52 protein-coding genes and 2 pseudogenes (1 of these 54 cut by a window edge) are annotated in these 50140 nt (G+C 65.1%); 31 read left to right on the top strand and 23 right to left on the bottom strand.

Annotation, left to right across the window (positions count from 1 at the left end):
• Positions 1-432, top strand: partial view of a hypothetical protein gene (locus tag AO057_RS03305; protein WP_240480722.1) — the 3' portion only. The gene continues 312 nt to the left of window position 1, outside the view; only the last 432 of its 744 coding nucleotides appear in the window; its start codon lies beyond the left edge, outside the window; its stop codon occupies positions 430-432.
• A gap of 9 nt (positions 433-441) precedes the next feature.
• On the opposite strand, the gene AO057_RS03310 is transcribed toward AO057_RS03305, so the two are convergent.
• Positions 442-1851: a sensor histidine kinase gene (locus tag AO057_RS03310; RefSeq protein WP_057674293.1), complete on the bottom strand. Its 1410-nt coding sequence runs from the start codon at positions 1849-1851 to the stop codon at positions 442-444.
• Positions 1848-2543, bottom strand: coding sequence for a response regulator transcription factor (locus AO057_RS03315; RefSeq protein ID WP_057674294.1), 696 nt, complete (start codon positions 2541-2543; stop codon positions 1848-1850). The genes AO057_RS03310 and AO057_RS03315 overlap by 4 nt, the downstream gene beginning before the upstream one ends.
• A 305-nt stretch (positions 2544-2848) precedes the next feature.
• Here AO057_RS03315 and AO057_RS17395 point away from each other — a divergent pair.
• Positions 2849-3061 (top strand): annotated as a pseudogene (locus AO057_RS17395) (efflux RND transporter permease subunit); the annotation flags it as partial.
• Positions 3062-3068: 7 nt separating this feature from the next.
• On the opposite strand, the gene AO057_RS03325 reads toward AO057_RS17395, so the two are convergent.
• From AO057_RS03325 to AO057_RS03335, 3 genes are all read right to left on the bottom strand, one after another.
• The gene (locus AO057_RS03325; protein WP_057674296.1) at positions 3069-3653 is read right to left on the bottom strand and encodes a hemerythrin domain-containing protein; all 585 of its coding nucleotides are present in this window, start codon (positions 3651-3653) and stop codon (positions 3069-3071) included.
• A 99-nt stretch (positions 3654-3752) separates the two neighbouring features.
• Positions 3753-5303, bottom strand: coding sequence for a methyl-accepting chemotaxis protein (locus tag AO057_RS03330; RefSeq protein ID WP_240480723.1), 1551 nt, complete (start codon positions 5301-5303; stop codon positions 3753-3755).
• A gap of 176 nt (positions 5304-5479) precedes the next feature.
• Positions 5480-7693, bottom strand: coding sequence for a heavy metal translocating P-type ATPase (locus AO057_RS03335; RefSeq protein WP_057674298.1), 2214 nt, complete (start codon positions 7691-7693; stop codon positions 5480-5482).
• 159 nt (positions 7694-7852) lie between these two features.
• On the opposite strand from AO057_RS03335, the gene AO057_RS03340 reads away from it, so the two are divergent.
• From AO057_RS03340 to AO057_RS03370, 7 genes are all read left to right on the top strand, one after another.
• A complete protein-coding gene (locus AO057_RS03340; protein WP_057674299.1) occupies positions 7853-8050 on the top strand; it encodes a heavy-metal-associated domain-containing protein in 198 nt (65 codons plus the stop codon).
• A 14-nt stretch (positions 8051-8064) separates the two neighbouring features.
• On the top strand, positions 8065-8472 hold the full coding sequence (gene cueR, locus AO057_RS03345) for a Cu(I)-responsive transcriptional regulator (protein ID WP_082605620.1): 408 nt from the start codon (positions 8065-8067) through the stop codon (positions 8470-8472).
• A 52-nt stretch (positions 8473-8524) separates the two neighbouring features.
• On the top strand, positions 8525-8728 hold the full coding sequence (locus tag AO057_RS03350; RefSeq protein WP_057674301.1) for a YgaP family membrane protein: 204 nt from the start codon (positions 8525-8527) through the stop codon (positions 8726-8728).
• Positions 8729-8830: 102 nt separating this feature from the next.
• Positions 8831-9712, top strand: coding sequence for a pirin family protein (locus AO057_RS03355; RefSeq protein WP_057674302.1), 882 nt, complete (start codon positions 8831-8833; stop codon positions 9710-9712).
• 123 nt (positions 9713-9835) lie between these two features.
• On the top strand, positions 9836-10324 hold the full coding sequence (locus AO057_RS03360) for a Spy/CpxP family protein refolding chaperone (RefSeq protein WP_082605396.1): 489 nt from the start codon (positions 9836-9838) through the stop codon (positions 10322-10324).
• Positions 10325-10336: 12 nt separating this feature from the next.
• Positions 10337-11158, top strand: coding sequence for a DUF2189 domain-containing protein (locus tag AO057_RS03365; protein ID WP_057674303.1), 822 nt, complete (start codon positions 10337-10339; stop codon positions 11156-11158).
• Positions 11158-11367 carry a DUF2788 domain-containing protein gene (locus AO057_RS03370; protein ID WP_205629991.1) on the top strand — a complete coding sequence of 70 codons (210 nt, stop codon included), beginning with the start codon at positions 11158-11160 and terminating at the stop codon, positions 11365-11367. The genes AO057_RS03365 and AO057_RS03370 overlap by 1 nt, the downstream gene beginning before the upstream one ends.
• 12 nt (positions 11368-11379) lie before the next feature.
• Here AO057_RS03370 and AO057_RS03375 read toward each other — a convergent pair whose 3' ends face one another.
• The 6 genes from AO057_RS03375 to dnaA form a co-directional block, all read right to left on the bottom strand.
• Positions 11380-11958, bottom strand: a complete 579-nt coding sequence (locus AO057_RS03375; protein ID WP_057674305.1) for an NnrU family protein — start codon at positions 11956-11958, stop codon at positions 11380-11382.
• A gap of 23 nt (positions 11959-11981) precedes the next feature.
• A complete protein-coding gene (locus tag AO057_RS03380) occupies positions 11982-13517 on the bottom strand; it encodes a sensor domain-containing diguanylate cyclase (RefSeq protein WP_057674306.1) in 1536 nt (511 codons plus the stop codon).
• Between the two features lie 50 nt (positions 13518-13567).
• Positions 13568-14179: a 3'-5' exonuclease gene (locus AO057_RS03385; protein WP_057674307.1), complete on the bottom strand. Its 612-nt coding sequence runs from the start codon at positions 14177-14179 to the stop codon at positions 13568-13570.
• 33 nt (positions 14180-14212) lie between these two features.
• Entirely contained in the window at positions 14213-16795 is a 2583-nt protein-coding gene (gene gyrB, locus AO057_RS03390; protein ID WP_057674308.1) for a DNA topoisomerase (ATP-hydrolyzing) subunit B, read from the bottom strand.
• A gap of 89 nt (positions 16796-16884) precedes the next feature.
• Complete coding sequence (dnaN, locus tag AO057_RS03395) at positions 16885-17991, bottom strand: DNA polymerase III subunit beta (protein ID WP_057674309.1); 1107 nt, start codon at positions 17989-17991, stop codon at positions 16885-16887.
• A gap of 258 nt (positions 17992-18249) precedes the next feature.
• Positions 18250-19662 (bottom strand): chromosomal replication initiator protein DnaA, encoded by a 1413-nt coding sequence (gene dnaA, locus AO057_RS03400; protein WP_057674310.1) that lies wholly within the window; start codon positions 19660-19662, stop codon positions 18250-18252.
• 317 nt (positions 19663-19979) lie between these two features.
• On the opposite strand from dnaA, the gene rpmH reads away from it, so the two are divergent.
• The 6 genes from rpmH to AO057_RS03430 all read left to right on the top strand — a co-directional run bounded on the left by rpmH (position 19980) and on the right by AO057_RS03430 (position 24930).
• Positions 19980-20114 carry a 50S ribosomal protein L34 gene (gene rpmH / locus AO057_RS03405; protein ID WP_006299042.1) on the top strand — a complete coding sequence of 45 codons (135 nt, stop codon included), beginning with the start codon at positions 19980-19982 and terminating at the stop codon, positions 20112-20114.
• 57 nt (positions 20115-20171) lie between these two features.
• Positions 20172-20582 (top strand): ribonuclease P protein component, encoded by a 411-nt coding sequence (locus AO057_RS03410; protein ID WP_057674311.1) that lies wholly within the window; start codon positions 20172-20174, stop codon positions 20580-20582.
• Positions 20579-20851 (top strand): membrane protein insertion efficiency factor YidD, encoded by a 273-nt coding sequence (yidD, locus tag AO057_RS03415; protein WP_057674312.1) that lies wholly within the window; start codon positions 20579-20581, stop codon positions 20849-20851. The genes AO057_RS03410 and yidD overlap by 4 nt, the downstream gene beginning before the upstream one ends.
• On the top strand, positions 20848-22548 hold the full coding sequence (yidC, locus tag AO057_RS03420; protein ID WP_057674313.1) for a membrane protein insertase YidC: 1701 nt from the start codon (positions 20848-20850) through the stop codon (positions 22546-22548). The genes yidD and yidC overlap by 4 nt, the downstream gene beginning before the upstream one ends.
• 68 nt (positions 22549-22616) lie before the next feature.
• Positions 22617-24017, top strand: a complete 1401-nt coding sequence (gene mnmE, locus AO057_RS03425; RefSeq protein WP_057674314.1) for a tRNA uridine-5-carboxymethylaminomethyl(34) synthesis GTPase MnmE — start codon at positions 22617-22619, stop codon at positions 24015-24017.
• Positions 24018-24303: 286 nt separating this feature from the next.
• Positions 24304-24930, top strand: coding sequence for a hypothetical protein (locus AO057_RS03430; RefSeq protein WP_240480724.1), 627 nt, complete (start codon positions 24304-24306; stop codon positions 24928-24930).
• A gap of 30 nt (positions 24931-24960) precedes the next feature.
• On the opposite strand, the gene AO057_RS03435 is transcribed toward AO057_RS03430, so the two are convergent.
• Positions 24961-25515 (bottom strand): adenine phosphoribosyltransferase, encoded by a 555-nt coding sequence (locus AO057_RS03435; protein ID WP_057674316.1) that lies wholly within the window; start codon positions 25513-25515, stop codon positions 24961-24963.
• A 44-nt stretch (positions 25516-25559) separates the two neighbouring features.
• Positions 25560-27545, bottom strand: coding sequence for a monovalent cation:proton antiporter family protein (locus AO057_RS03440; RefSeq protein WP_057674317.1), 1986 nt, complete (start codon positions 27543-27545; stop codon positions 25560-25562).
• A gap of 43 nt (positions 27546-27588) precedes the next feature.
• On the opposite strand from AO057_RS03440, the gene AO057_RS03445 reads away from it, so the two are divergent.
• The 4 genes from AO057_RS03445 to AO057_RS03460 are packed head-to-tail and all read left to right on the top strand — an operon-like array spanning position 27589 to position 30546.
• On the top strand, positions 27589-28590 hold the full coding sequence (locus AO057_RS03445; RefSeq protein WP_057674318.1) for a KpsF/GutQ family sugar-phosphate isomerase: 1002 nt from the start codon (positions 27589-27591) through the stop codon (positions 28588-28590).
• Positions 28587-29141, top strand: coding sequence for a KdsC family phosphatase (locus tag AO057_RS03450; RefSeq protein WP_082605397.1), 555 nt, complete (start codon positions 28587-28589; stop codon positions 29139-29141). Before AO057_RS03445 ends, AO057_RS03450 begins: the two co-directional genes overlap by 4 nt.
• The gene (lptC, locus tag AO057_RS03455; RefSeq protein ID WP_057674320.1) at positions 29138-29755 is read left to right on the top strand and encodes an LPS export ABC transporter periplasmic protein LptC; all 618 of its coding nucleotides are present in this window, start codon (positions 29138-29140) and stop codon (positions 29753-29755) included. The genes AO057_RS03450 and lptC overlap by 4 nt, the downstream gene beginning before the upstream one ends.
• Positions 29756-29769: 14 nt before the next feature.
• Positions 29770-30546: an SDR family oxidoreductase gene (locus AO057_RS03460; RefSeq protein ID WP_057674321.1), complete on the top strand. Its 777-nt coding sequence runs from the start codon at positions 29770-29772 to the stop codon at positions 30544-30546.
• Positions 30547-30658: 112 nt separating this feature from the next.
• On the opposite strand, the gene AO057_RS03465 is transcribed toward AO057_RS03460, so the two are convergent.
• Positions 30659-31087: an RNA recognition motif domain-containing protein gene (locus tag AO057_RS03465; protein WP_057674322.1), complete on the bottom strand. Its 429-nt coding sequence runs from the start codon at positions 31085-31087 to the stop codon at positions 30659-30661.
• A gap of 241 nt (positions 31088-31328) precedes the next feature.
• Positions 31329-31745, bottom strand: a pseudogene (locus AO057_RS03470) (RNA recognition motif domain-containing protein); the annotation flags it as partial.
• A gap of 248 nt (positions 31746-31993) precedes the next feature.
• Between AO057_RS03470 and AO057_RS03475 the strand changes: the two are divergent.
• The 5 genes from AO057_RS03475 (at position 31994) to AO057_RS03495 (ending at position 35122) form a co-directional block, all read left to right on the top strand.
• Positions 31994-32527 (top strand): peroxiredoxin family protein, encoded by a 534-nt coding sequence (locus AO057_RS03475; RefSeq protein ID WP_057674324.1) that lies wholly within the window; start codon positions 31994-31996, stop codon positions 32525-32527.
• Between the two features lie 75 nt (positions 32528-32602).
• Positions 32603-32881, top strand: a complete 279-nt coding sequence (locus AO057_RS03480; RefSeq protein ID WP_057674325.1) for a BufA1 family periplasmic bufferin-type metallophore — start codon at positions 32603-32605, stop codon at positions 32879-32881.
• 7 nt (positions 32882-32888) lie between these two features.
• Complete coding sequence (locus AO057_RS03485; RefSeq protein ID WP_057674326.1) at positions 32889-33806, top strand: MNIO family bufferin maturase; 918 nt, start codon at positions 32889-32891, stop codon at positions 33804-33806.
• Complete coding sequence (locus AO057_RS03490) at positions 33803-34600, top strand: HvfC/BufC N-terminal domain-containing protein (protein WP_057674327.1); 798 nt, start codon at positions 33803-33805, stop codon at positions 34598-34600. The genes AO057_RS03485 and AO057_RS03490 overlap by 4 nt, the downstream gene beginning before the upstream one ends.
• A gap of 33 nt (positions 34601-34633) precedes the next feature.
• Complete coding sequence (locus AO057_RS03495; protein ID WP_057674328.1) at positions 34634-35122, top strand: DoxX family protein; 489 nt, start codon at positions 34634-34636, stop codon at positions 35120-35122.
• On the opposite strand, the gene AO057_RS03500 is transcribed toward AO057_RS03495, so the two are convergent.
• Positions 35112-36314 carry an ammonium transporter gene (locus AO057_RS03500; protein ID WP_057674329.1) on the bottom strand — a complete coding sequence of 401 codons (1203 nt, stop codon included), beginning with the start codon at positions 36312-36314 and terminating at the stop codon, positions 35112-35114. The two genes, AO057_RS03495 and AO057_RS03500, sit on opposite strands and share 11 nt — an antisense overlap.
• A gap of 163 nt (positions 36315-36477) precedes the next feature.
• Here AO057_RS03500 and AO057_RS03505 point away from each other — a divergent pair, with 163 nt between their 5' ends.
• The gene (locus tag AO057_RS03505) at positions 36478-37044 is read left to right on the top strand and encodes a TMEM165/GDT1 family protein (protein WP_057674330.1); all 567 of its coding nucleotides are present in this window, start codon (positions 36478-36480) and stop codon (positions 37042-37044) included.
• Between the two features lie 12 nt (positions 37045-37056).
• Here the strand turns inward: AO057_RS03505 and AO057_RS03510 are convergent, their stop codons facing one another.
• The gene (locus AO057_RS03510) at positions 37057-37872 is read right to left on the bottom strand and encodes a formate/nitrite transporter family protein (RefSeq protein ID WP_057674331.1); all 816 of its coding nucleotides are present in this window, start codon (positions 37870-37872) and stop codon (positions 37057-37059) included.
• 180 nt (positions 37873-38052) lie between these two features.
• On the opposite strand from AO057_RS03510, the gene AO057_RS03515 reads away from it, so the two are divergent.
• Genes AO057_RS03515 through AO057_RS03525 form a run of 3 tightly spaced genes read left to right on the top strand, consistent with a single transcriptional unit; the run spans position 38053 to position 40430 of the window.
• Positions 38053-39183 (top strand): homoserine O-succinyltransferase MetX, encoded by a 1131-nt coding sequence (locus AO057_RS03515; RefSeq protein ID WP_156404617.1) that lies wholly within the window; start codon positions 38053-38055, stop codon positions 39181-39183.
• Between the two features lie 58 nt (positions 39184-39241).
• The gene (metW, locus tag AO057_RS03520) at positions 39242-39823 is read left to right on the top strand and encodes a methionine biosynthesis protein MetW (protein ID WP_057674333.1); all 582 of its coding nucleotides are present in this window, start codon (positions 39242-39244) and stop codon (positions 39821-39823) included.
• A gap of 22 nt (positions 39824-39845) precedes the next feature.
• The gene (locus tag AO057_RS03525) at positions 39846-40430 is read left to right on the top strand and encodes a hypoxanthine-guanine phosphoribosyltransferase (protein WP_240480725.1); all 585 of its coding nucleotides are present in this window, start codon (positions 39846-39848) and stop codon (positions 40428-40430) included.
• Positions 40431-40453: 23 nt separating this feature from the next.
• On the opposite strand, the gene AO057_RS03530 is transcribed toward AO057_RS03525, so the two are convergent.
• Genes AO057_RS03530 through AO057_RS03540 form a run of 3 tightly spaced genes read right to left on the bottom strand, consistent with a single transcriptional unit; the run spans position 40454 to position 43245 of the window.
• A complete protein-coding gene (locus AO057_RS03530) occupies positions 40454-41761 on the bottom strand; it encodes a TRAP transporter large permease (RefSeq protein ID WP_057674335.1) in 1308 nt (435 codons plus the stop codon).
• Complete coding sequence (locus AO057_RS03535; protein ID WP_057674336.1) at positions 41758-42237, bottom strand: TRAP transporter small permease; 480 nt, start codon at positions 42235-42237, stop codon at positions 41758-41760. Before AO057_RS03535 ends, AO057_RS03530 begins: the two co-directional genes overlap by 4 nt.
• 3 nt (positions 42238-42240) lie before the next feature.
• Complete coding sequence (locus tag AO057_RS03540; protein WP_082605398.1) at positions 42241-43245, bottom strand: sialic acid TRAP transporter substrate-binding protein SiaP; 1005 nt, start codon at positions 43243-43245, stop codon at positions 42241-42243.
• A gap of 84 nt (positions 43246-43329) precedes the next feature.
• On the opposite strand from AO057_RS03540, the gene AO057_RS03545 reads away from it, so the two are divergent.
• Positions 43330-44805, top strand: a complete 1476-nt coding sequence (locus tag AO057_RS03545) for a M20 family metallopeptidase (RefSeq protein ID WP_057677154.1) — start codon at positions 43330-43332, stop codon at positions 44803-44805.
• 10 nt (positions 44806-44815) lie between these two features.
• Positions 44816-45655 carry an alpha/beta hydrolase gene (locus AO057_RS03550; RefSeq protein WP_057674337.1) on the top strand — a complete coding sequence of 280 codons (840 nt, stop codon included), beginning with the start codon at positions 44816-44818 and terminating at the stop codon, positions 45653-45655.
• A gap of 6 nt (positions 45656-45661) precedes the next feature.
• Here the strand turns inward: AO057_RS03550 and AO057_RS03555 are convergent, their stop codons facing one another.
• The 3 genes from AO057_RS03555 to AO057_RS03565 are packed head-to-tail and all read right to left on the bottom strand — an operon-like array spanning position 45662 to position 48656.
• The gene (locus AO057_RS03555; protein ID WP_057674338.1) at positions 45662-46834 is read right to left on the bottom strand and encodes an MFS transporter; all 1173 of its coding nucleotides are present in this window, start codon (positions 46832-46834) and stop codon (positions 45662-45664) included.
• On the bottom strand, positions 46831-47550 hold the full coding sequence (locus AO057_RS03560) for a 16S rRNA (uracil(1498)-N(3))-methyltransferase (RefSeq protein ID WP_057674339.1): 720 nt from the start codon (positions 47548-47550) through the stop codon (positions 46831-46833). The genes AO057_RS03555 and AO057_RS03560 overlap by 4 nt, the downstream gene beginning before the upstream one ends.
• Before the next feature lie 11 nt (positions 47551-47561).
• On the bottom strand, positions 47562-48656 hold the full coding sequence (locus AO057_RS03565) for an aminoglycoside phosphotransferase family protein (RefSeq protein WP_057674340.1): 1095 nt from the start codon (positions 48654-48656) through the stop codon (positions 47562-47564).
• A gap of 66 nt (positions 48657-48722) precedes the next feature.
• Here AO057_RS03565 and AO057_RS18195 point away from each other — a divergent pair.
• The coding region (locus AO057_RS18195) for an LPS-assembly protein LptD (protein ID WP_240480726.1) at positions 48723-50140 on the top strand (1418 nt) is incomplete at its 3' end.

Below are 50140 nucleotides of genomic sequence, written 5' to 3' on the forward strand. Positions count from 1 at the left end.
ACCGGCGGCGCCCTCAACGGCAGCGTGGGCGTGGAAACCGGCGAGGATTGGTACGTCGGTGCCGGATTCGGGCGCACCAACCAGCGCGAGACCGTCAACCTGAACTTCGACCCCAACGACGCCTACAGCCTGAGCGGCGGTTACCGCTGGGCCGAGGGCGCATCGCTGGGCCTGATGTACGTGCGTGACGACCGGCTCAACCCCGACCAGCAGCATCTGCACCTGGTCTACCGGACCCCGCTGCCCGAGGGCCACCGCCTGACCGTCGACCTGCTGTTCAAGCGCGGCCTGGTGGAAGACGAAACGATCGAACGCACCGGCCTGTCGGTGGCCTATGACTGGCCGCGCTGGTTCATGCGCCTGAGTTATGACCCCAAGGTCAACTTCACGCCGCAGGACATGTGGCGGCTGGCCTTCGGCACACGGTTCTAGAAGCCGCCCTCAACTGCGCGGCGGCGCCTGAAAGTTCACGCTGGCGCACAGGCCGGAACCCGCCGACGCGTTGCTCAATTCGAAATGCGCCTGCATCAGCTGCGCGAACTTGGCGACGATGGCCAGGCCCAGGCCGGCGCCCTGGCCCAGACGATCCGCATGCAGGCCACGCACGCCGCGCTGCATCAGGTGCTGGCGCTCCTGCGGTGTGAGGCCGGGTCCGTTGTCGATCACCGAGAGCCGCACGCGATCACCCTCACGCGCCAGTTCCACGGTCAGGGTGCTGGCCTGGCCAGCCGGCGCGCGTCCGTAACGCAGGGCGTTGTCCAGCAGGTTGCCCAGGATGCCCTCGATCAGCGCCACATTGCCGGCCACCTGCACGGGCTCGTCCAGCCCCTGCACCCCCAGGTCCACGCCAGCCGCATCGGCACGCGACAGATAACGCAGCACGGTCGCGCGCACCACCTCGTCCAGCGCCACCGGCTCGTTCTGCACGCCGACATCGGCCTCTTCGGCCAGGGCCAGGGCCAGCAGCTGATCCACCAGATGGCTGGCGCGCGCCTCGCTGGCCGCGATGCGCTGCAACTGCTCGCGCCAGGCGGCGGGGTCGGGTTGCGTCAGGCCATATTCGGCCAGCGCGCGGATACCGGCCAGCGGCGTGCGCAGCTCGTGCGCCACATTGCCGGAGAACTCGCGCTGCGCCTGCATGCTCTGGCTGAGGCGCACCAGCAGCGCATTGACGGCCGTGCCCAGCTGCTGCAACTCGCGCGAGCTGGCCGAGACCGGCACCGGCGTGAGATCCAGTGCGTCGCGCTGCTCGACCGAGCGCTGCAGTTCACTCAGAGGCTGCAGCTCGTCGCCGATGATGCCGCGCAGCCACAGCGCCAGCAACACCAGCAGCAGCAGCAAAGGCGCCACCGAAAAAAACAGCAGGTCGTGCAGCAACGCACGCCGGCTGCCCATGGTCTGGGCCACGATGACCTGGAAGGCGAAGGGCTGCTCGCGCCAGAAGGTCACGGCGCGCAGCCGTTCCTGACCAAAGTTGAGTTCCGAGAATTCCGCGTCCTCGACCTTGTGTGGCGAGGGCAGATCCAGGTCCGGGTTGCCCGCGATCACGGCGCCGTCCAGGCGGCGCACGACGAAATAGATGTTCTCGCTCTGGTCGAACAGCAGTGCGTTGGCCTCCTGCGCCGACAGTTCCAGCGCCAGGCCCTGCGGCTGCAAACGTACCCGCGAGGCCAGGGCAAACGCGTCGTCCTGCAGGGCGCGGTCGAAGGCCTTCTGGGCAAAGTGGTAGGCCACGGCCACCGTCACGGCCGTGCCCAGCAACCAGGTCAGCGCCAGCGGCAGCAGCACATTGCGCACCAGACGGGTGCGCAAGGACGCCCTGGCCTGCCAGGCGGCCGGCGCAGCGTTCAAGTATCCATCCCTCGCTCCAACGCGTAGCCCAGGCCACGCAAAGTGCGGATGCGAGCACCGCTGCCGACCAGCTTCTTGCGCAAGCGCGAGATGAAAGCCTCCAGCGCGTTGTCGCCCAGCGACTCGGAGAAGTCGGACAGCTTGTCCGACAGGCTGCGCTTGCTGACCACCCGCCCGGGCGGTGTCATGAGCTCCCACAACACCTCGAACTCGCGCGCCGGCAATTCCAGCAGGGCGCCATCGACCGCAAAACGCCGCGCCTTGCGGTCCAGGCTCAGGCGGCCGATCTCGGAGAAGTCGTCGGTGCCCGCGGTGCGGCGCGCCAGGGCGCGCAGCCGCGCCTCGACCTCGGCCAGCTCGAAGGGCTTGCCGAGGTAGTCGTCAGCGCCGGCATCCAGGCCGGCAATGCGTTCGTCGGTGCGGTTGCGCGCGGTCAGCACCAGCACGGGCGTGCGGTCGCCCCGGGCCCGCGCCTCGCGCAGCAGGGACAGGCCGTTGGCCAGGGGGCTGTCGGGCGTGGCGTTCTGCGGCAGGTTCAGGTCGAGCAGCACGGCGTCGAAAGGCTGCACGTGCCAGTAGTGCGCCGCCTGTTCCAGGGTGCCGGCCTCGTCCACGCGATGGCCGGCATCACGCAGGCTCAGGCGCATCACCTCGCGCAAAACGGGATCGTCTTCGACCAGCAGGATTCTCATGATGTCGGGGCTCGCGGCAGGGGCTGTCTACGCATTTTCACCAAGGGCCGAGTCAGTCGGTGGTCAGGCGTGGCCGGAGACACTCGATCCCCCCGAGTGGATTGATCCATGAGCATACGTCAGTTATTGTTGTTGGGCAGCCTGTTGCTGCCGGCGCACAAGCCGACCGTTCATACTTTCCCGTACTCTCAGCCAGCGTCAACCAGATCGACCTGCAGAACGGCAACGGCAGCGGCCATGCATGGACCGAGCATCGTTATGACAAGTCAGTCGGACTGGACTGGACCTGGGAGCGCGGCAACAAGCGCGAACTGCGCACAGTGCTCATGACGGCCATGCTGGCCGCGCTGGGCCTGTTGCCCATGGCGCTGTCGCACGACATCGGCTCGGAAACCCAGCGTCCGCTGGCCATCGTGGTGATCGGCGGCCTGGTGACGGCCACCCTGCTCACGCTGGTGGTCCTGCCCGTGCTCTACGTCGCCTGGTTCGCGGGCAGGCGCCTGGACGAAGAAACCTGAACACGGCTCAGCCCGCGCCGACGCCGATGGGCGCCGGTGCGCGCATCACGATGCGCGTGAACAGGCGGTCGTAGACCGGATCGCGCGGGTACTTGCCGGTCAGCGGGTCGCAGTTGGTGGCAAAGGCCTCGTCCAGGGCCTGCCAATCCTTCGCACTCAGCACCTTCTCGGCCTCGGGCAGGATGACGGTCTCCTCCAGCTTCATATGCTCCAGGTAGAAATCCAGGTAGCGCGCCACGGCCAACTCGAAGGCCTCACGTCGTGAGTCTCCCAGCAGTTCCCAGGCCAGCAGCAGGTGTTGCAACTCGCGCACGGCCGCCTCGCCGCGCGCGTGGTCCCGGTCCAGGCGGTCCAGCGCCTCATGAAGGTGCGGCGCACGCGCGCGCACCGGCGGAAACAGCAGCTCGGTTTCCTTGGTGTGGTGCAGGCGCTCGGGAAACTCGTCGATGTAGAACAGCATGGCGCGCAGCACGTCGAAGAACTGCTCCGGGCCGTCGCCCGGGCCGCGCCGGATCATCATGCGCAGGGACTGGAGCATGGCCGACAGTGCGGCATGCTCGTCGTGAATGATGCGTAAGCTGGCATGGGCCATGGAGAACCTCCTGATCGGATCAGATGATGGTTCCCAGCTTGGCACGGCTGGCACCGCGCTGGCTTGACGCTCGTCAAGCTTTGCGCAGTCTGGCGCGACTCAGGCCAGCAGCAAGGGGCCGCCGCGGCCCTGGGCCTCCAGGCGGAACTGGCGCACGATCCCGGCCAGGCGGTCGGCCTGCTCGCGCATGGATTCGGCCGCCGCGGCCGACTCTTCGACCAGCGCCGCGTTCTGTTGCGTCATGCGGTCGATCTCCTGCACCGCCTGGTTGACCTCGCCGATGCCGCTGGACTGGCTGCCGGCTGCCACCGTGATCTCGCCGATGATGTCGCGCACGCGTTGCACACCGCTGACGATCTCCTGCATCACGGTGCCAGCTTCTTCCACCTGGCGCACGCCGCCGTCCACGGCCGTGACGCTGGCGCCGATCAGCGCCTTGATCTCCTTGGCGGCCTCGGCGCTGCGACCCGCAAGCGAGCGCACCTCGCTGGCCACCACGGCAAAACCGCGGCCTTGCTCGCCGGCTCGCGCGGCCTCCACGGCCGCGTTGAGCGCCAGGATGTTGGTCTGGAAGGCGATACCGTCGATCACGCCAATGATGTCGTTGATCTTGCGGCTGGACTGCGCGATGCTGTGCATGCTCTGCACGGCCTGGGTCACCACCGCACCACCGCGCTGCGCGGCCTGCGAGGCCGTGGCCACGAGCTGGTTGGCGGTCTGCGCCGAAGTGGCGGTCTGCTGCACGTTGCCGCTGAGTGCGCCGATGGAACTCACGGTGTGCTGCACATTGCCGGCGGTCTGCTCGGTGCGGTTGGAGAGGTCCTGGTTGCCGGTGGCGATCTCGCTGCTGGCGGTAGAGATGCTCTCGCCGGCCTCGCGCAGCTGCGCCACCATACCCGCCAGGCCACTGCGCATCTGCTCCAGCGCGCGCTGCAGATCGGCCGCCTCGTCACGGCCCTGCACCTGCAGCCGTTGCGAAAGGTCACCGCCGGCGATGGCCTGCGCCAGCTGGCGCGCCTGCTCCACCGGCTGACAGATGGCCTGCATATTGAGCAGGGTCAGCGGCACGACGACCGCCAGGCTGAGCACGACCAGCCCGGCAAAAATGAAGAGCGCCTGATCCAGCACGGCATTGCGGTTGGCGTTGGAGGCCTGCGCTTCGGCACGAACATCCTGATCCATCTGGGTCAGCAGCTTGTCGGCCTCCTCGAACTGGGCCACCGAGCGCGCACTCATGCGGTTGGCCACCGTGGCCGTCTCGTAGGCGCTGCTCTCGAGCTGGCTGGCCGTCCCGCTGAAGAACTGATGGTAGTTCTTGAGAAATTCGATCGCCTTCTGCAGTTGCGCGCTGCGCGCCTCGGGCAGGCTGGCCGCAAGATCGCTGGCGGTCTGCATGATCGCCTTCATCTCGGCTTCCCAGCGCTCCCGGATCTGGCGGATCAGTTCCGGCTTTTCGTACTGGATGATCATGTCCTTCTCATGGCGACGCACCTGGGCCATGTCCAGCCGCAGCCGGGCCACGCGATCCACCACGGCCATGGACTCGTCGATCACCTCGGCGCTGAGCTGGTGGATGCGGAACATGCCGAACATCCCCGCCCCTCCCACCAGGGCCAGCAAGGCCAGCACCACGGCGATCGCTCCGAGCATGCGGAAACGGATCGTGAACCGCCGCATCAGTACATAAACTCCGCCCATCATGAGCTCCCCGTGACTAACCATAGATCACGGCATTCTAGGCCTCGGGTTTCCCATGACACGGCGGGAATACCACGTACAAGGCGGGCAATTTCGCGCTTCGATACCCCTCGGTGTAAAGAGGGGCCCTATGGCCGCCAGCGCCGCAGGAGCAGGGCATTGCTCATCACACTGACCGAGCTCATGGCCATGGCCGCACCGGCGATCACCGGGTTGAGGTAGCCCAATGCGGCCAGGGGTATGCCGGCCACGTTGTAGATGAAGGCCCAGAACAGGTTCTGCCGGATCTTGGCCACGGTGCGGTCCGACACGTCGAGGGCCGCGGCCACCAGCAGCGGGTCGCCCCGCATCAGGGTGATGCCGGCCGCGTGCATGGCCACGTCGGTGCCGTTGCCCATGGCCATGCCGACGTCAGCCGCCGCCAGGGCCGGCGCATCGTTCACGCCGTCACCCACCATGGCCACGGTATGGCCGCCCTCCTTCAACCTGGCCACCATCGCCGCCTTGTCACCCGGCAGCACCTCGGCCAGCACTTCGCCGGCCTCGGGGCGCAGGCCCAGGCGACGCGCCATGATCTCGGCCGCGCCGCGGTTGTCGCCCGAGATCATGACCGTACGGATGCCGCGCGCACGCAACGCGGCCAAGGCCTCTTTCGCACCGGGCTTGGGTTCGTCGCCGAAAGCCAGCAAGGCGCGCAAGGTCAGGCCCTGCGTGGTGCGCTCGACCATGGCCGAGACGGTGGCGCCCTGCGCCTGCAGCGCGCCAGCGCGCGTCGCCAGCGCGCCCAGGCCGACACCGAGCTCCTCCATCCAGCGCAGGCTGCCGATCAGGTAGCTGGTCACGCCCACCTCGCCCTCGCTGCCACGGCCGGGCACGGCGCGCACGTTGTCCGGCGCCTGCACAGCCAGTTGACGGGCCTGCGCCGCCTGCACCACGGCACGTGCGAGCGGGTGTTCGCTGCCACTTTGCAGGCTGGCGGCAGCGGCCAGCAGGCGCGCCTCGTCCTGGTCCGAGGCCACCTCGAACGCGGTCAGCCGCGGCTGGCCCACGGTGAGCGTGCCGGTCTTGTCGAAAGCCACGGTGTCCACCTTGTGCGCAAGCTCCAGCGCCTGCGCGTCCTTGATCAGGATGCCGTGTTTCGCCGCCACCCCCGTCCCCGCCATGATGGCCGCCGGCGTGGCCAGACCCAGCGCACAGGGGCAGGCAATCACCAGCACCGCCACCGCGTGAATGATGGCCGACTCGCCCGAGGCGCCGGCCCACAACCAGCCCAGCAGGGTCAGCAGGGCGATCACCAGCACCACCGGCACGAACACCGCCGAGACCTGGTCGACCAGGCGCTGGATGGGTGCCTTGGCGGCCTGCGCGTCCTCCACCAGATGGATGATGTGCGCGAGCACGGTCTCGCTGCCCACGGCGCCGACCTGCAACACCACGCGACCGTCGCCATTGATGGAGCCGCCGGTCAGTTTGGCGCCGGCGTCCTTGGCCACGGGCAGGGGCTCGCCGGTCAGCATGGACTCGTCCACCTGCGTATGGCCTTCGAGCAGGATGCCGTCCACCGGGAAACGCTCGCCGGGTCGTACCACCAGCTTGTCCCCCACCAGCACCTCGGCTACCGGCACGTCGACCTCGCCGTCCAGCCCGATCAGGTGCGCAATGTCCGGCCGCAAGGCATGCAGGGCGCGGATGGCGCTCGTGGTCTGCCGTTTGGCCCGGGCCTCGAGCCACTTGCCCAGCAGCACCAGCGTCACCACCACGGCCGAAGCCTCGAAGTACAGGTGCGCCATCTCGCCGTGCTCCGCCGACAGCCAGAGCCAGACCGACAGCGCCCAGCCCGCCGTGGTACCGATGGCCACCAGCAGATCCATATTGCCGGTCAGGGCCTTGAGCGCAAACCAGCCGGCCTTGTAGAAGCGCGCGCCGAGGATGAACTGCACCGGCGTGGCGAGCACGAATTGCACCCAGGCCGGCAGCATCCAGTGAAAACCCGCCAGATCACCCAGCATGGGCACAACCAGCGGCAGGGACAGCAGCAGCCCGATGGCCACCGGGGCGAAACCGGTCCAGGGCGAGGCGTCCTCTTCCTGCTCCAGCGCATCCGCGGCACGCGGCTCGTAGCCGGCATCGCGCACGGCACGCCGCAGCCGCGCCTCGATCTGCTCCGAGGGCGCGAAGCTCACACGCGCCGACTCGGTGGCCAGGTTGACGGCGGCGTCACTGACGCCCGGCACCTTCTTCAGGGCCTTTTCGACCCGGCTCACGCAGGAAGCGCAGGTCATGCCGCCGATGCCGAGGTCCAGCGTGGCGGAGGAGGATGCAATGGTCGTTGAAGTATTCATGCGATGAATTCTGAACCTTGCCACGATGGCAGGGTCAAATCTTGCGCCAGATCAACCCTTCTGTCGAGAAGGTCGAAACCAGGGCCTTGACCTTCCCATCGTGGCAAGGTTCAGGATATGCTTCCCATGAAACAAATACCCAGCGAAAGGAACGTCCCCATGAACCAGAACTTCAACGTCAGCGGCATGACCTGCGGTCACTGCGAAAAGGCCGTGACACGTGCCATCAAGCAGGTGGACCCGCAGGCCGAGGTCAAGATCGACCGCAGCAAGAACCTGGTGGAAGTGCAGTCGCAGCAAGCGCGCGAGACCCTGGCCCGGGCCATCGCCGAAGAAGGCTACACGGTCGCCGCCTGACGGCCATGGCGTACATGCTCTGGCCCGTCAACATCGGCAGCGCAGCCGAACTGTCCGGCGTCTCGGCCAAGATGGTGCGGCATTACGAGTCGCTCGGCCTGCTGCCGCGCGTGGCGCGCACCGACAGCGGCTACCGCCAGTACAGCGAGGCCGACGTGCACACGCTGCAATTCATCAAGCGCTCGCGCGACCTCGGTTTTTCCATGGCCGAGATCGGCGAGCTGGTGACCTTGTGGCAGAACCGCCGGCGCACCAGCGCCAGCGTCAAGCGCATCGCCCAGAAACACGTGGACGAACTCGCCACGCGCATTGAAGCCATGCAATCGATGCAGCGCACACTGCGACAACTGCTGCACCACTGCCATGGCGACGAGCGGCCGGACTGCCCCATCCTCGACGACCTGGCGCAACAAGGCGGTTGACGACACCGAGGCCCCGTCCAATAATGGTCTGCATCCACAACAGGAGCACAGCATGAAAACCAATATCGGCGGCATGGAACGCGTCGCCCGCATTCTCGTAGGCGCCATCCTGGTCGGCCTTGCGGCCACCGGCACCGTCGGCTGGTGGGGCTGGCTAGGCGCCATCCCGCTGGCCACCGGCCTGATGGGCTGGTGCCCGCCCTACGCCATGCTGGGCATCAACACCTGCTCCGTCAAGGACGTCCCCAAGGCCTGATAACTGCACGGCGGCGCGGGGTTTCGGCCCCCGCTAACATCGGTCCATGCCCCGGGCCCTCCCGGCCCGGCAGTCATATCACCCGACAGGACTCCGCCGCCCATGACCGTCACCTCTCCCCGCGCCGTCGAACGCCTCGTCACCGGCCAGCCCACCACAGACGGGGCCGGTGTCAAGCTCACGCGCGTGCTCACGCACGACCTGCAGCGCCGGCTCGACCCTTTCCTGATGCTGGACAACTTCGCCAGCGATGACCCGGATGACTACGGCGCCGGTTTTCCCGATCACCCGCACAGGGGCTTCGAAACCATCACCTACATGATTGCCGGGCGCATGCGCCACCGCGACAGCGCCGGCAACGAAGGCCTGCTGCAAAACGGCGGCGTGCAGTGGATGACGGCCGGTCGCGGCCTGATCCACAGCGAGCTGCCGGAGCAGCAAGCGGGTGTGATGGAAGGCTTCCAGCTCTGGCTCAACCTCCCGGGACGCGACAAGATGTGCGCGCCGGGCTACCGCGACATCCAGAGCGCCGAGATTCCCGAGTTCACCACTGCGGAGGGCGTGACCGTGCGCGTGATCTCCGGCCACAGCCACGGTGTGAGCGGCGCCATGGCGCGCCCGGTCGAGGCCTACCCGACCGATCCGCTCTACCTGGACCTGCATTTCCCCGCCGGCGGCGCCGTCTTCAGCCAGCCGCTGCCGGCCGGCTACAACGCTTTCCTCTATACCTACCGCGGCACCGTAGAGGTACTGGATGGCAGCGCGCAGGCCACCCCGGTGCCGCTGCACCGCATGGCCATCCTGGACAACAGCGGCGACGGCGTACGCCTGCAGGCCGATGCCGGCAGCACGCCCGCACGCGCCCTGCTGATCGCCGGCCGCCCGCTCAAGGAACCCATTGCCCAATACGGCCCCTTCGTCATGAACACGCGCGAAGAGCTGATGACCGCGGTGGAGGATTTCCAGAACGGGCGCCTGGCCTGACATCACCTGCGCGCCACATTCTTTACACAGGCGATGCACACCCTCATCCCCGCGATACACAAGCCGCGCAGACTGCAGTCACCCTGTTACTTCACAACAGGTCTGATCTGAAAGGATGAGGATATGAAAGTCAACTTCAAACCCGTCGTGCTGGCCGCCGTGCTGGCCACGTCCACCCTGCTTGCCCTGGCACAGTCCGGACCCGGACCCGCAGCCGGACAAGGCACCGGCCCGGGCATGCACCAGCCTGATGGCGAGCGTCACGCCCGCAAGCAGGAACGCATGAAGGAGCACATGGCCAAGCGCTCGGCCGACCTCAAGGCCAAGCTCAAGCTGAGTGCCGAGCAGGAAAGCAACTGGAACGCCTTCCTCGCCGCCATGAAACCGCCGGCCCACGCTTCGATGCCCAAGCGCGAAGACATGGCCAAGCTCAGCACCCCCGAGCGCCTGGACAAGATGAACGAGCTGCGCAAGCAGCGGGATGCTGCCTTCGAGCAACGAGACGCGGCCACGCGGACCTTTTACGGTGCCCTGAACGCCGAGCAAAAGAAGGTCTTCGATGAAAGCACGGCCCGCTCGCACCGCCATGGACCCCATCGCGGGCACGGTTAACATCGGAGCCTGATGAAACCCACCGCAGCACCTGTCATCCGCACGATCGATCTGCACCAGCCGATGCGCTGGCTGGTGCTGGGCTGGCGTGACATCGGACACTGCGGCTGGGTCAGCTTCGCGCACGGCCTGGTGCTGACCGTCGTCGGCCTGGGCCTGCTGGTGCTGGCACGTCACCAGTTCTGGTGGCTGGCCGGCGCCTTCTCCGGCCTGCTCGTGGTGGGACCGGTGCTCGCCACCGGCCTGTATGCACTCAGCCGGGCGGTGGAACGCGACGAGGCCAGGTCCTGGCGCCTGGTGCTGAAGACCTGGCTGAGCTGGCGTCGCCATGGGAGCGGTCGTGATGGCAAGGACTGGCGCCTGGTTCAATTCGGCCTGCTGCTGGGCCTGGCCGGCACCGGCTGGGTCCTGACCTCGGCCGCGCTGATCACGCTGATGTCGCCCGTGCCCATCGAACAGCCCCTGGATTTCCTGAAGTACGTGGTGCTGGCACGCGACAACTGGCTGTTCGAGGTCTGGCTGGCCCTGGGGGGCCTGATGGCCGCACCCATGTTCGCCTCCAGCGCCATTGCCATCCCCCTGCTGCTGGACCGCCGCATCAGCGTGCTGCAGGCCGTGATCACCAGCTGGGAAGCCGTGCTGAACAATCCCGTGCCCATGGCCTGGTGGGCCACGCTCATCATGGGCTTCAGCCTGCTGGGCCTGTTGTCGGCCCTGCTGGGGCTGATCGCCGTCATGCCCATGCTGGGACATGCCAGCTGGCATGCCTACCGTGACCTGGTGGATGCCTCGGCCTGGCCCGAGCGAACGACGGGTCAACCGGGAGCGTACTGATGTTCGGCTACACCGAGGAGCAGATCGCCGCCTTCGGCCTGTCCTTCGGCGTGGGCGCCTTCATGCTCTACATGCTGTTCATCATCGCCCACCTGGCCTGGGAATCAAAAGCCGGGCGCTTCGGCACCTTTGTGCTGTTCCTGGGCCTGGCCTTCGGCATGGTGGGCTTTGCCGCCAAGTTCGTGATCCAGTGGATGCTGGAAAAATAAGGCCGCGGCACTTCACCCAAACGGCTTGATGCCGATCAGCAGGCCGTGCAGGCCGAAGGCAAACACGGCCCACCCGGCCACCCCCAGCACCACGGTCAGACCGGTGGCCACCCCACGGCCCGGCGGGTACGACACGCCATCGCGACGATCGCGACGGCGCGAGATGCTGAAATTGAAGATGGCCCAGACCAGGAAAGCGCCGAACAGCAGCAGATGCGCCAGCATGCCGGTGGCGAGCAGGTGGGCCAGCGCCCAGGTCTTCACGCCCAGCACCATGGGGTGGTGCAGGCGCGCCTTGATGGCATTGCCCGGTACGTAAGCCGCCGCGAGCAGTACAAAGGCCAGCAAGGTCAGCAGCGAGGCCACGTGGCGCAGGCCCGTGGGTGGGGTCCACAGGACCACCGGCTGCTCACGCGCCAGGTCGAAGCCCCAGGCGATCAAGGCCAGCCCGGCCAGCGACAGCAGGGAGTACAGGCCTTTCCAGGCCCCCTTGCCCAGGCGGGCGCGCATGCGCTGGCGCCAGTCCTCGGCGAACATGCGCACCGAGTGCACCCCCAGGAAGATCAGCAATCCGGCCAACAGCATTTTCATCGGGGTTCTCCTGGAAGAAGTCGTCAGGCACCGATGACGCGGTTCTTGCCGGCACGCTTGGCCAGGTACATGGCCTGGTCGGCACGTTTGATGGCGTCAGCACCGGTTTCACCGGTGGCCAGCTGGGCCACGCCGGCACTGAAGGTGATCAGGATCTTTTCGTTGCCCGCGAGGAAAAAACGTTTGGTCAGCTCGCGCTGCAGGCGCGTCATGGCCTCCACGCCCTTGTCCAGCGGCGTGTCGGGCAGCAGCACGACGAACTCCTCGCCGCCATAACGTGCCAGCGTGTCCTGCGGGCGCATGCACTCGCGCGCCACCGTGGCCAGGTGCTTGAGCGCGGCGTCGCCGGTCTCGTGCCCCTTGCCGTCGTTGAGCTTCTTGAAGTTGTCGATGTCCAGCAAGGCCACCGACAGGATGGTGTCCTTGCGGCGCACGCCGGACACCTCGCGGTTCATGGCCTCGTCCAGGCCCTGGCGGTTGAGCGCGCCGGTCAGGCTGTCGTGGCGCGCCTGCGCGCTGACACGGTCGAGTTCGCGGTGCAGCTTGACCATCTCGGCTTCGGTAGCCTGCGCCTTCTCGCGCATGGCACGCAGCTCGTCGCGCGCGCTGGTCGACTCGCTGGTCATGTGCCGCGTGGCGCTGATGACCTCCTTGAGCACGGGCGCGATCTCCTCGATCTTCTTGGCCTGCTCAATCTGGCGCATGCTCTCTTCCATCTTGCCCTGGTAGGCACCGCTGGTCTCGCTCATCTGCGACAGCCGGCTGATGAAGGTGGCCAGCATCTGGCGCAGTTCTTCCTGGGCCTCCTGCGCCCGCCCCTTGGCTTCGGTCTGCTTGAAGAGCACATCCTTGAGGCGGCGCTCCACGTCGTCCAGGCGGCGCAAGGTCAGCGGCGGCTGGGCCGCCTCCTTGAGCGCATCGGTCTGGCCCTTGAGCCAGTTGTCGTCCGGGCTGAGCTCGCCGATGTTGTCGATGATGAGCTGCAGCAACTTGAGCAGGGTCAGGTGGATCTCGGCCTGGTCTTCGGCCGCAAAGGACAGGCGATGGCTGAAGTCGGCCAGCTGGGTCTTGACCTTGTAGGCCTCGGCCGCCGGATCGCGCAGGGCCTGGATGAGCTGCTGCATCTGCTCCTGGAAGCGGGCATCGTCCGTGCCCAGGGCGGGCTTGGCGTATTCGATCAGGCGTGCAATCTGCTCGAAGAATTCGGGCGTCAGTGCCGGTGCCGCGGTGGGCGTGGGCGCCAGCGGTGCCGGGGCCGAATCGCCGCTGCCCGGCATGGCAAACCCGCTGTAGGCCACCAGCGCATTCTGCACGCCCAGCCAGTTGCGCTGCCCGATCGCGTACTCCAGCAGGCTGCGCTGCTTTTCCTGCCCCGGGTTGCGCGCCGGCAGCGCCTGGGCAATCTGCCGCAGGGGTTCTTCCGGGAAGGGCTGCACGTTCGGCATGCCCGCAATTTCGTTGTAGATCGCCTGGTAATTGACCGGCGTGGGCGCCAGCTGGCGCGCCGTGATCTGCTTGAGCGCCTCGCGCGCGATCTCGAAAGGTTTTTTATCACTCATGGGATGAGCCATTCAGCAGGCATCGCCTGATTATGCGGTCAGGCACCATCCTATACCCGGGCATGCCGCGACAGGAGGGCCGAAACGCCCTGGCGCTGGCACTGCTGCAGGGCCATCAGCAGATCATGGTCGACGGCCGCGACTTCGTGGCGACGCTGCAGGTCCTGCTGGATCTGGAGCAGCAACTCGGCCGCCATTTCAGCGTCCGCCAGCGCCCGGTGGGCCGCACCCGTGCGCGGCAGGCGGTGGTAATCCACCAGTGTGCCCAGCTTGTGGTTCGGCGCCTGGGGATAGAGCCGGCGCGACAGCAGCATGGTGCAGGCAAACGGCTGCCGGGCCGGCAAGCCCAGGCGGAACAACTCGCCCATCCAGAACTTGCGGTCGAAGGAGGCGTTGTGGGCCACCATGGGGGCGTCGCCCACGAAGTTACTGGCCTTGCGCATCACCTCGCTGGCGTCGGGTGCGGCTTGCACCATGGCATTGCTGATGCCGGTGAGCTGGGTGATAAAGGCGGGAATGTGGGCGCCAGCATTCATCAGGCTCTGAAAGCGGTCGACGATGCGCCCTTGTTCCACCAGCACGATGGCCACTTCCGTGGCGCGGGCGCCCTGTTCGGGTGAAATACCCGTGGTCTCGAAGTCGATGACGGCGACAGGCTTCATGCCGGTGACAAGCCTGCGCCGCCTTGTCGGATCTCAGACGTCGATGTTGCCGGCGCGCAGCGCGTTGGTCTCGATGAAGTCGCGCCGCGGCTCGACCTCGTCGCCCATGAGCATGGTGAACACGCGGTCGGCCTCGATGGCATCGTCGATCTGCACGCGCAGCAGGCGGCGCACCGTCGGGTCCATCGTGGTTTCCCAGAGCTGTTCCGGATTCATCTCGCCCAGGCCCTTGTAACGCTGGCGTGCGGTCGCGTTCTCGGCCTGCCCGATCAGCCAGGCCATGGCCTGGCGGAAGTCGACTACCTTCTCGTCCTTCTGCTTCTCGCCTTCACCACGCATGACGCGTGCGCCTTCGGCCAGCAGGCCGCGGAAGGTGTTGGCCGCCTCGGCCAGGGCGGCGTAATCGGCCCCGTGCACGAAGTCCTGGGTGATGACGCTGCTCTTGACGTTGCCGTGGTGGCGGCGGCTGATGCGCAGGATGGGCTTGTCGGTACGGGCATCAAACTCGCCAGCCACCTCGGCACCCGCCAGCTTGGCCTGCAGGGCGACGGCGGACGCCTCGGCCTCGGCCACGGTATCGAGCTTGAGCGCCACACCATCGGCAATGGAGCGCAGCGCCTCGGCATCCATGAAGTTGTGCAGGCGGGCGATCACGCGCTCGGCCAGCTGGTGCTTGCGCGCCAGCTCGGCTAGGGTGTCGCCCGTGATCACGGTGCCGCTGGCACCACCCGTGTGGATGGAAGCCCCGATCAGGGCAATGCGCAACAGGTAGGTATCGAGCGCGGAAGCATCCTTGAGGTAGAGCTCTTCCTTGCCGGACTTGACCTTGTACAGCGGCGGCTGGGCGATGTAGATGTGGCCCCGCTCGACGAGCTCGGGCATCTGGCGATAGAAGAAGGTGAGCAGCAGGGTGCGGATGTGGGCGCCGTCCACGTCCGCGTCCGTCATGATGATGATGCGGTGGTAGCGCAGCTTGTCAATGTTGAAATCATCAACGGCCGACTTGCCGCTTTCCGCGGCGGCCTTGCCGATGCCGGTCCCGAGCGCCGTGATCAGCACCACGATTTCATTGCTGGTGAGCAGCTTCTCGTACCGCGCCTTCTCGACGTTCAGTATCTTGCCGCGCAGCGGCAGGATCGCCTGGAATTTCCGGTCACGGCCCTGCTTGGCCGAACCGCCGGCGGAGTCACCCTCGACGATGTAGATCTCGCACAGTGCCGGGTCCTTCTCCTGGCAATCTGCCAGCTTGCCCGGCAGGCCCATGCCGTCGAGCACGCCCTTGCGACGTGTCATTTCGCGGGCCTTGCGGGCCGCCTCACGGGCGCGGGCGGCCTCGATGATCTTGCCGCAGATGATCTTGGCGTCGTTGGGCCGCTCCTCCAGGAATTCGGTAAGCGTCTTGGCCACGATGTCTTCCACCGGGGCGCGCACTTCGGAGCTGACCAGCTTGTCCTTGGTCTGGCTGCTGAACTTGGGCTCCGGTACCTTGACCGACAGCACGCAGCACAGGCCTTCGCGCATGTCGTCACCCGAGATCTCGACCTTGGCCTTCTTGGCCAGCTCATTGCTCTCGATGTACTTGCTGATCACGCGCGTCATGGCTGCGCGCAGACCGGTCAGGTGGGTGCCGCCGTCACGCTGCGGAATGTTGTTGGTGAAACAGAGCACGGACTCGTTGTAGCCGTCGTTCCACTGCATGGCGACTTCGACGCCGATGTTGGTGCCTGGAATGCCCCCGTAGGTTTCGGCCGGGCGCTCGCCGTTGGCGTGGAAGGCATTGGGATGCAGCACCTTCTTGTTGGCATTGATGAAGTCGACAAAACCCTTGACGCCACCCGCACCGGAAAAATCGTCTTCCTTGTTGCTGCGTTCGTCCTTGAGGCGGATGCGCACGCCGTTGTTCAGGAAACTCAGTTCGCGCAGGCGCTTGGCGAGGATGTCGTAATGGAATTCATGGTTCTGCTGGAAGATGTCGAGGTCGGGCAGGAAGTGCACCTCGGTGCCGCGCTTTTCCGTCTTGTCGATGATCTTCATCGGCGACACATCGACGCCGTTGATCTGCTCGATGATGCGGTTCTGCACGAAGCCACGCGCAAATTCCAGCTGGTGCACCTTGCCTTCGCGACGCACAGTCAGGCGCAGCCACTTGGACAGCGCGTTCACGCAGGACACACCCACGCCGTGCAGGCCGCCCGAGACCTTGTAGCTGTTCTGGTTGAACTTGCCGCCGGCATGCAGCTCCGTCAGGGCGATTTCCGAAGCACTGCGCTTGGGCTCGTGCTTGTCGTCCATCTTGACGCCGGTCGGGATGCCGCGGCCGTTATCGACCACGCTGATGGAGTTGTCCAGGTGGATGGTCACCACGATGTCATCGCAGTGGCCGGCCAGTGCCTCGTCGATGGAGTTGTCCACCACCTCGAACACCAGGTGGTGCAAGCCGGTGCCGTCGGACGTATCACCGATGTACATGCCCGGGCGCTTGCGCACCGCCTCCAGGCCTTCCAGGATCTGGATCGACGATTCGCCATAACCTTCCGATGCGCCAACCTGATGGGCATCGATACGGGGCTGGGCGCTGAAATTCTCCACAGCGCTAGGCTTGTTTTCTTCGGTCATGGCTTACTTCTCAACACTATTCAAACACTTGAATGAACAGACCCGCCATGAACCAGACGTTCATCGCGGGTCATGATCTTGCGCTCCTGTCAGATACGCATGGGCATCACGACATACTTGAAGCTATGGTTGTCGGGAATCGTGATCAGGGCTGAGCTGTTCGAGTCAGAGAGCTCCACCTTGACCATGTCCTGTTCCATGTTCGTCAGAACATCGATCAGGTAGGTCACGTTGAAGCCGATCTCGATGCTGTCGCCGCTGTAGTCGATGTCCAGTTCGTCCACCGCTTCTTCCTGCTCGGCATTGTTGGATGCCACACGCAGGGTGCCGGGATCAATGTTCAGGCGCACACCCTTGAACTTGTCGCTGGTCAGGATGGCCGTGCGCTGCAGGCTCGCCAGCAGGGGCTGACGGCCCAGGACGATGGCGTTCTTGTGGTTCTTCGGAATCACGCGGTTGTAATCCGGGAACTTGCCCTCGACCAGCTTGGTCACGAACTCCATGCCACCAAAGCTGAACTTGGCCTGGTTGCTGGCGAACTGCATCTCGATCGCGCCCTCGGTATCGCTCAACAGGCGCTGCATTTCCAACACCGTCTTGCGCGGCAGGATGACTTCCTGCTTGGGCACTTCCACATCCAGTGTCGCCGAAGCAAAGGCCAGGCGGTGACCATCCGTTGCCACCAGGCTCAGTTGCTTGCCTTCTGCCACGAAGAGGATGCCGTTGAGGTAGTAGCGGATGTCATGCACCGCCATCGAAAACGAGACCTGGCTCAGCAATTCCTTGAGCGTCTTCTGCGGCACGCTGAAGACGGGACCGAAATTGGCGGCTTCCTGCACCAGCGGGAAATCCTCGGCCGGCAGGGTCTGCAACGTGAACTTGCTCTTGCCACCCTTGAGGATGAGCTTGTTCTGGCTGGATTCCAGCGAAACGGTCTGGTCGGCCGGCATGGTGCGCAGGATGTCGATCAGCTTGCGCGCACCGACCGTGGTCGTGAAATTGCCAGCATCCCCATCGAGCTCGGCCGTGGTCCGGATCTGGATTTCCAGATCACTGGTCGTGAACTGCAAGGCGCTGCCGGTCTTGCGGATCATCACGTTGGCCAGGATGGGCAGGGTATGGCGACGTTCCACGATGCCCGAAACGGACTGGAAAACGGAGAGTACTTTGTCTTGTGTTGCCTTCAGGACGATCATGTCAACCTCTTCTTTGATTTCTTTAATTCAAATTAGTAGTAGTAGATAGAGCGGGCTGCTTTCTGTGGATAGCATCATTTTCCCTTTTTTTATCAACGACTTGTCTGTCGTCCAACCATGTGTGTAGTCGTCGGGTTTGATCCGGCGCGAGACTGCATAACTTGGCAGAACTGCTTTCCTCTGTGGATAACTCATGACTTGTGCCAGAACTATCCCCAGGGTTTCAGGTCGCTTTTTTTGATGGGGTGATGACTCCTTCTATCCCTTGAGGGTCTGTTCAAGCACGTGCAATTGCTGGTTCAGTTCGGTCAGCTGCTGGCGTTCACCGGATATCTTGCGGACCGCGTGCAACACGGTGGTGTGATCGCGACCACCAAACAGCTCGCCGATCTCGGGCAGGCTCTTCTGCGTCAGTTCCTTGGCCAGGTACATGGCAATCTGGCGTGGGCGGGCAATGCTGGCCGGCCGCTTCTTGGAATACATGTCGGCGACCTTGATCTTGTAGTAGTCGGCCACCGTTTTCTGGATGTTTTCCACGGAAATCTGCCGGTTCTGGATGGACAGCAGGTCGCGCAGGGCCTCACGTGCCAGCTGGATGGAGATTTCCTTCTGGTTGAAGCGTGAATAGGCCAGGATCTTGCGCAGGGCGCCTTCGAGCTCACGCACGTTGGATCGCACGTTCTTGGCAACGAAGAAGGCCACTTCCTCGGGCATCTCGGTACCTTCGCTCAGGGACTTGTTGATCAGGATCGCCACGCGCATTTCCAGTTCCGGTGGCTCGATGGCTACCGTCAGGCCGGAATCGAAGCGCGAGACCAGACGTTCGTGGATGTCCAGCAAGCCCTTGGGATAGGTGTCACTGGTCATCACGATATGGGATTTTTTGGCCAGCAAGGCCTCGAAGGCGTTGAAGAACTCCTCCTGTGTGCGGTCCTTGTTGGCAAAGAACTGCACATCGTCGATCAGCAGCAGGTCCAGGGAGTGGTACTTGTCCTTGAACTCGTCAAAAGTCTTGCGCTGGTAGGCCTTAACCACATCGGAAACGAATTGTTCCGCATGGATGTAGAGAACTTTGGCGTTGGGACGCTCGGCCAGCAAGCGGTTACCCACAGCATGCATCAGGTGGGTCTTGCCCAGGCCGACACCGCCGTAGATGAACAGGGGGTTGTAAAGCTGGCCCGGTGAACTGGCCACGTGCATGGCGGCAGCCCGGGCCATGCGGTTGGCCGTGCCTTCCACCAGGGTGTCGAAAGTCAGGGCGGTGTTGAGACGTGTCCGGTTCGCCGGATTGATGCGCTCCAGCCCCGCCGCATAGGACTCTTCCGCTGGCAGGGCCTCGGTTTCGATAACCGTTTCCTTAACCCTGGGATTGTTTTCCCTGGGGGTAAGTGCCAACTCAAGATGCATGGGCTGGCCATAGACTTTTTCCAGCAGCGCAGCGATCCGGCTGCTGTATTGGGCTCGGATCCAGTCCAGTTTGAAGCGGTTGACGACAAAAAGGGTGACGCGGGAGAAATCCTCAGCGACCTGGGCCGTCAGGGGCTTGATCCAGGTGTTGAACTGCTGTTCGGGGAGTTCCTGAGCCAGTTGGTCGACGCAAGTCTGCCACAAGCTATGCCCGGCTTCCTGGCCTATGCTCACGGCCTGACTGTTGAGTTGTCCCTCGCTCATGCGTGCTAATTATTGTGGATATTTATGCCGGATGGTGCGCCAGATTGTAAATTATCAAGAATTTATCCACAAGGGGTGAGGGTCCCGCCGCGCCCTCAAGTGCTGCACGCACTTGGAAAGCCAAGGCATTGCCAGCATTGGAAATTTTTGCGATAATCTATGGTTTTCCCGAAGCCTGTGATGTGCCCGGAAAGCGCCGCAAGGTGCCAACCAAGGCCACAGAAGTGCGAACGGGACATTTCATGGGCTGTGCCGCCAGTGATGGACGGTGCGGTTGCATGGCAGAAAAACTCCACGCTTATCACTAGGATTTCGAGATGAAACGTACTTACCAGCCCTCCAAGATCCGCCGTGCGCGTACCCATGGTTTCCTGGTCCGCATGAAGACCCGTGGTGGCCGCGCCGTGATCAACGCGCGTCGTGCCAAGGGCCGCAAGCGCCTGGCTGTCTAAGCCGGACCGCTCTGCCAGAGCCCTGTACCGGTTTTGCGCAGTGCACTTCAGCGCACCATGCAGGCGCGGCGGCTGAAGACCCGGGAACAGTTTCAGGCCGTACTGGCGTGTGCACCCTTTGCCCGGACGGAACATTTTGTCATGCATCGCATGGTCCTGGAGGTCTCAGGCACGCAAGTCGTGCCCCAGACCTCCTTTGCCGTTGATGGCCTCTGGATCGGTGCCATGGTCCCCAAGCGCTGGGCACGTCGCGCCGTGACGCGCAACCTGATCAAACGACAGGTTTATAGCCTCGCGGCGCAGCACGAAACAATGCTGCCTGCGGCTGCGTACCTGGTGCGACTGCGCGGTACTTTCGATCGCATGCAGTTCAAAAGCGCAACGTCCGATGCACTGCATGCAGCCGTTCGTGGCGAAATCGAACAATTGTTCAGCAAGGCCCAGCAGCCTGCAAAGGCTGCGGCATGATCCGGCATCTGCTCATCGGACTGGTCAAGGGCTATCGTTTCTTTCTGAGCCCTTGGCTGGGTTCGGCCTGCCGCTTCGAGCCGACCTGCTCGCTTTATGCGCTGGATGCCTTGCGCCAGCATGGTGCGCTGGCAGGCAGCTACCTCACCGTGGGCCGATTGCTACGCTGCCATCCCTGGTGCGCCGGCGGGCACGAGCCCGTACCCTCGAAAAAACCCCGCCTCTTCACCGGCCTGCTTTCCTCCTCTTCTGAAAAGAACATTTCATGAACGATATTCGCCGCACCATCCTGTGGGTGATTTTTGGTTTTTCCCTGGTTCTGCTGTGGGACCAGTGGCAGATCCACAATGGCCGATCTGCAACCTTCTTCCCGTCGCCGACGGCGAAGACGGCGGTAGCCCCGGTAGCGGCGGCATCCTCGCCAGTGGCCGTTCCCGTGGCTGCGACCGTACTGCCCGCAGGCAACAGCAGTGACCGCATCGCCAAAACCGAAGCGCAGGCGCCCGTCGCGCGCGAACGGGTGGTGGTGAGCTCCGATGTGCTGAAGCTGACCTTCGATACCGAAGGGGGTTCGCTGGTCCGCTCCGAGTTCTTGAAACATCGCGACCAGAAAAACGCCGAACTCCATGTCGTGCTGTTCGACGAGAGCAAGGATCGTGTCTATCTGTCCCAGTCCGGATTGATCGCTGGCGCTGCCGGTGGCAGTCTCCCGACGCACAAGACGCCCATGAAGCTGGTTTCCGGCGAACGCGAACTCAAGGACAGTGCTGAAGAACTGCAGCTGAAGTTCGAGTCGGCTGAAATCGGCGGCGTCAAACTCGTCAAGACCTACACGCTCAAGCGCGGCAGCTATGCCCTGGACGTGAAGCACGAGGTGCAGAACGTGGGCACGACGCCGCTGACGCCCCAGCTCTACCTGCAGCTGGTGCGTGACGGCAACAAGCTGGCCGGCGAGTCGTCCTTCTATTCGACATTCACCGGCCCGGCCATCTACACCGAGGCGAAGAAATACCAGAAGGTCGAGTTCAGCGACATCGAGAAGAACAAGGCCGAGTTCGAGAAACAGTCCTCCAACGGCTACGTGGCCATGGTCCAGCACTATTTCGCCAGCGCCTGGCTGCTCGGCGAGGGCGTGCCGCGAGAAATCTTCGCCCGCAAGGTCGATAGCAACCTGTATGCGGTCGGCATGATCGCCCCGCTGGAGACGATCGCACCGGCGACGAGCCGCACCGTGGAAGCGCGCCTGTTCGTCGGCCCGCAGGAAGAAAAGAGGCTGGAAGCCATCGCCCCCGGCCTGGAACTGGTCAAGGACTACGGCTGGTTGACCATCCTGGCCAAGCCCCTGTACTGGCTGCTGGACCAGCTCTACAGCCTGCTGCACAACTGGGGCTGGTCCATCGTCGCCCTGGTGGTGCTGCTCAAGATCGCCTTCTACTGGCTCAATGCCAAGGCCTACGCCAGCATGGCCAAGATGAAAGCCATCACGCCGCGTATCACCGAACTGCGTGAGCGCATGAAGGACAAGCCTCAGCAGATGCAGCAGGAGATGATGCGTGTCTACCGTGAGGAGAAGGTCAATCCCATGGGCGGCTGCCTGCCCATCATGATCCAGATCCCGGTGTTCATCGCACTCTACTGGGTGCTGCTGTCCAGCGTGGAAATGCGCAATGCGCCCTGGATCCTGTGGATCAAGGACCTCTCGGCCGAGGATCCCTATTACATTCTTCCCCTGCTCATGACAGCCACGACCATGCTGCAGACGGCCCTGAACCCGGCGCCGCCGGATCCCTTGCAGGCCAAGATGATGTGGTTCATGCCGCTGATCTTCAGTGTGATGTTCTTCTTCTTCCCGTCCGGCCTGGTGCTGTACTGGCTGACCAACAATATCCTGTCGATCGCGCAACAGTGGGTGATCAACACCCGCATGGGCGTTCCGCCGCAGTTCAATTTGCCGAAATTCAAGTAAGCAGACGCACAGGGGCCGCGCAAGCGGCCCTTTCACTTTCAGGCCTCAACGCTACAAAATAGCGCACCATGCTGGCACGTCAACAGGAACCCATCGTCGCCATCGCCACCGCCCCCGGACGGGGTGCCGTGGGCATCGTGCGCGTGAGCGGTCGTGGGCTCGGGGCCTTCGTCGAGGCCTTGTGTGGCCGCGCCCTGCAGGCGCGTCATGCCACCTACCTGCCCCTGCGGGATGCGGCCGGCGAAGCGCTGGACCACGGCCTGGCCATTCATTTCCCGGCGCCGCACTCCTACACCGGTGAAGACGTGCTGGAACTGCAGGTCCATGGTGGCCAGGTGGTCTTGCAACTCTTGTTGGCGCGTTGCCTGGAGGTGGGCCAGCAGCTGGATGAGCGCACCGGACAAGCCTGTTTGCCGGGTTTGCGCTTCGCGCAGCCAGGTGAATTCACCGAACGCGCCTTCCTCAACGACAAGATCGACCTGACCCAGGCCGAGGCCATCGCCGACCTGATCGACGCCAGTACCGAAGCCGCGGCGCGCAGTGCCAGCCGCTCGCTCGATGGCGCCTTTTCACGCGAGATCGGGGTGCTGCGCGAAGCGCTGATCCAGCTGCGCATGCTGGTGGAAGCCACGCTCGACTTCCCGGAAGAAGAGATCGATTTCCTGAAGAAGGCCGATGCCCGGGGACAATTGCTGCGTCTGCAGGACCGGCTCGCCACCGTGCTTGAGCACGCACGCCAGGGCAGTCTGTTGCGCGAGGGCATCAAGGTGGTGATTGCCGGGCAGCCCAATGCCGGCAAGAGCTCCCTGCTCAATGCGCTGGCCGGAGCCGAGCTGGCCATCGTGACGGCCATCCCCGGCACAACGCGCGACAAGGTGCAGCAGACCATCCAGATCGAAGGTGTTCCCCTGCACGTGATCGACACCGCAGGCCTGCGCGAGAGCAGCGACGAGGTGGAGCGGATCGGCATCGCCCGTGCCTGGGCTGAGATCGAAGCGGCCGATGCCGTGCTTTTCCTGCATGACCTCACGCGCCAGGCCTTGCCTGAATATTGCCAGGCGGACGAGGACATTGCCCGCACGTTGAAGCAGCGTCTGCCAACACGTGTACCGGTGCTGGATGTCTGGAACAAGGCCGACGCGGCGGCAGCACCGTTGGAGGGCCTGAGCCTTTCGGCCAAGACGGGTGCCGGCCTGGAGACCTTGCGTCGCCGCTTGCTCGAAACCGTGGGTTGGCAGGCGGCACCCGAGGGTGTCTACATTGCACGTGAACGCCATGTGCATGCGCTGCGGCAGGTCCAGGCGCATCTGGAAACAGCGGTGGCACACCTGGCGACGCAGGCCCATGCGCTGGACTTGCTGGCCGAGGAGCTGCGCCTGGCGCAGAACGCGCTCAATGAGATCACGGGCGAGTTCACCTCAGATGACCTGCTGGGTGTCATCTTTTCCCGTTTCTGTATCGGCAAATAACGCCCCGGGAGATCTTGCGGGCTTGTTGTATCGCCGTTGTCAAGGCAGCGAAATGGGCGTACCGTGTCTTGCAACAGGCTAAATCGAGAGGCCGGGCCTGGAAACAATTTCTTACGCTGGGCGGGCAAGCACGCTCCGCCATTTAGGAAGAAAATGCAGGCTGCAGGCAAATCGTCTGCCCCCTGTTGTGCAAGTAGCGCCATCGGAATCAAAAATGGGACGACTGGACAACTTCTTCTCGAAAAAACCCGCGGCGAAGCCTGAGCCAGATGCGGGCCCAACCAACTTGCCGCCCGACGATGAGTTGGCCCTGGACCGCAAGACCCAGAGGCTGGAGCGCCGCGAATTGCTCTATGCCGTGGTGCGCGAATCGATGGCGCGTGTGGGCATGCTGTCCTCAAGCTACAAATACAAGGTGCTGTCCCTCGATTCACGTGGCAGCCAGTACCTGATCATGATGGATCTGCCCAAGGCGATGGCCGAGCATATCGGCCAGCTGGCGGAAATCGAGGAAATCGTCACCCAGAACGCCCGCATGCGTCACAAGATCGAGGTGACCGCGGTCTATTGGCGTATCAACGAACTGTCCAAGAGTTCGACGTCCGTCCTGCGCAAGCCGCGTCCGGAAGTCGAACTGGGCGCCATGGCGTCTGCGATCAGCGAAGCGCCGCAGGCGCCTCTGGTGCCCGGAGATCGCAAGCGTCGCTTCGAACCCATCCGCCCCGACGAAGTCAATGCCTTCAAGCATGCGCTGGCCACGGGCAACAAGAACAAGCCCAGCAGTCCGCCCAGACCCTTGCCGGCGGATTTTGCCCCGACCGAGTTTCCCCAGACCGAGTTCGAGGAAACCCGCATGGAGGAAGAAGCGGAGCGACTGCCTTTGAGTCGCACCCAGTACGGCGATCTGATCTGAGCCCAGCCAGCGGACGCTGCCGGGGCCTCCTCACGTCCCGGCGAAATCGAGCAGCGTGAACAGGGGCAGGCCGGCCTCACGCAGCCTGGCCGAGCCGCCAAGCTCCGGCAGGTCGACGATGGCAGCCCCCTCCACCACCTGGGCGCCCAACTTTTCCAGCAGTTTTTTGCCGGCCATCATGGTGCCGCCGGTGGCAATCAGGTCATCGACCAGCAGCACACGGTCGCCCGGCTTGACGGCATCGGTGTGCAGTTCCACCGTGGCGCTGCCGTACTCCAGTTCGTAGGTTTCCTCCACGGTCGTGAAGGGCAGCTTGCCTTTCTTGCGGATGGGTACGAAACCCACCGCGAGCTCATAGGCAATCACCGAGCCCAGGATGAAGCCGCGCGCATCGAGCCCGGCGACCACGTCGGGGCGCATCCCCGGATCCATGTAGCGGTGCACAAAAGCATCGACCATGACGCGGAACACCTTGGGGTTCTGCAGCAGCGGCGTGATGTCGCGAAACTGCACGCCCGGTGATGGCCAGTTCGGCACGGTGCGGATATGGCTTCTCAGATACTCGTTGATGTTGCGGTCCTGCATGGTGCGTCCGAAGAGTTGCGTGAAAAGACGGGTGCTGCAGCGGGTCAGCCGCGCAGCAGTTTTTCCTCGGCCAGTGCCAGCGCCTCGGCCTGGCCGGAGAGCACCAGCGTATCCCCGTCTTCCAGCGTCAGGCTGGCATCGGGCGAGAGACTTTTGCCGCTATGCCGGCGCAGGCTGAGTATGCGGGTGTCGGCCAGGCGCGGCAAGAGTGTGCCCAGGGTCTGACCCAGGGCGTGGGCGCCGGTGGGCAGGGTCAGGCTGTGCAGACGCTCCTGCGCACCATCGTCGTCCGCCGTGTCGTCAGCGCCATGGAAATAACCGCGCAGCAGGTTGTAACGGGCGTCGCGCTGGTCCTGCACCAGTCGGATCACACGGCGCATGGGCACGCCCACCAGGGCCAAGGCGTGGCTGGCCAGCATCAGCGAGCCCTCGATCGACTCCGGCACCACTTCCGTGGCCCCCGCGGCACGCAGCCGGTCTAGCGCAAAGTCGTCCTGGGTGCGCACGATCACCGGGACGTGAGGGGCATGCGCACGCACATTGGCCAGCACCTTGAGGGCGCCCGGGACATCCAGGTAGGTGATGACGACCGCACTGGCGCGGCCCAGGCCGGCGGCCATCAGCGCTTGCAGGCGGGCTGCGTCGCCATAGGCGACGCTGTTACCGGCCGCCGTGGCCTGGCGCACCCGATCGGGGTCCAGGTCCAGCGCCATATAGGGGATCTTCTCGCCCTCCAGCATGCGCGCCAGATTCTGGCCGCAGCGGCCGTAGCCGCAGATGATGACGTGGCCGCTGGTGCCGATGGCCTGGCGCGCGATGCTGGTCATCTGCAGCGATTGCTGCAGCCATTCGCTGGCGACCAGCCGCAAGACCAGCCGGTTGCTGTACATGATGATGAAGGGCGTGGCCAGCATGGACAGCACCATGGAGGCGAGGATGGGGTTGAGCATGGCGGCCTCGATCAGGCCCTGTTCATGCGTCAGCGTCAGCAGCACGAAGCCGAATTCTCCCGCCTGCGTCAGGTACAGGCCGGTACGCAGGGCAACACCCATGGTGGCACCCAGGGCGCGCGTGAGGGCCGTGATCAGCACCAGCTTCAGCAGCAGGGAGGAAACCATGAGCATCAGCACCAGGGGCCAGCGTTGCCAGACGATGCTCCAGTCCAGCATCATGCCGATGGTGATGAAGAACAGGCCGAGCAGCACGTCGTGAAAGGGACGGATGTCGGTTTCCACCTGGTGCTTGAATTCGGTCTCCGAGATCAGCATGCCGGCGACAAAAGCCCCCAGCGCCAGGCTCAGGCCGGCCAGCTCGGTCAGCCAGGCCAGCCCCAGCGTGATCAGCAGCAGATTGAGCATGAAAAGCTCATTGCTCTTGTGGCGCGCCACCAGGGTGAGCCAGCGGCGCATCAGGCGCTGGCCACCCATCAGCAGCAGAGACAACAGCACCACGGCCTTGAGCAGGGCCAGGCCAAGCGAGCCCAGCAGCTCGTTGGCCGGGCTGCCCAGGGCTGGGATCAGCACCAGCAGCGGCACCACGGCCAGGTCCTGGAACAGCAGGATACCCATGACGCGTTTGCCGTGCTCGGACTCCAGCTCAAGCCGGTCGGCCATGAGCTTGACCACGATGGCCGTGCTGCTCATGGCCATGACACCCGACAACGCCAGCGCAGCCTGCCAGCTGATGGACCACTGGTCCGGCAGCAGCAGGGTCAGCAGGTAGGCGCCAGCCATGGTCAGCAGCATGGTGAACAGCACCTGCAGCAGGCCCAGGCCAAACACGTGGCGACGCATGGCGCGCAGGCGCGGCAGGTTGAATTCGAGCCCGATGGCAAACATCAGGAACACGACCCCGAATTCGGCGAGGTGGCGTACGCCCGTCGAGTTCTGCGCCAGCGCCAGCGCATTGGGCCCGATCAGCACGCCCACGACCAGGTAGCCGAGCATGGGCGGGAGCTTGAGACTGCGGAAAACGACGACCCCCAGCACGGCTGCCAGCAGGTAGATCAAGGTCAATTCAAGCCCGGTCATCCCCGGATACTAGCAAGACGACAGGCCCCGATAGAATCCATGCATGAGCGACAGCAAGCAGGAACCAGCGCCCCTGGATGCAGGCCGGGCCATCCGCCTTGCGCATGAGACCCTCGAGATCGAAGCCGCGGCCGTGTTGGGCCTGCGTCAGCACATCGGCGAGTCTTTTGCCCGGGCCGTGGCCCTGATGCTCAAGGTGCCGGGGCGGGTGGTCGTGATGGGCATGGGCAAGAGCGGGCACATCGGCCGCAAGATGGCCGCCACCCTGGCCTCTACCGGCACACCGGCCATGTTCGTCCATCCGGCCGAGGCCAGCCATGGCGACCTGGGCATGATCACTGCAGCCGATCTGCTGCTGGCGATTTCCAACAGCGGCGAGTCCGAGGAACTGACCGCGATCCTGCCGGTGCTCAAGCGACAGGGCGTGCCCCTGATCGCCATGACCGGCAATCCCGCGTCCACGCTGGGCCTGCATGCCGACCTGGTGCTCGACACGGCGGTCGAGAAAGAAGCCTGCCCCTTGAACCTGGCGCCCACGGCCAGCACCACGGCCCAGCTCGCCCTGGGGGATGCCCTGGCAGTGGCCTTGCTGGATGCCCGCGGCTTCAAGGCCGAGGACTTCGCCCGTTCACACCCCGGCGGCTCGCTCGGACGCAAGCTGCTCACCCATGTGAGCGACGTGATGCGCCAAGGTGAGGCGGTTCCGAAAGTCAGCCCGGAGGCCGGATTCAGCGCCATCATGCGAGAGATGAGTGCCAAGGGCCTCGGGGCGACGGCCATCGTGGACGCGCAGGACCGGGTGCTGGGCATCTTCACCGACGGTGACCTGCGTCGCCTGCTGGAAAAGGGCGTGGACATGCGCATGGGCAGCGCGCAGCAGTTCATGCATCCCAACCCGGTCACCATCGGGCACGACGCGTTGGCCGTGGAGGCCGCCGAGATGATGGAGGAGCGTCGCATCACCAGCGTGCTGGTGGTGGATGGCGAAGGGCGGCTGTGTGGCGCCTTGAACAGCAACGACCTGATGCGCTCGAAAGTCATATGAATACCGTGCGTCCTGCACTGAGTTTCCCGCCAGAACTGCTGTTGCGCGCACAGGGTATCCGGGTGGCGTTTTTCGATGTCGATGGTGTCCTGACCGACGGCGGCCTCTACATCGGCGAGACGGGTGAAAATCTCAAGCGGTTCAACACCCTCGACGGTCACGGCCTCAAGCTCTTGCAGCGCGCCGGCATCACGCCGGCGGTGATCACCGGCCGTGACAGCGCGGCCCTGCGTGTGCGCCTGCAGGCGCTGGGCATCCGCCATGTGCACTACGGTACCGAGGACAAGCGGCCGGCTGCCGAACTGACGCTCCAGGCCCTGGGACTGAACTGGTCGCAGGCGGCAGCCATCGGCGACGACTGGCCGGACCTGCCTGTCATGCAGCGCTGTGCCTTCGCTTGCGCGCCGTCCAATGCGCATGCCGAGGTGCTGGCGCGGGCCCACCATGTGACGAAGGCTCCGGGCGGCGCTGGCGCTGCCCGCGAGTTCTGCGATCTGTTGCTGGTGGCCAGCGGCCGTTATGCCGACCTGTTGCAGGAGTTCTTGCCGTGATCCGGGTCGTGCGCCTGGCCTGGGACAGGCTGTCGATCTATCTGCCCCTCATGCTCATGGGCCTGCTGGCGCTCGGTACCTACTGGCTGGTGCGCAGCACGCCCTTGCTGGAGCCCGGTGCGGCGGAACAGCCGCAGCGCAGGGACCCGGACTACCTGATGGAGCGCTTCTCGATCAAGACCTTCGACAACGAAGGGCGCCTCAAGAGCGAGGTCTACGGTGAACAGGCTCGGCACTATCCGCACACCGACCTCCTGGAAATCGACCAGGTGCGTATCCGCAGTTTCAACAGCCGCGGCCACCTGACGGTGGCCACGGCAAAACGCGCACTGGCCAACAACGATGCCAGCGAAGTACAGCTCATGGGCGATGCCCAGGTCGTGCGCGAGGCCACTGTCGACCGCAGCGGCGTTACCCTGCCGCGCGTGAGCTTCAATGGCGAGTTCCTTCATGCCTTCCTGGAAGACGAACGCATCAAATCGCACAAGCCGGTGGCACTGATGCGGGGCAACGACCGCATCACCGCGGAGAGCATGGACTACAGCAACTTCGACCAGGTCGTGGAACTGCGGGGTCGCGTGCGTGGCACGCTGCAGCCGCCGCAGGAACGCTGAGCTGCGCCGGACGTATGCGCAAGCTGGTCTTCATCACGGGCGCGTCCAGCGGCATCGGCCAGGCCCTGGCCAGGCGCTGCTATGAGGCCGGTTATGACCTGGCCCTGGTGGCCCGCCGCGCGCACGAGATGCAGCAGTGGGCCGACACCCACCAGCTCGACGTGCAGCGCTATCGCCTGTATGTCGCCGACGTGGCAGACGTCCAGAGCATCGTCGCGGCAGGACAGGCCTGCCTGACGCAACAGGGCCTGCCCGATCTGGTGGTGGCCAACGCCGGCATCAGCATCGGCATGGACACGGCCGAGCGCGAGGACCTGGCCGTCATGGCGCGCACCTTTGCGGTCAACAACACGGGCCTGGCGGCGACTTTCCATCCCTTTGTCGCGCTCATGCGCCAGCGTGGCACGGGGTGCCTGGTGGGCATCGCCAGCGTGGCTGGTATCCGCGGCCTGCCCGGCCATGGCGCCTACTGTGCCAGCAAGGCCGCCGTGATCAGCTATTGCGAGAGCCTGCGCGGTGAGTTGCGCGGCAGCGGTGTGCGCGTGGTCACGCTTTGTCCGGGTTATATCGACACCCCGCTGACGCGCGAGAACCGCTACGCCATGCCTTTTCTGATGTCAGCGCCCGACTTCGCCGAACGCGCCCTGCGCGCGATCGAGGCCGGGGTGAGCTACCGCGTCATCCCCTGGCAGATGGGCCTGGCGGCCCGCTTGCTGCGTTTGCTGCCCGACGCCCTGTTTGACCGCCTGCTGGCCGGCCGGCCGCGCAAGCATCGCGCGCCACCTCCGTGACGGGACCGGGCCGGTGAGTGCGGTTCCGCGGAGGCTGGACAAACGCTGAAGCCGGCGACCCAAAAAACAAAAAGGCCCCGTCTGGGGCCTTTCGTTTGCAAAGCAGGCAGGCTCAATAACCCCGACGACCGCCGCCACCGCCTCGTGGGTTGCCGTAGGGGCTGCGGAAACCACCTTCGCCACCGCCGCCGCCCTCACCGCCACCATAACCACCGCCGCCTTCGCGACGACCGCCACCACCATAGCCCCCACCGCCGCCGCCTCCGTAACCCCCTGTGCGTGGGGGTCGCGGCTCCATGGGACGGGCTTCGTTGACCACGATGCTGCGGCCGCCCAGGGGCTGGCCGTTCATGCCGTTGATGGCCGCCTGTGCTTCGGCATCGCTGCCCATTTCGACGAAACCGAAACCCTTGGAACGGCCGGTGTCACGCTCCATCATGACCTTGGCGCTGCTGACGGCGCCGAACTGGCTGAAGGCCTGTTCCAGGTCGTTGTCGCGGATGGAATAGGCAAGATTGCCCACGTAGAGTTTGTTGCCCATGCAGGGACTCCTGAGTCAAAGCTAAAACAAGCGATGGGGTCCCAGAAACGCAATCCATTCGTGTCGATGATGCGAATTCAGCAGATCACCGCAACCTTGTGACAGGCCTCCCAGCCGCCACTTTTTAATTATTGACACAGAAATTCGCTTCCGACAAGGTGCTCCAGCCTAGTAAAAACCATGAAAAAAGGGCCCGAAGGCCCCTTTTGGTCAGCGTAGAACGGGATCAGTAGCTGCTACGGCCACCGCCGTAACCACCACCACCGCCTTCGCGACGGCCACCGCCACCGCCACCGCCGTAACCACCGCCGCCACCGCCACCGCCATAGCCGCCACCACCACCGTAGCCGCCGCCGCCACCACCGCCACCGCCGTAACCACCACCACCACCGCTACGGGGCGGGCGGGCTTCCATCGGACGGGCTTCATTGACCACCAGGGCGCGGCCGCCTTGTTGCTGGCCGTGCAGGGCGGCAATGGCGGCTTGTGCTTCAGCATCGCTGCCCATTTCCACAAAACCGAAGCCCTTGGAACGGCCGGTGTCGCGCTCCATCATGACCTTGGCGCTGCCGACGCTACCGAACGCGGAAAAGGCGCGCTGCAGGTCTTCGTCACGGAAGGAATAGGGCAGGTTGCCCACGTAAAGTTTGTTGCCCATGGAGGGACTCCTCAAAAAGACTCAGGTAAGGCGATGGAGTCAGATAGCCGCGAGCAACAAAGCACTGAAGACTTGAAGAAGACGCAAAACCGACGAATCACCGCAATTTAGTACCACCGATTTACAGAAGTACGGGCTCATTATGCGTTATCCCGCTGAAATATCCAGCAAGTGGATACCCGCAGGCCCTGTATCTGTAAGAAAGAGGGGCTTGGAAACGACAAAACGGTCTTATCCGGAGCAAAACCATGTACAGGATTGCAAACCTCGCCCTGGCCCTGCTGTTGACACTGCCTGCCGCGCCCAGGGCCCAGGCGCAAACGCAGCCACAAGCGGCCCGGGCCGTTGCGTCGGTCGCAACAGGGCAGCCCAGGCTGATCGGCCAGACCTTCGAGGGTCGGCCTTTTGACCTGGCAGGGCTGCGTGGCAAGGTCGTCCTGGTGGTGTTCTGGTCGACCACCTGCGCCGTGTGCCGCGACAAGATGGGCGAACTGCGCGCCAATTACGAAGGCTGGCGCGGTCAGCCCTTCGAGATGGTCCTGGTCAACCAGGACCGGCGCCTGCAGGACGTGCAAGCCTACGAGCAGATCCTTGCCCTGACGGTGCCCCGCGCGCAACGTTTTCCACAACTCTGGAGCGGCCAGCCGGGTCATGTCGACAGTTTTGGCGCGCAAGCCGTGTTGCCGGCCACCTACATCATCAACAAGAGCGGAACCGTGGAAAAGGCCTATGCGGGCCGCATTCCGCCGGAGGCCTGGGATGACATCGCCGATCTGCTGTAAGAAAAGCGGCTCGGACCCCGACTCAAGCTGTAGCCGGGCGATGGTCGCGCGGCCTTATTCACCAGGAGTATTTCCATGAACCAACGTGCCATCGTTGCCGCCGCTGCGGCCACCCTCCTCTCCACCTTGTTCGTGGCCACCCCGGCCATGGCCCAGAGCAAGGAAAAATGCTACGGCATTGCCAAGGCCGGGCAGAACGATTGCGCCAGCCTCGCGGGCACCCATTCCTGCGCCGGCCAGGCCAAGCTGGACAACGACAAAGGCTCCTGGAAGTACGTGACCAAGGGCACCTGCAAGCAGATGATGGGCATGACAGCCGACGAAGCCAAGATGGCTGCCGGCAAGAAGAGCTGATCCGGCCATGACGGTGCGCCAGCCCGTGTCTTCGGCCCCCGGTCTGTGCGAAGCCGCCGGCGTGGGCATAGGCTGGCGGCATCCGCACTACGGCGAGTTGCTGGAAACCCTGCCGTCCCTGGCCTTTCTCGAGGTCCACTCGGAGAACTTCTTCGGTACCGGCGGCGCCGCGCTGGCCGTGCTGGAGCAGGGGCGTGCCCATTACCCGGTCAGCTTGCATGGGGTCGGGCTGGGACTGGGTTCGGTGGCCGGCGTGGATCCCCGGCATCTGGAACAGCTGGCGATGCTGGTGGCGCGCATCGAACCCTGCCTCGTCAGCGACCACGCCTGTTTCACCCACGGCATGCTGCCGGGCCAGGCCACAGCGGTCCACGCCGGAGATCTGCTGCCCCTGCCCTTCAGCCGCGCCGCGCTGGATGTGCTGTGTCGCAACGTGCAGCTTGTGCAGGACCGCCTGCGGCGGCCGCTGCTGGTGGAAAACCTTTCTGCCTATGTCCAGTGCCCTGGCAACGAGATGACGGAAGTCGAGTTTCTGCATGAATTGGCGCGCCGCAGCGGCTGTCGTCTGCTGCTGGACATCAACAACCTGTATGTGAACGCGCGCAATGCCGCCTTGCGCGGCGAATTGCCGGACCCGCAAGCCGCCGTGCGCCACACCCTGGACATGCTGGATCCGGCGTTGATCGGAGAGATCCACCTGGCCGGTCACACCGATGTGCATGATGGCGGTGTGCATCTGGTCATCGACGATCACGGCCAGCGGGTCTGCGACGAAGTCTGGGCCCTGTATGCCTATGCCCGGGAACAGCAGGGGGCCATCCCGACCTTGATCGAGTGGGATACCGGGCTGCCGCCGCTGACCGTCCTGCTGGACGAGGCCGCGCGCGCGGCGGCAGTGGCCCATCGGGTGGTGGAAACCGCATGAGCGCTCAGGCCGTACCCACAAACACGGTGCTGGCTGGCTGGCAGCAGTCCCTGCTGGCCGCCCTGTGGGCGCCAACACACGACGAAGCCCTGGACCAGCTGGCCGCGCCAGGCGTGGCGCATCGCCACTTCATGTGGCGGGGCATCGCGGCCTATCGCAGCCATGCTGCCGCCCAGGCCGTGCGCTCGCTGGGCGCAGCTTATCCCGTGGTGGAGCACCTGGTCGGGCAAGAAAATTTCGAGGCGCTATCGCGCCTGCTATGGCGTGAGCGACCGCCGCAGGGCGGTGATCTGGCGCAATGGGGCGCGGCCCTGGCGGCGCAGATCGAAGACCTGCCCGAACTGGTGGCTGACTTGCCCTTCCTGGTCGATGTGGCACGGGTCGAATGGGCCCTGCACAGCATGGCCACGCTGGGTGATGCCCAGGCGGAACCCGCCAGCTTCACGTTGTTGGCCCACGAGGATCCCGCCAAGCTGTGGTTCGATCTTGCCCCCGGTACGGCCTGCTTCAGCAGTGCCTGGCCGGTGGTGACGCTGATCGAGGCGCAGCACAGCGCGTCGTCCCGGCCGGCCCGCAGCGGTGAAACCGCGCGGGTCTGGCGTTGCGGCTGGCGGCCCAGGCTGGGCCTGGCGCAGCCTGGTGAGCCGACGTTTCTGCGGGCCGTGCAAGAGGGAAAGAGTCTGGGCGCGGCGCTGGGATCTGCACCAGGCTTCGATTTCAGCGCCTGGCTGGCGCCCGCTGTGCGAGAGGGTCTGTTGCTGCGCGTCGTGCTCAACCCGGCACGTCATGCCTGAAGGCCGTGCAAAAAATACGAGGAGAGTCACACCATGCCAAGAACCAACACCCATTCGCTGCCGCTGTTTCTGTGGACCCGGCTGAGCCAGGGCTTGCAAGCCCTGCAGCCGGCCGCCGCCCTGCTGGCGCGCTTGTACGTGGCGCAGGTCTTTTTCCTGTCCGGTCTCACCAAGCTGCGCGATTGGGAGATCACGGTGGCCCTGTTCACCGACGAGTACCAGGTGCCGCTGCTGTCGCCCGCGCTGGCTGCCTGGCTGGGCACGGCGGGTGAACTGCTGCTGCCGCTCATCCTGGTCCTGGGTCTGGGTGCCCGCTTCGCGGCGCTGGGCCTGAGTGTGGTGAATGCCGTGGCCGTCATCAGTCTGGCCGAGATCGCACCGGCCGCCCTGCAGCAGCACATCCTCTGGGGTGTGCTGCTGGCAGGGCTGGCCATTTACGGCCCCGGGCGCTGGACGCTGGAACGCCGGGCCTGGCCCTGGTTGTTGCAACGCATGGGCCAGAAGGCGGGGCTTACCAGTTGACCTCGCGGTCCGATGTTGCGCCGATCTTGTGGATGCTCAGGTCGGCGCCGTCGAACTCCTCTTCCTGGCTCAGGCGCAGACCCATGGTGACCTTGAGCGCACCGTAGACCACGAAGCCGCCGATCAGCGCCCACAACACGCCCAGGCCGGTGCCGATCAGCTGGCCCGTGAGGGTGACGCCACCCAGGCCGCCCAGGGCCTTGCTGCCGAAGATGCCGGCGGCGATGCCGCCCCAGGTCCCGCACAGCCCATGCAGGGGCCACACGCCCAGCACGTCGTCGATCTTCCACTTGTTCTGCGTCAGCGTGAACATGAAGACGAAGATGGCACCGGCCACGCCGCCCACCACCAGCGCGCCCAGTGGATGCATCAGGTCCGAGCCGGCGCAGACGGCGACCAGGCCGGCCAGGGGGCCGTTGTGCACGAAGCCCGGGTCGTTCTTGCCCAGCAGCAACGCGGCCAGCGTGCCGCCAGCCATGGCCATCAGGGAGTTGACCGCCACCAGGCCCGAGATCTTGTCCAGGGTCTGGGCGCTCATGACGTTGAAGCCGAACCAGCCGACCACCAGCACCCAGGCGCCCAGGGCCAGGAAAGGGATGCTGGAGGGCGGGTGGGCCGAGATGCCGCCATCCTTGCGGTAGCGGTTGTAGCGCGCACCCAACAAGAGCACGGCCGGCAGCGCGATCCAGCCGCCCACGGCGTGCACCACGATGCTGCCCGCGAAGTCATGGAACTCCTCGCCGGTGACGGACTTGATCCAGGCCTGGATGCCGAAGTGCTGGTTCCAGGCGATGCCTTCGAAGAAGGGATAGACAAAGCCGACGATCACGCCGGTGGCGATCAGTTGCGGCCAGAACTTGGCGCGCTCTGCAATGCCGCCAGAGATGATGGCCGGAATGGCGGCCGCAAACGTCAGCAGGAAAAAGAACTTCACCAACTCGTAGCCATTCTTGGCCACCAGCTGTTCGGCGCCGATCAGAAAGTTGGTGCCATAGGCCACGCCATAACCGACCAGGAAATAGACCACGGTGGAGACCGAGAAGTCCACCAGGATCTTGATCAGGGCATTGACCTGGTTCTTGCGCCGTACGGTGCCTAGTTCCAGGAAGGCAAAGCCGGCGTGCATGGCCAGAACCATGATGGCGCCGAGCAGGATGAACAGGGCATCAGCGCCCTGCTTTAGTGCGTCCATTTTGAGATCTCCGAAAAAATGCTTTTGTCTGGTGCAAAAACCAGAATTTTTAAGAAATGCACCAATGACAAGCAAAATCCAGGCCAAACTGCGCCAAGGGAGTGCAACGAACGCACCAAGCCGGGCTGGGAGGGGCCGCGAACCGGCTCGGTAGAATTGACCGATGGAAGCTTTTCTGATTTCGACCGGCCTGGTCGCGCTGGCCGAAATGGGCGACAAGACGCAGCTGCTCGCCCTCATCCTGGCGGTTCGTTTTCGCAAACCCTGGCCCATCGTGGCCGGCATCCTGGTCGCCACCGTGGTCAACCATGCCCTGGCCGGTGCGCTCGGGGCCTGGGTCACCACGGTGCTGGGTCCGGTCTGGTTGCGCTGGATCCTGGGCCTGTCCTTCCTGGCCATGGCGGCCTGGATGCTGATCCCCGACAAGTTCGACGACGACGACGAAGCCACCCAGCCTCGCTGGGGTGTGTTTGGCACCACCGTGGTCGCCTTCTTCCTGGCCGAGATGGGCGACAAGACCCAGATCGCGACCGTGATGCTGGCCGCGCAATACCAGGCCTGGGCCTGGGTGGTCGCCGGGACCACGCTGGGCATGATGCTGGCCAACGCGCCCGTGGTCTGGCTGGGCGAGCGCATGACGCGCCGCATTCCGATCCGGCTGGTGCACCTCGTCTCGGCGGGGATCTTCGTGGTGCTGGGCCTGGCGGTGCTGTTCGGCTGGGGCGCTTAGGGCCTGTCCGTCCTAGCCCGGCTTGCGCCGGTAGATCACGTGGTAGGCCAGGCCCACCAGCACACTGCCGCCGACCAGATTGCCGGCGATCACCGGCAGCAGATTGCCCAGCATGCCGCTCCAGGTGACCGGAGGCGTCGCGCCCAGCGGGCCGAAGTGTTGCAGCAGCATGGCCAGCGGCATCAGGTACATATTGGCAATGCTGTGCTCGAAGCCGGCGGCGACAAAGGCCGTGATGGGCGGCACCACGGCCACCGCCTTGTCCACCACGCTGCGCCCGGCCATGGCCATCCACACGGCCATGCAGACCAGCACATTGCACAGCACGCCGCGAAAGAAGGCCTGTACCGGTGACAGGTCCTGCTTGGCCAGCGCGATCTTCACGACCTGCTGGCCGATGGCACCGCCGTTCATGTCGGTGTGGCCGCTGGCAAACACCAGCACCGCCAGGCCGGCCGCGCCGACGAAGTTGGCCACGCACACCAGCACCCAGTTGCGCAGCACTTCCGCACTGCTGATGCGGCCATCGGCCCAGGCCATGGCCAGCAGGTTGTTACCGGTGAAGAGTTCGGCCCCGGCCACCACCACCAGCAACAGGCCGAGCGAGAACACCAGGCCGCCCCCGATGGCCGTTGCGGCAAAACCCAGCGTGGCATCGGACTTCACCAGCACGAACAGCATGGCTCCCAGACCGATGAAAGCGCCCGCGAGCACACCCAGCATCAACAGAGGCAAGGTCGGCAGGCGCGCCTTGCTCACCCCGACCGATTCGATGCGCTGGGCGATTTCGCTCGGGGCGTAGGCGTCGGATCCGTACAGCTCGGACATGGGTTACTCCGGTATCGGGTGGTGAAGACTTGGACTTATACTAATCCTCAGCGCCGATTTGAACCCGATTGCGGGCGCCGGAACCCTGGAGTTCCGAAGTTCAGCTAAACAGGCAAGGTGTTTCCGCCATCTGAGACCCGGCCTAGCTGAACGCTATGCCGGGTTTTGTTTTTTAAGCTACTGATGTTGATTGCCCAGCCCCAGGCCATGACCTTCGATGCCACCCTGCCCTTGCAGAGCGGCGCGAGCATCCGCGGCTACACCCTGGCCTACGAGACCTACGGCAGGCTCAATGCCGACAAGTCCAACGCCGTGCTGATCTGCCATGCCCTCAACGCCTCGCACCACGTGGCCGGCGTCTACGAAGGCCAGCCCAAAAGCGAGGGCTGGTGGGACAACATGATCGGCCCGGGCAAGCCGGTGGACACCGACAAGTTTTTCGTCATCGGCGTCAACAACCTGGGCTCCTGCTTCGGCTCCACCGGGCCCATGCATGTGAATCCGGACACGGGCAAGGTCTACGGCGCCGACTTCCCGGTGGTGACGGTGGAGGACTGGGTCAATGCCCAGGCGCGCCTGCTCGATGCCCTGGGCATCCAGACCCTGGCGGCTGTCATGGGCGGCAGCCTGGGCGGCATGCAGGCTTTGAGCTGGACACTGCAGTACCCCGGGCGTGTGCGCCACGCCGTGGTGGTGGCCAGCGCGCCCAACCTCAACGCCGAGAACATTGCTTTCAACGAAGTGGCGCGCCGCGCCATCGTGACCGACCCGGATTTTCACCGTGGACATTTCTACGAGCACGGCGTGATCCCCAAGCGCGGCCTGCGCATCGCACGCATGATCGGCCATATCACCTACCTGAGCGACGACGTCATGAACGAGAAGTTCGGCCGCCAGCTGCGCGAGGGCCTGGATCTCAAGTACTCGACCCAGGACATCGAATTCCAGATCGAGAGCTACCTGCGTTACCAGGGTGACAAGTTCAGCGAGTACTTCGACGCCAACACCTACCTGCTGATCACACGCGCGCTGGACTACTTCGATCCGGCACGACGGCACGACGGTGACCTGACGCGCGCGCTGGCGGCGGCGCGTTGCAAGTTCCTGCTGGTGAGTTTCAGCACCGATTGGCGTTTCTCGCCCAAACGCAGCCGCGAGATCGTCAAGGCTCTGCTCGACAACCGGCGCGAGCTCAGCTACGCCGAGATCGATGCGCCGCATGGACACGACGCCTTCCTGCTGGACGACGCGCGCTACATGAAGCTGGTGCGCTCCTACTTCCAGGGCGTTGCGCAGGAGCTGGCAGCATGAGCGCCGCCCGGCTGCCCGAAGGCGCTTGCACCGCAGTGCTCAGCACGGAGCTTACCCAGTGAGCGACCGCCTGACCCTGGAAACCATCGCCAGCCTGGTGCCGCAGGGCGCCCGCGTGCTGGACCTGGGCTGCGGCGACGGCGCCCTGCTGGCCCATCTGCAGGCCACACGCGGCTGCAGCGGCTACGGCATCGAGATCGCCGACGACAACGTGCTGGCTTGCGTGCAGCGCGGGGTGAACGTCATCCAGCTCAACCTGGACGAAGGCCTGGCCCTGTTCGAAGACCAGAGCTTCGACGTGGTGCTGCAGATCGACACCTTGCAGCATCTGCGCAATGCCGAGACCGTGCTGCGCGAGACGGCGCGCGTGGGCCGCATGGGCATCGTGGCCTTCCCCAATTTTGCGCACTGGCCCAACCGCTTGAGCGTGCTGGGCGGACGCATGCCGGTGACGCGCCGCCTGCCTTACCAGTGGTACGACACACCCAATATCCGCGTCGGCACCCATGCCGATCTCGAAGTGCTGGCCCAACGCAACGGTTTGCAGATACTGGACAGCTTCGGCCTGCACAACGGCCGCCTGCGGCGTTTCATGCCCAATCTGCTGGCCAGCACGGCGGTGCTGAAGTTTTCGCGTTGAACATCCGTACCGGGAGCCGACCATGTCTGCCACCCCAGAAATGAGCGCCCTCGCCCACGCGACCAAGGCCCGTGCCCTGCTGGCCCAGGCCACGGAGGTGTTTGACGCCGCGGCTGTGCAGGCGGCGCTGGCCCGGATGGCGGGCCAGATCAATGCCCGTTTTGAGCAGGAGGGCGCCCCCGCTTTCCCCTTGGTGCTGGGTGTGATGGGCGGCGCCGTGGTGTTTGCGGGCCAGCTCCTGACGCGCCTGAGTTTCCCCCTGGAGTTCGATTACATCCACGTCACCCGCTACGGCGCCAAGGACCATGGCGGACGCATCGAGTGGAAGGTGGAGCCGCGCGCCGATGTGCGCGGGCGCACGGTGATCGTGCTCGACGACATCCTGGACGAGGGCGAGACCCTGGCGCATGTGCAGGAACGCCTGCTGGCGATGGGCGCCACGGAGGTGCTGCTGGCGGTGTTTGCCGACAAGGCCATCGGCAAGTCCAAACCGGCCCGCCCCGATTACGTGGGCCTGGTGGTGCCGAACAAGTTTCTGGTCGGTTATGGCATGGACGCCTATGGCTACTGGCGCAATCTGCCCGGTATCTGGGCGCTCGATATCTAGCCGTACTGCACGCGGCTTGTGCCTCAGCCGCCCGCCGTGCTGCCGTAGCCCATGGTCCGGGGCAGCCAGAGCACGATCTCGGGAAACAGGGTCATGGCCACCAGCAGCCCCAGCAACATCACCAGGAAGAGCCAGCCTTCGCGCATCATCTCGCCGATGGGAATGCCGGTCAGTGCCTTGGTGACAAAGAGCAGCATGCCAAAGGGCGGATGGATCAGCCCGATCATCATGTTGAGCACCACCAGCACGCCGAAGTGGACCAGGTCTACGCCCAGCATCCTGGCCGCGGGCAGCAGCATGGGCACGAAGACCAGCAGCAGGACGGAGACATCCAGGAAACAGCCCAGCACCAGGAACAGCGCGTTCACCATGAACAGGAACTGCAGACGGCTCAGCTGCAGGCCGTCGACCCAGGCGGCCATGGCCTGGGGTACCCCTTCGGCCGTGAACGCATAGTTCAGCATGAAGGAGCCGGCCAGGATGATGGTGATCACGGCGCTGGAACGTGTGGACTCCAGCACCACGCCCCAGAACGAGCGCCAGCTCAGCGCGCGGAAGACCACGGCGGCCAGGATCAACGCGTGCAGGGCGGCGACGGCCGCTGCCTCGGTGGGCGTGAAGGCGCCTGAGTAGATGCCGCCCAGCAGCACGATGGGCATGGACAGCGGCAACGCCCCGCGAAACAGGATGCCCGGCCATTCCTTGAGCGGCACCGGGGCCTCGCGCGGCATATTGCGCTTGTGGGCGATGTAGTGCACCACACCCATCATGAGCAGCGTCATGCATACCCCGGGCACCACGCCACCGAGAAACAGCGCACCGACCGAGGCGCCCGACACCAGCGCATAGATCACCATGGGAATGGAGGGCGGGATGATGGGCCCCAGGGTGGCGCTGGCCACGACCACGGCCCCGGCAAAACCGCGGCTGTACTCGGGCTTCTTGAGCATCTGCTTGATCGTGACCAGGCCTGGCCCGGCGGCGTCGGCAATGGCGCTGCCGCTCATGCCTGAAAAAATCACGCTGACCAGGATGTCCACCTGCGCCAGGCCGCCGCGCATGCGGCCGACCAGGATGCGGCAGAAGTCGAAGATGCGTTCGCTGACCGTGCCCGCGTTCATGATGTTGGCGGCGAAAACGAAGAGCGGCACGGCCAGCAGCACATAGCTGTTGTACAGGCCGTTGCTGACCTGCTCGGCCACCAGGCCCAGGTCCTGGCCCTTGACCAGCAGATAGGCCACCCCGGCCATCAGCATCGAAAACCCGATCGGCATGCGCAGCAGCATGCCGGCCAGCACCACGCCCACCAGAGTCCACAGCGCCAGGCTCATGAGGAAGGCTCCGGGTCGTCCAGGTCCTGGCCGCGGTAGGTCCGCCAGAGGCCATGCAGGCTGCGCCCCACCAGGGCCAGCAGCAGCAGCACGAAGGGCAGGAAGACCCACTCAAAGGACAGGCCGAGCACGGGCGTGCCTTCGCGCCCCATGAAATGCACATAGTCCCAGCTGGCCGGGATGGCCACTGCCGCCAGGCCGCCGATCATCAGGTGGCCTGCGAAACGCATGACGCGGCGCACGCGCCGGCTGGCGCTGTTCCACAGCAGGTCGAACACCACGTGCTCGCGCTCGGGCACCATGAAAGCCGAAGCCCAAAGGATGACCCACAGGTAGAGCACCACGGCCAGCTCATCGGTCCAGGGCAGGGGCCGGTTGAAGCCGAAGCGGGCCGTGATCTGCACCAGGAAGACCCCGAAAAGACCCAGGAACATCACACCGCCCAGTGTCTGGGCGGCCTTGCGCAGCAGGCCCATGGATCAGCGGGTGGCGTTGATGCGCTCGAGCAGACCCGCCGGCCAGACCTTGGCGTAGTCCGAACGCGCGTAGGTGTCCTGGACCGATTTGCGGAAGGCCTCGACGTCGGGTGTGCTGATCTGCAAACCCTGTTGCCGGAAGAAGTCCACCAGCTGGCCCTCTTCCTTGATCCGGTTCTCGTTGTTGAACTTCGCTGCCGCCTGTGCCGCGGCCGTCACGTGCTGCTTCTGCGCTGGCGTCAGGGCGTTCCAGCTCCTGTTGGAGATGGTGATGAAGAGACTGTCGACCAGGTGCTGGGTCAGCACCAGTTGTTTGGTCACCTCGTAGAACTTGGCGGCCCGCGCCGTGGGCAGCGGGTTGTCCTGGCCGTCGATGGTGCCGGTCTTCAGGCCCAGATAGACCTCGCCGAAGGCCAGCGGCGTGGCGGTGGCGCCCAGTGCGTCACCCAGGAACAGCCATTCCTTGGTGCCGGGCATGCGCAGCTTCACGCCCTTGAGGTCGGCCGGCGTGCGTACGTTGCGCACCTCGCGCAGGTTGAGCTGGCGCGTGCCCAGATAGACCGTGGAGAGCACGGTCACGTCCATCTTCTCGGACACGGTCTTGAACAGTTCGGTGCCGATCGGGCCGTTGAAGACCTTCTGCTGGTGCTGCGGGTCCCGCACCACATAACCGGCGGTGAAGATCGAGAAGGCCGGCACCAGCTTGGCGATGTCGAAGGCCGAGATCGAGGCCAGTTCCAGGTTGCCACGCGCCATGGCGGCCGGCTCGGCGCCCTGCTTGAACAGCGAGGCGTTGAGGTTGATCTGCACGTCGAACTGGTTCGGGGCGGATTTCTCCAGCGCATCCTTGAACACGGTCCACATTTTTGCGTGCCAGTCGTCGGGCACGGCGGGGGAGGAGATGCGCAGGGGAATCCTGGCCTGGGCCACGGCCGGCTGGGCCAGGCCGCATAGAGCCGCGGCGCAGGCGAGCAGCAGGCCGCGGCGCAGGGGGGAGGCTGTAGTCACGGGGGTCTCCTGATGGTTTTGAGAGTGTAAGCAGGCCGGGGATGAATATACTGGCAGCGGCCCAGCATTTCGACAAGGATGCGCATGAACACCCGTGCCCCCCAAACCGTGCTCGATACCGCCCAGGCGCTGGAGGAGATCAGCCGCGCCTGGGACGGGGACATCGTGCGCCAGCTCAGCGACTACATCGCCATCCCGGCCAAGTCGCCCATGTTCGACCCGCAGTGGGCGCAGCATGGCTACATCGATACCGTGGTTCGTCATGCGGCCACCTGGGTCGAGGCGCAAAAGGTCGAGGGCCTGAAACTCGAAGTGATCAGGCTCGAGGGCCGCACGCCTGTGATCTTCTTCGAACTGCCGGCCAGCCGCGGTGCATCCGATGCAACGGTGTCATCGCAGACCGTGCTCATGTACGGTCACCTGGACAAACAACCCGAGTTCAGCGGCTGGCGCAAGGACCTGGGGCCCTGGACCGCCAAATACGAAGACGGCAAGCTCTACGGCCGCGGCGGTGCCGACGACGGCTACGCCATCTACGCCAGCATTGCGGCCATCGCCGCGCTGAAAAGCCAGAAACTCGCCCATCCGCGCATCGTCGGCCTGATCGAGACCTGCGAGGAAAGCGGCTCCTACGATTTGCTGCCCTATGTGGATGCCCTGCGTACGCGCCTGGGTGATGTGGGCCTGGTGGTCTGTCTGGACTCCGGCGCTGGCAATTACGACCAGCTCTGGCTCACCACCAGCCTGCGCGGCATGGCCAGCGGTGTGCTCAAGGTGGAGATCCTGACCGAAGGCGTGCACTCGGGCGATGCCAGTGGTGTCGTGCCCTCAAGCTTTCGCATCCTGCGCCAGGTCCTGGACCGGCTGGAAGACAGCAAGACCGGCCGTCTGCTGCCGCAGAGTTTTCATTGCGAGGTGCCTATCGAACGCCTGGAGCAGGCCCGCGCCACGGCCGCCATCCTGGGCGAGGAGCTGTACAGGCGCTTTCCCTGGGTGCATTACGACTGTGAGGGCGACAGCCGTGTTGCCCTGCCGATGACCACCGACCCCTTGCAGGCCCTGCTCAACCGCACCTGGGTGCCGACGCTCAGCGTCACCGGTGCCGAAGGCCTGCCGGACCTGCAGAACGCCGGCAACGTGCTGCGCCCCCATACCGCTTTCAAGCTCTCGCTGCGCCTGCCGCCCCTGGTGGAGGCGGCCACGGCGGTGCAGGAGCTCAAGGCCCTGCTGGAAGACAACGCGCCTTACCAGGCGCGCGTGACCTTCGAGGGCCTGAGTTCGGCCACCGGCTGGAACGCGCCAGCGACGGCGCCTTGGTTCGCGCAGGCTCTGGACGAGGCCTCGCGCAACTTCTACGGTGCACCTTGCGGCTACATCGGCCAGGGTGGCACCATCCCGCTCATGAACATGCTGTCGCGCGGTTTTCCGAAAGCCCAGATGATGGTCTGTGGCGTGCTCGGCCCCAAGAGCAACGCCCACGGCCCCAACGAGTTCCTGCACGTGCCCTATGCTCGCAAGCTGACGGCGGCGGTGGCGCAGGTCATCGCCCGGATGGCCTGAGGATCAACGCATGCCGGAATCCACTCTGACCACTTTTGTCGCCGCCGACGGCGACAACCTCGCCATCCAGGACTGGCCACTCGACCCCGGCACCCCGCTGCGCGGCGTGGTGCTGCTGGTGCACGGCCTGGGCGAACACGCCGGGCGCTACGACGAACTGGCCCGGCGACTCAACAGCTGGGGTTTCGCCGTGCGTGGTTATGACCAGTACGGCCACGGCGAGTCCGGTGGCGTGCGCGGGGGTCTGCCCTCGGACAACCGCCTGGTGGAAGACCTGGCCGACGTGCTGAGCAGCACGCGCAAGCGCATGGACGCCGGTTTGCCGCTGATCCTGCTGGGACACAGCATGGGCGGCCTGGTCGCCGCGCGGCTGGTGGCCCTGGGCCTGGCGCGCGTGGATGGCCTGGTGCTGTCCTCACCCGCCTTCGATCCCGGGCTCAATGCCATCCAGCAGTTGCTGCTGGCGGTGCTGCCGTCGATCGCGCCGAATCTGCGCGTACGCAATGGCCTCGATCCGACCTGGATCTCGCATGATCCGAAGGTGGTGCAGGCTTATCGGCATGACAAGCTGATCCACGACCGCATTTCCGGGCGGCTGGCGCGTTTCATCGCCGATGGCGGCGCAGCGACGCTGGGAGCGGCACCGTTATGGCAGGTACCCACGCTGCTGCTTTATGCGGGAGCGGACAAGCTGGTCAGCCCGCGCGGCAGCGCGGCTTTTGCCCAGGCCGCGCCGGCCCGGGTGGTGACGGCCCACTGCTTCGAGGGCCTTTACCACGAGATCTTCAACGAACTGGAGCGCGAGCCGGTCTATGCCCGGCTGCAGCAGTGGCTGGACCGCTGGTTTTGAAGTTGCTCAGGCCGGTGGGGCCGCCTGGCGGCGCAGCGCCAGCCACAGCAGTGCCAGGCCAGTCAACGCGACCGGCACCAGCGAACCGATGTTGAGCCATTGCCAGCCTTGGGTGGTGACCAGCGCGCCGGAGGCAAACGAGGTCAGGGCCATGACGGCAAACACGCAGAAATTGATGGCGGCCTGGGCCCGGTCCTTTTCCTCGGGCCGGTAGGCCTGCAGCGCCAGCGTGGTGCTGCCCGTGAAAAGGAAGTTCCAGCCCACACCGAGCAGGAACAGCGCGATGAGGAACTGGTGCAGGTCCACCCCAGTGAGCGCGATCACGATGCAAAGGAAGTTGAGCAGCACGCCCACGCCCATGATGGCCAGTGTGCCGAAGCGCTTGATCAGATGGCCGGTGAAGAAGCCCGGGGCGAACATGCCGATCACGTGCCACTCCAGCACCAGGGCCATATCGTCAAAGGGATAACCGCAGACCTGCATGGCCAGCGGGGTGGCCGCCATGAGCAGGTTCATCACGCCGTAGCCCAGCGCAGCGCCGACGATGGCCACCAAAAACAGGGGCTGGCGCACGATCTCCCAGATCGGCCGGCCGCTGGAAGCGCCGGGTGCCGCTCGCGGCACGGCCGGAAACCGCACCAAGGTCATCAGGCCCATGCCGAGCACGGCAACAAACGCCAGCGCCAGATAGGCTCCGGCAAAAGGCGTGGCCAGCAGGCTCTTGGTGTATTTGGCCAGGTTCGGGCCGACGATGGCGCCGATCAGGCCGCCGGCCAGCACCAGCGATACCGCTTTTTCGCGGTAGTCGGGGGCCGCCAGCTCGGCGGCGGCAAAACGGTAGAGCTGCCCGTTGGCGCTGTAATAACCGGCCACCACGGTGGCCGCCACCAACAGCCAGAAGTTGTGGCTCCAGGCGGCATAGGCGCACAGCAGGGCCGACAGCAGCGCCACTCCCAGGCCGATCTGGAAGGAGATCTGGCGACCGTAGCGCGCCTGGGAGCGCGCCACCAGACCGGTGCTCAAGGCACCGCCGACCACATACCCCATGACGGGCAGCGTGGCCATCCAGCCCAGCGGGGCCAGGCTCAGCCCGACCAGGCCGTTGATGGCGATGAAAACGACGTTGTTGGTGAGGAACAGGCCTTGGCAGACAGCCAGCAACAGCAGGGGGCGATTCATGGACCCAGTGTAAGGGCTGCAAGCGCAGCCAGTGGGGCCGTTTCGGCGCGCAGCGTGCGTGCGCCGAGGCTGACGGGCACAAAACCCTGCGCACGCGCCGCCTGCTCTTCGGCGGGGCTCAACCCGCCCTCGGGGCCCGAGAGGAAGACCACGGGCTGCGAGGACAAGCGGGCCAGCTGCAGCGAGAGCGGGACGCTGTCGGTTTGCAGCGACAGCAGCAGACGCTGCACAGGCAGGCCGGAGGCGAGCCAGGCCGCGACCGATTGCACGGCATGCACGGCTGGCACGCGGTTGCGGCCACTCTGCTCGCAGGCCGCGATGGCCACGCCCTGCCAGTGGCTGCGTTTCTTCTCGGCACGCTCGCCGGCCAGGCGCAGCACGCTGCGTTCAGCCTGCAGCGGCTGCAGGCTGGCGACGCCAAGCTCGGTGGCCTTCTCGACCAGCCAGTCCATGCGCTCATTGGCAGGCATGCCCACGGCCAGGTGCACCTCGCGCGGGGCTTCGCGTTCGATGGTGGCGTGCGCGACGACCTCCACGAGCACGTCGCTGCGCCCCATGCGGGTGATGCGGGCCTCGCTTTCACCGCCTTCGCCATTGAACAGGGTGATGGTCTGGCCCGGCTGCAGGCGCAGGACCTGCACATGGCGCGCGGCGCTGTCGGGCAGTTCCAGCGTGGCGCCGATGGGCTGCGGCGTGGGACAGTGAAAGCGCGGCATGAGAACCGCCTTCAGACGCGGCCGAAGGCGTAGCCGCCGGCGTCGCTGATGCCCTCCACCTCGTCCACCAGCCGCAGCAGGGGCTTGAGTTCGATGTAGCGCGAGCAGGTGGCACGGATATAGGCGATGAAACGCGGCGCATCGGCCAGGTACTGCGGCTTGCCGTCGCGCAGCGTCAGCCGCGCGAAGATGCCGGCCACCTTGAGGTGGCGCTGCAGGCCCATCCACTCGACGCCGCGGTAGAACTCGCCGAAATCATCGCCAACCGGCAGGCCGGCAGCACGCGCCTTTTGCCAGTAGCGGATGGTCACGTCGAGCACGAAGTCCTCTTCCCAGCTGAGAAAAGCGTCGCGCATCAGGCTGGCGATGTCGTAGGTGACGGGACCATACACGGCATCCTGGAAGTCCAGTACCCCGAGTCGCGTCTCGGCCGCATCGCCGGGGATCATCAGGTTGCGCGGCATGAAATCGCGGTGCACGTAGACGCCGGGCCAGGCCAGATTGCGCTCGATGATGAGCGCGAACATCCGGTCCAGCGTCTCGCGCAGTTTGCCCTCGACGGCAACGCCGCGATGGCGTGCCAGGTACCACTCGGGGAAAAGTTCGAGTTCGCGTCGTAGCAAAGCCGTGTCGTAAGGGGGCAGTACGTCCGGCAGTGAGGCCTTTTGCCAGTCGACCAGGGCATCCACCGCCTTCAGGTACAGCGGCAGGTTGGCCGTGGCTTGGTCCTTGTCGATGACCTGCATCATGGTCTGTCCGCCCAGGTCGGACAGCAGCATGAAGCCCAGTGGTTCGTCCCAGGCCAGGATCTGCGGCACGTTCAGCCCGGCTTGCGCCATGAGGCTGGCGATCTGCACGAAGGGGCGGCAATTTTCCTTGTCCGGCGGGGCGTCCATGATGATGCGGCTGCCCTGTTCGCTATCGATACGCAGGTAGCGCCGGAAGCTGGCGTCGGCCGAGGCCGGGCGCAGGCTGGAGGCCTGGAGGCGCTGCGGGCCGGCCAGTCCGGCCAGCCAGCGATCGAACGCAGCGGCGCGTTCGGGGCTGGACCAGGAGACGGGGGGCGTGGCGCTGGCCGCGGCAGGGGTGGGAATAGGTAGGCTCATGGATAATCCATTCTACAAACCCTGCTTCACCCGGGCCCTTCCGTTTTGTCCATCCATTTGCGTCCCGTGCTGAAACCACTGGCACTGCTGGCCTGTGTGCTGTGGCAGGGCAGCTGGGCGCACGCCCAGCAGGTGCCTGCCGCGCAGGACGCATTGCGCTTGCGCATGAGTCCGCGACTTGAGGACCGTATCGGGCAGGAGCAGCGCAACGCTGCGCCTACCTTCCTGTCCAGTCAGCGCCTTTCGGCGGAAACCGACAGCGAAGTGTCTCTCGAAGGCCAGGTCGTGTTGCGGCGGACCGATCTGGTGATCCGCGCAGACCATCTTGACTACGACCAGGCCCGCGATCTGGCGCGGGCGCGCGGCAATGTACGCATCAACCAGGCCGGTAATACCTTTGAGGGTCCGGCGCTGGAACTCAAGGTGGGCGCCTTTGAGGGCTATTTCGAGCGACCGAGTTACCAGCTGTTGGCCAACGATGCCCATGGCGAGGCCGAGCGCATTGACTTCCTGGACGACAAGCGCGCCGTGGTGCGAAATGCCACCTTCACGACCTGCCAGCGCCAGCCCGGGCCGGACTGGATGCCCGACTGGATCCTGCGTGCGGCCACGCTGCGCTTCGACAGCGAAGAAGAAACGGCGCAGGCGGAAGACGCCACGCTCAGCTTCCAGGATGTGCGGCTGGTGGGGGTCTCCTCGGTGACCTTCCCGCTTTCCGACAAGCGCAAATCCGGCCTGCTGGCGCCCACTTTCGGCGTGGACAGCATCAGCGGTACCGAAGTGACCGTGCCTTATTACTGGAACATCGCGCCCAACCGGGATGCGACTTTCTACCCCACGGTGATGAGCAAGCGCGGCGTGAACTATGGCGGTGAGTTCCGCTACCTTGAGCCGGTCTACCAGGGCCGCTTGCGGGCCGACTACATGCCGGGGGACCTGCTGCGCCAGAGGGATCGCTGGGGCGGCTCCTACCAGCATACCGGTGTGATCGACACCGGTAGTAGTAGCGTGGGCGGACTGGGACTCAACCTGAACCTCAACCGGGTCAGCGACGACGACTACTGGCGCGACTTCCCGCGTACGACCACTTCGCTGACGCAGCGCCTGCTGGCCAATGACGCCGCGCTGAACTGGGGCCGTGGCTACTATTCGGCCTCGCTGCGCACGCTCAAGTGGCAAACCCTGCAGGACCCCCTGGCACCGATCACACCGCCGTATGACCGCCTGCCACAGATCGTGGGGCGTTATCTGCAACCCGATGCCGGGGGCTTCGATGTCGGCCTGGAGGCCGACTACACCGACTTCCAGGCCGACCGCCGGCTGACTGGCCAGCCCAACACGCAGCGCAGCGTGATGCGCGGCCAGTTGAGTTATCCCGTCCTGGGGGCCGCCGGTTTCTTCGTGCCCAAGGTCCAGCTGCATGCGGCCAGCTACCACTTCGACGCCCCGTTGGCGAGCGGACAGTGGCAGGGGGGGCGCCGGGG

The organism is Curvibacter sp. PAE-UM (assembly GCF_001432305.1).
In the GTDB taxonomy this organism is placed as follows: Bacteria; Pseudomonadota; Gammaproteobacteria; order Burkholderiales; family Burkholderiaceae_C; genus Hylemonella.

Coding starts and splice junctions, on each gene's coding strand:
- AO057_RS03315 (WP_057674294.1), bottom strand. CDS start 2,543: ATGAGAATCCTGCTGGTCGAAGACGATCCCGTTTTGCGCGAGGTGATG.
- AO057_RS03325 (WP_057674296.1), bottom strand. CDS start 3,653: ATGGCCCATGCCAGCTTACGCATCATTCACGACGAGCATGCCGCACTG.
- AO057_RS03330 (WP_240480723.1), bottom strand. CDS start 5,303: ATGCTCGGAGCGATCGCCGTGGTGCTGGCCTTGCTGGCCCTGGTGGGA.
- AO057_RS03335 (WP_057674298.1), bottom strand. CDS start 7,693: ATGAATACTTCAACGACCATTGCATCCTCCTCCGCCACGCTGGACCTC.
- AO057_RS03340 (WP_057674299.1), top strand. CDS start 7,853: ATGAACCAGAACTTCAACGTCAGCGGCATGACCTGCGGTCACTGCGAA.
- cueR (WP_082605620.1), top strand. CDS start 8,065: ATGCTCTGGCCCGTCAACATCGGCAGCGCAGCCGAACTGTCCGGCGTC.
- AO057_RS03350 (WP_057674301.1), top strand. CDS start 8,525: ATGAAAACCAATATCGGCGGCATGGAACGCGTCGCCCGCATTCTCGTA.
- AO057_RS03355 (WP_057674302.1), top strand. CDS start 8,831: ATGACCGTCACCTCTCCCCGCGCCGTCGAACGCCTCGTCACCGGCCAG.
- AO057_RS03360 (WP_082605396.1), top strand. CDS start 9,836: ATGAAAGTCAACTTCAAACCCGTCGTGCTGGCCGCCGTGCTGGCCACG.
- AO057_RS03365 (WP_057674303.1), top strand. CDS start 10,337: ATGAAACCCACCGCAGCACCTGTCATCCGCACGATCGATCTGCACCAG.
- AO057_RS03370 (WP_205629991.1), top strand. CDS start 11,158: ATGTTCGGCTACACCGAGGAGCAGATCGCCGCCTTCGGCCTGTCCTTC.
- AO057_RS03375 (WP_057674305.1), bottom strand. CDS start 11,958: ATGAAAATGCTGTTGGCCGGATTGCTGATCTTCCTGGGGGTGCACTCG.
- AO057_RS03380 (WP_057674306.1), bottom strand. CDS start 13,517: ATGAGTGATAAAAAACCTTTCGAGATCGCGCGCGAGGCGCTCAAGCAG.
- AO057_RS03385 (WP_057674307.1), bottom strand. CDS start 14,179: ATGAAGCCTGTCGCCGTCATCGACTTCGAGACCACGGGTATTTCACCC.
- gyrB (WP_057674308.1), bottom strand. CDS start 16,795: ATGACCGAAGAAAACAAGCCTAGCGCTGTGGAGAATTTCAGCGCCCAG.
- dnaN (WP_057674309.1), bottom strand. CDS start 17,991: ATGATCGTCCTGAAGGCAACACAAGACAAAGTACTCTCCGTTTTCCAG.
- dnaA (WP_057674310.1), bottom strand. CDS start 19,662: ATGAGCGAGGGACAACTCAACAGTCAGGCCGTGAGCATAGGCCAGGAA.
- rpmH (WP_006299042.1), top strand. CDS start 19,980: ATGAAACGTACTTACCAGCCCTCCAAGATCCGCCGTGCGCGTACCCAT.
- AO057_RS03410 (WP_057674311.1), top strand. CDS start 20,172: ATGCAGGCGCGGCGGCTGAAGACCCGGGAACAGTTTCAGGCCGTACTG.
- yidD (WP_057674312.1), top strand. CDS start 20,579: ATGATCCGGCATCTGCTCATCGGACTGGTCAAGGGCTATCGTTTCTTT.
- yidC (WP_057674313.1), top strand. CDS start 20,848: ATGAACGATATTCGCCGCACCATCCTGTGGGTGATTTTTGGTTTTTCC.
- mnmE (WP_057674314.1), top strand. CDS start 22,617: ATGCTGGCACGTCAACAGGAACCCATCGTCGCCATCGCCACCGCCCCC.
- AO057_RS03435 (WP_057674316.1), bottom strand. CDS start 25,515: ATGCAGGACCGCAACATCAACGAGTATCTGAGAAGCCATATCCGCACC.
- AO057_RS03440 (WP_057674317.1), bottom strand. CDS start 27,545: ATGACCGGGCTTGAATTGACCTTGATCTACCTGCTGGCAGCCGTGCTG.
- AO057_RS03445 (WP_057674318.1), top strand. CDS start 27,589: ATGAGCGACAGCAAGCAGGAACCAGCGCCCCTGGATGCAGGCCGGGCC.
- AO057_RS03450 (WP_082605397.1), top strand. CDS start 28,587: ATGAATACCGTGCGTCCTGCACTGAGTTTCCCGCCAGAACTGCTGTTG.
- AO057_RS03460 (WP_057674321.1), top strand. CDS start 29,770: ATGCGCAAGCTGGTCTTCATCACGGGCGCGTCCAGCGGCATCGGCCAG.
- AO057_RS03465 (WP_057674322.1), bottom strand. CDS start 31,087: ATGGGCAACAAACTCTACGTGGGCAATCTTGCCTATTCCATCCGCGAC.
- AO057_RS03475 (WP_057674324.1), top strand. CDS start 31,994: ATGTACAGGATTGCAAACCTCGCCCTGGCCCTGCTGTTGACACTGCCT.
- AO057_RS03480 (WP_057674325.1), top strand. CDS start 32,603: ATGAACCAACGTGCCATCGTTGCCGCCGCTGCGGCCACCCTCCTCTCC.
- AO057_RS03485 (WP_057674326.1), top strand. CDS start 32,889: ATGACGGTGCGCCAGCCCGTGTCTTCGGCCCCCGGTCTGTGCGAAGCC.
- AO057_RS03490 (WP_057674327.1), top strand. CDS start 33,803: ATGAGCGCTCAGGCCGTACCCACAAACACGGTGCTGGCTGGCTGGCAG.
- AO057_RS03495 (WP_057674328.1), top strand. CDS start 34,634: ATGCCAAGAACCAACACCCATTCGCTGCCGCTGTTTCTGTGGACCCGG.
- AO057_RS03500 (WP_057674329.1), bottom strand. CDS start 36,314: ATGGACGCACTAAAGCAGGGCGCTGATGCCCTGTTCATCCTGCTCGGC.
- AO057_RS03505 (WP_057674330.1), top strand. CDS start 36,478: ATGGAAGCTTTTCTGATTTCGACCGGCCTGGTCGCGCTGGCCGAAATG.
- AO057_RS03510 (WP_057674331.1), bottom strand. CDS start 37,872: ATGTCCGAGCTGTACGGATCCGACGCCTACGCCCCGAGCGAAATCGCC.
- AO057_RS03525 (WP_240480725.1), top strand. CDS start 39,846: ATGTCTGCCACCCCAGAAATGAGCGCCCTCGCCCACGCGACCAAGGCC.
- AO057_RS03530 (WP_057674335.1), bottom strand. CDS start 41,761: ATGAGCCTGGCGCTGTGGACTCTGGTGGGCGTGGTGCTGGCCGGCATG.
- AO057_RS03535 (WP_057674336.1), bottom strand. CDS start 42,237: ATGGGCCTGCTGCGCAAGGCCGCCCAGACACTGGGCGGTGTGATGTTC.
- AO057_RS03545 (WP_057677154.1), top strand. CDS start 43,330: ATGAACACCCGTGCCCCCCAAACCGTGCTCGATACCGCCCAGGCGCTG.
- AO057_RS03550 (WP_057674337.1), top strand. CDS start 44,816: ATGCCGGAATCCACTCTGACCACTTTTGTCGCCGCCGACGGCGACAAC.
- AO057_RS03555 (WP_057674338.1), bottom strand. CDS start 46,834: ATGAATCGCCCCCTGCTGTTGCTGGCTGTCTGCCAAGGCCTGTTCCTC.
- AO057_RS03560 (WP_057674339.1), bottom strand. CDS start 47,550: ATGCCGCGCTTTCACTGTCCCACGCCGCAGCCCATCGGCGCCACGCTG.
- AO057_RS03565 (WP_057674340.1), bottom strand. CDS start 48,656: ATGAGCCTACCTATTCCCACCCCTGCCGCGGCCAGCGCCACGCCCCCC.